General features: G+C 48.5%; 39 protein-coding genes. 4 read left to right on the plus strand and 35 right to left on the minus strand.

Annotation, left to right across the window (positions count from 1 at the left end):
• Positions 1-232: transposase (locus G477_RS19640; protein WP_035212035.1), on the minus strand; the 232-nt coding region annotated here is incomplete at its 3' end.
• A gap of 781 nt (positions 233-1,013) precedes the next feature.
• Entirely contained in the window at positions 1,014-1,484 is a 471-nt protein-coding gene (locus G477_RS0113075) for a competence protein ComK (protein WP_156897355.1), read from the minus strand.
• 396 nt (positions 1,485-1,880) lie between these two features.
• On the opposite strand from G477_RS0113075, the gene G477_RS0113080 reads away from it, so the two are divergent.
• Positions 1,881-2,381 (plus strand): sigma-70 family RNA polymerase sigma factor, encoded by a 501-nt coding sequence (locus G477_RS0113080; RefSeq protein WP_026698318.1) that lies wholly within the window; start codon positions 1,881-1,883, stop codon positions 2,379-2,381.
• A 91-nt stretch (positions 2,382-2,472) separates the two neighbouring features.
• Here the strand turns inward: G477_RS0113080 and G477_RS21400 are convergent, their stop codons facing one another.
• From G477_RS21400 to G477_RS0113105, 5 genes are all read right to left on the minus strand, one after another.
• A complete protein-coding gene (locus G477_RS21400; RefSeq protein WP_026698319.1) occupies positions 2,473-3,159 on the minus strand; it encodes a C40 family peptidase in 687 nt (228 codons plus the stop codon).
• Between the two features lie 549 nt (positions 3,160-3,708).
• Positions 3,709-4,689 carry a nuclease-related domain-containing protein gene (locus G477_RS21720; protein ID WP_026698320.1) on the minus strand — a complete coding sequence of 327 codons (981 nt, stop codon included), beginning with the start codon at positions 4,687-4,689 and terminating at the stop codon, positions 3,709-3,711.
• A gap of 1,329 nt (positions 4,690-6,018) precedes the next feature.
• The gene (locus G477_RS0113095; RefSeq protein WP_026698321.1) at positions 6,019-6,735 is read right to left on the minus strand and encodes an SWIM zinc finger family protein; all 717 of its coding nucleotides are present in this window, start codon (positions 6,733-6,735) and stop codon (positions 6,019-6,021) included.
• Complete coding sequence (locus G477_RS19645; protein ID WP_035212036.1) at positions 6,732-9,389, minus strand: DEAD/DEAH box helicase; 2,658 nt, start codon at positions 9,387-9,389, stop codon at positions 6,732-6,734. Before G477_RS19645 ends, G477_RS0113095 begins: the two co-directional genes overlap by 4 nt.
• A gap of 954 nt (positions 9,390-10,343) precedes the next feature.
• Entirely contained in the window at positions 10,344-11,249 is a 906-nt protein-coding gene (locus G477_RS0113105; RefSeq protein ID WP_026698322.1) for an LCP family glycopolymer transferase, read from the minus strand.
• Positions 11,250-11,447: 198 nt separating this feature from the next.
• Between G477_RS0113105 and G477_RS0113110 the strand changes: the two genes are divergently transcribed.
• Entirely contained in the window at positions 11,448-12,221 is a 774-nt protein-coding gene (locus G477_RS0113110) for a copper amine oxidase N-terminal domain-containing protein (RefSeq protein WP_026698323.1), read from the plus strand.
• A gap of 50 nt (positions 12,222-12,271) precedes the next feature.
• Here the strand turns inward: G477_RS0113110 and G477_RS19650 are convergent, their stop codons facing one another.
• Positions 12,272-12,991, minus strand: a complete 720-nt coding sequence (locus G477_RS19650) for a helix-turn-helix domain-containing protein (RefSeq protein WP_051288022.1) — start codon at positions 12,989-12,991, stop codon at positions 12,272-12,274.
• A 272-nt stretch (positions 12,992-13,263) separates the two neighbouring features.
• Between G477_RS19650 and G477_RS0113120 the strand changes: the two genes are divergently transcribed.
• The gene (locus G477_RS0113120) at positions 13,264-16,926 is read left to right on the plus strand and encodes an S-layer homology domain-containing protein (RefSeq protein WP_026698324.1); all 3,663 of its coding nucleotides are present in this window, start codon (positions 13,264-13,266) and stop codon (positions 16,924-16,926) included.
• Positions 16,927-17,452: 526 nt separating this feature from the next.
• On the opposite strand, the gene G477_RS0113125 is transcribed toward G477_RS0113120, so the two are convergent.
• The 27 genes from G477_RS0113125 to G477_RS0113250 all read right to left on the minus strand — a co-directional run bounded on the left by G477_RS0113125 (position 17,453) and on the right by G477_RS0113250 (position 48,604).
• Positions 17,453-18,175: a hypothetical protein gene (locus G477_RS0113125; RefSeq protein WP_026698325.1), complete on the minus strand. Its 723-nt coding sequence runs from the start codon at positions 18,173-18,175 to the stop codon at positions 17,453-17,455.
• A 325-nt stretch (positions 18,176-18,500) separates the two neighbouring features.
• A complete protein-coding gene (locus G477_RS21475; protein ID WP_084406256.1) occupies positions 18,501-18,728 on the minus strand; it encodes a VanZ family protein in 228 nt (75 codons plus the stop codon).
• Positions 18,729-18,783: 55 nt separating this feature from the next.
• Positions 18,784-18,945, minus strand: coding sequence for a VanZ family protein (locus G477_RS21480; RefSeq protein ID WP_205622342.1), 162 nt, complete (start codon positions 18,943-18,945; stop codon positions 18,784-18,786).
• A 9-nt stretch (positions 18,946-18,954) separates the two neighbouring features.
• Positions 18,955-20,325: a UDP-glucose dehydrogenase family protein gene (locus tag G477_RS0113135; RefSeq protein ID WP_026698327.1), complete on the minus strand. Its 1,371-nt coding sequence runs from the start codon at positions 20,323-20,325 to the stop codon at positions 18,955-18,957.
• Between the two features lie 46 nt (positions 20,326-20,371).
• A complete protein-coding gene (locus G477_RS0113140) occupies positions 20,372-21,382 on the minus strand; it encodes an NAD-dependent epimerase (RefSeq protein ID WP_026698328.1) in 1,011 nt (336 codons plus the stop codon).
• A gap of 35 nt (positions 21,383-21,417) precedes the next feature.
• Positions 21,418-22,623 carry an adenylate kinase family protein gene (locus G477_RS0113145; protein WP_026698329.1) on the minus strand — a complete coding sequence of 402 codons (1,206 nt, stop codon included), beginning with the start codon at positions 22,621-22,623 and terminating at the stop codon, positions 21,418-21,420.
• Positions 22,583-24,085, minus strand: a complete 1,503-nt coding sequence (locus G477_RS19655) for a lipopolysaccharide biosynthesis protein (protein ID WP_051288024.1) — start codon at positions 24,083-24,085, stop codon at positions 22,583-22,585. The genes G477_RS0113145 and G477_RS19655 overlap by 41 nt, the downstream gene beginning before the upstream one ends.
• 46 nt (positions 24,086-24,131) lie before the next feature.
• A complete protein-coding gene (locus G477_RS0113155) occupies positions 24,132-24,965 on the minus strand; it encodes a hypothetical protein (protein ID WP_156897356.1) in 834 nt (277 codons plus the stop codon).
• Between the two features lie 247 nt (positions 24,966-25,212).
• Positions 25,213-26,028 carry a glycosyltransferase family 2 protein gene (locus G477_RS0113160; RefSeq protein ID WP_026698331.1) on the minus strand — a complete coding sequence of 272 codons (816 nt, stop codon included), beginning with the start codon at positions 26,026-26,028 and terminating at the stop codon, positions 25,213-25,215.
• Positions 26,029-26,041: 13 nt separating this feature from the next.
• Entirely contained in the window at positions 26,042-26,794 is a 753-nt protein-coding gene (locus G477_RS0113165; RefSeq protein WP_026698332.1) for a phosphotransferase family protein, read from the minus strand.
• Positions 26,795-27,922, minus strand: coding sequence for a glycosyltransferase (locus tag G477_RS0113170; RefSeq protein ID WP_026698333.1), 1,128 nt, complete (start codon positions 27,920-27,922; stop codon positions 26,795-26,797).
• On the minus strand, positions 27,919-29,070 hold the full coding sequence (locus tag G477_RS0113175) for an O-antigen ligase family protein (RefSeq protein WP_026698334.1): 1,152 nt from the start codon (positions 29,068-29,070) through the stop codon (positions 27,919-27,921). Before G477_RS0113175 ends, G477_RS0113170 begins: the two co-directional genes overlap by 4 nt.
• Positions 29,071-29,173: 103 nt before the next feature.
• The gene (locus G477_RS0113180; protein WP_026698335.1) at positions 29,174-30,283 is read right to left on the minus strand and encodes a glycosyltransferase; all 1,110 of its coding nucleotides are present in this window, start codon (positions 30,281-30,283) and stop codon (positions 29,174-29,176) included.
• 11 nt (positions 30,284-30,294) lie between these two features.
• Entirely contained in the window at positions 30,295-31,530 is a 1,236-nt protein-coding gene (locus G477_RS0113185) for a TolB-like translocation protein (RefSeq protein ID WP_026698336.1), read from the minus strand.
• A gap of 21 nt (positions 31,531-31,551) precedes the next feature.
• Entirely contained in the window at positions 31,552-32,388 is an 837-nt protein-coding gene (locus tag G477_RS0113190) for a glycosyltransferase (protein WP_245575522.1), read from the minus strand.
• Entirely contained in the window at positions 32,388-33,227 is an 840-nt protein-coding gene (locus G477_RS0113195; protein WP_026698338.1) for an NAD-dependent epimerase/dehydratase family protein, read from the minus strand. Before G477_RS0113195 ends, G477_RS0113190 begins: the two co-directional genes overlap by 1 nt.
• Positions 33,227-33,862, minus strand: coding sequence for a sugar transferase (locus tag G477_RS0113200; protein WP_026698339.1), 636 nt, complete (start codon positions 33,860-33,862; stop codon positions 33,227-33,229). The genes G477_RS0113195 and G477_RS0113200 overlap by 1 nt, the downstream gene beginning before the upstream one ends.
• Before the next feature lie 157 nt (positions 33,863-34,019).
• On the minus strand, positions 34,020-34,907 hold the full coding sequence (gene galU, locus G477_RS0113205) for a UTP--glucose-1-phosphate uridylyltransferase GalU (protein ID WP_026698340.1): 888 nt from the start codon (positions 34,905-34,907) through the stop codon (positions 34,020-34,022).
• A 13-nt stretch (positions 34,908-34,920) separates the two neighbouring features.
• On the minus strand, positions 34,921-36,738 hold the full coding sequence (locus G477_RS0113210; protein WP_026698341.1) for a nucleoside-diphosphate sugar epimerase/dehydratase: 1,818 nt from the start codon (positions 36,736-36,738) through the stop codon (positions 34,921-34,923).
• 384 nt (positions 36,739-37,122) lie between these two features.
• Positions 37,123-37,890, minus strand: coding sequence for a tyrosine-protein phosphatase (locus G477_RS0113215; RefSeq protein WP_026698342.1), 768 nt, complete (start codon positions 37,888-37,890; stop codon positions 37,123-37,125).
• A 98-nt stretch (positions 37,891-37,988) separates the two neighbouring features.
• Positions 37,989-38,702 carry a CpsD/CapB family tyrosine-protein kinase gene (locus G477_RS0113220; protein WP_026698343.1) on the minus strand — a complete coding sequence of 238 codons (714 nt, stop codon included), beginning with the start codon at positions 38,700-38,702 and terminating at the stop codon, positions 37,989-37,991.
• A complete protein-coding gene (locus tag G477_RS0113225; RefSeq protein ID WP_026698344.1) occupies positions 38,692-39,444 on the minus strand; it encodes a YveK family protein in 753 nt (250 codons plus the stop codon). Before G477_RS0113225 ends, G477_RS0113220 begins: the two co-directional genes overlap by 11 nt.
• Positions 39,445-39,510: 66 nt before the next feature.
• Positions 39,511-40,509 (minus strand): hypothetical protein, encoded by a 999-nt coding sequence (locus G477_RS19660; RefSeq protein ID WP_035212038.1) that lies wholly within the window; start codon positions 40,507-40,509, stop codon positions 39,511-39,513.
• 19 nt (positions 40,510-40,528) lie between these two features.
• The gene (locus tag G477_RS0113235; protein WP_026698345.1) at positions 40,529-41,596 is read right to left on the minus strand and encodes an S-layer homology domain-containing protein; all 1,068 of its coding nucleotides are present in this window, start codon (positions 41,594-41,596) and stop codon (positions 40,529-40,531) included.
• Positions 41,597-41,665: 69 nt separating this feature from the next.
• Complete coding sequence (locus G477_RS0113240; RefSeq protein ID WP_026698346.1) at positions 41,666-43,813, minus strand: S-layer homology domain-containing protein; 2,148 nt, start codon at positions 43,811-43,813, stop codon at positions 41,666-41,668.
• A gap of 147 nt (positions 43,814-43,960) precedes the next feature.
• A complete protein-coding gene (locus tag G477_RS0113245; protein WP_026698347.1) occupies positions 43,961-44,248 on the minus strand; it encodes a hypothetical protein in 288 nt (95 codons plus the stop codon).
• A gap of 699 nt (positions 44,249-44,947) precedes the next feature.
• Positions 44,948-48,604 carry an S-layer homology domain-containing protein gene (locus G477_RS0113250; protein WP_026698348.1) on the minus strand — a complete coding sequence of 1,219 codons (3,657 nt, stop codon included), beginning with the start codon at positions 48,602-48,604 and terminating at the stop codon, positions 44,948-44,950.
• Positions 48,605-49,226: 622 nt separating this feature from the next.
• Here G477_RS0113250 and G477_RS0113255 point away from each other — a divergent pair.
• Positions 49,227-49,443: hypothetical protein (locus G477_RS0113255; protein ID WP_026698349.1), on the plus strand; the 217-nt coding region annotated here is incomplete at its 3' end.

A 49,443-nucleotide genomic window follows, 5' to 3' on the forward strand; every position in this document is an offset into this window, starting at 1 on the left:
GCTCTTGAGCGAGTGCTTCAGCACACTCGGTGGCAGATAGCAGTTTCGACTGGCGTTCAGCCTCTTTTTTCTTCTGCTCTGCCCGGATCTCCCCAACCCATCGTTTCAAGGTTCCGTAAGGAACATTCAAATAGTCAGCGACCTCCGATATCTTTCTTCCGTCTTGAATAACGTGCTTGGCCACGTAATCCCGAAATTCTCGAGAGTGATGCTTACTTTGATTTTTCGCCATGATGTTCCTCCTGCTCGTTTGATTTAACTCTCATTAAATCATGGCTCACTTTGTCTTGCACTTATTATGCTAACTTCAGCTTCTGCCCGGAATGCCGACGCTTCGCCCGGGTTTTGAGCCACGATGCACGTCAGCCCCTCATCCACCTAACCCCTTCCTGCACCGGCTGCCGTGGCAGTCGGCGGAAATGAGGTTATCGACGTTTGTGCTGCGGTTGATCCAAATCCTAGTCGCTTCATCAATCGTTTGCGTCGCTTCGGCTCGTTGAGCGGGCGGCCTGACGCCGTATGTGGGTCGCCCGCCGGAATTTTTGAGCCACGCGGCTGTTTTTGAGCCACCTCGCGACAGCTTCGGTCCGCTTTGATCTGGAATGCCGACGCTTCGCCCGGGTTTTGAGCCACGAAGCCCGTCAGCCCCTCATCCACCTAACCCCTTCCTGCTCCGGCTGCCACGGCAGCCGGCGGAAACCAGCTCATCGACGCTTGTGCTGCGGTTGATCCAAATGCGAGTCGCTTCACCAACCTTTTGCGTCGCTTTGGTTCATGGAGCGGGCGGCCCGGCGCCGCATGCGGGTCGCCCGCCGGAAATTTTGAGCCACACTGCTGTTTTTGAGCCACCTCGCGACAGCTTTGGGCCGCTTTGATCTGGAATGCCGACGCTTCACCCGGATTTTGAGCCACAGTCACAGCCACAGCTGCCCCCCCCCTCATCACTCCCCTCAAACCAAAAACACCGCAGCCTGTTTTCGGCTGCGGTGCGTTTTTCTATCTATGTACATCCATCACGTCACGGGAGGACGATCGGCGAACAGGCTGCTGAGGATCGAATGCGCCCGGTACAGCTGATGCTCCATCGTCTGCGATGATACCGGCACCTCGTGCACGGCGCCGTTGACAAACCGCAGGCGCGATGTGCCCCGGCGCTCGGACGGCTCCTGAGCTGCGACGAGCCGCGGGTTGATCCAGTGGTTCTCCCACTTCGCCTCGCCGTGCGTCGGAAACAGCAGCAGCGCATCCCGCTCGCGCACGAGAATCGGCGTCCGCTGCTTGTAGCGGAACCGCCAGCGTATGGCACCGGCGCGCCCTTCCAGCGTCGAGCCCCCGTCCAGACAGCCTGCCTCCATGATCTGCTTCGGTTCAAGATCCACCAACAATGTCGATTCCATTTCCACTACTTTCGTACCACCTTCCGGGCGCAGCGCCGGACACAGCATCATCGTCTCCTGACTAACTTGATAGATCGTTTTCTTCACGTTTCTCGCTCCGTTCGATTATTTATCCGCTCCCGCGGATCATTCCGACTTTGTATACGCTTTCGCTTTTGTTTAAAAAGAGAAGCGCGATGCCCGCATGCGGCCCCCTCCCGCCGTCCGTTGGACAACAGGTGCTCCTTTCTCTATACGAGCAGGGCGATGCTTTTTTACCACAGAGCCGGTTCTTTTATACTATAGCACATTCTAGATCCAGCGCAAGCCTTTTTCTCCTAAAAATTTCTTTTATCAAGTATATATTCCCTTTTTATCCTGGGTAAAAATGATTTTCGCTGTGGGGAAATCCGCTTTTCTGCTGTTCGCGGACAGCCGCCGGAAGCGCGATACTGAGGCTACCGCGGAATACAGACCGGTGCGCACCGGGCGAAGGATCTGGAGATGACGTTTGAAGAAGTGGAAGCACAGTTTATGCCCATGGTGTATGGGGCGCTGCGGCGCTGGAAGCTGCAGGGGGAGGCCGAGGAGTTTGAGCAGACGGGGCGGATTGCGCTCTATGAGGCGTGGCAGAAGTTCGACGGAGACAAGGGGGCGTTTGCGCCGTTTGCGCAGAGCTATGTGAACGGGCGCATTCGGCAGCAGCTGACGCGCCAGAACCGGGAGCGCGAACGGTTTGCCTGCACGCCGCCGGAGATCATGGAGCTGCACGATGCCCCGGCGCCGGGGAGAGAATCGCAGCTCGAGCTCCGCGACGTGATCGCGCGGATGCCGCTCAGTGAACGCCAGCGCTGCTGGCTGATCGGCTACGTGCTCGACAACTTGACGGTGCGAGAAATCGCCGAGCGCGAGGACGTGTCGATCGAAACCGTGAAATCGTGGCGCAAAGAAGCGAAGAAAAAGCTCGCCGCGTGGGAGTATATTGATGAGGTAAGGCAGAAATAAGAGAGCATGGGCAGCTGTTTTCATTCATTTTCAACGATCAAAAAAAGAAGCAGCCCGGCGATTCCCGGGTTGCTTCCTTAAGATATCGATTTTACAGACGCTTGGCGCCGATATAGTTCGAGCTCCAGTACGATTCGTTCAAGCTGGATACCGTGACGCCGGTAGAAGATCCTGCGTGAACAAATTCGTTGTTACCCATGTAAATGCCCGCATGAGATGGGCCGCTGCGTGTTTCAAAGAAGACGATATCTCCTGGCTGCGGAGTCGACACCGACGTCCCTGCATCCCACATGCCGGCTACCGTGCGTGGAATGTTCTCGCCGTTCTGTTCAAATGCGTAGTTGATAAACCCGCTGCAGTCAAATCCTGCTGGCGTCGTGCCGCCCCACTGATACGGGCTTCCTACGACGTCTGTTCCCGCGGATACAACACCGCTCCCACCAGCATTATTGTTGGTGGATGTAGCTCCTGCAACTTCTCCACTTCCATTGGAAGACGCTCCGAGTGCACTCATCGTAGATGGTCCCGCAACGCCGTAGAAGCTGCCGGCCGGGCTCGATAGGCCTTGATCACTCTGGAAAGACTGCACCGCTGCCTCGGTCTGAGGACCGAACGTGCCGCCATGATTTTGTGTCGGCTCCATGTAGCCTTCTTCTGCGAGGGCATCCTGCAGATCGGCAACGTCGCTGCCAGTGTCCCCGATGCTTAGTGCTGACGCTGCCTGCGGTGCTGCGAAAATGGCCCCTGCGACTGCGATACTCATAACAAACTTTTTCATGATCTATTCTCTCCCCTTGTGTAAAAATTGAAGTATAAAACCCGTTAAAAATATGCTTTATTTGCTCAACAGGTTTCATCCTACTTGATAGCGGGTATATACGTAAGGGGTTTAAATGAATCGTAATGTAACTTAAAAAGCCTGTAATAGCTTGTAACAAAAAAGAACCTCGATGGGTCTCCATCCATACGGGGAGCCTTGGATCATCGTTCCGATATTCTTATTACATAGAAAGAAAGCGCAGTGGAGAAGTCCTCTCCCTGCGCTTTCTTTACGTACTATTTTGTATTTCCTACAGCAGATGCTTTTGCTTTTTTCGACTGCAGGATTTGTATTATGACGTTGTCTGTCCCGAGCACCACTTTGTATGAGGTCCTAAAGAACGGGCACCTTGATGCTTGATTGATCAGCGTCCTCATATCGCTCAAACCATGATAATACTATAAATATGTATTCACACACATAGAAGCTTCTGCGACAGCCGAAGGGGAACTTTCATCAAAATGACAGCAGCGTCATACGTGCTGCAGATGATCGCTGCGAACCAACCTACAAAGCACTAGAAAGAGAGCCCAAAGCAGCGCTGGTCTTCTCTCTCACTATATGGTAATAATACCCCTCCCTCTTCGTCCAGGGATTCAGCAGTCGAAGAATACTGCGGTCGGATGCACCCAGGAAGAGCAGCTCGAAATCTTTCCGGCGCAGAGGCTCTTGAATGAGAAGTCCAATGTCGTGCAGCGCCTGTAGATGGGACGTTCGTGACCGATATCGGCAGGAGAAACACCCCCAGGATAGTTTCCTCCGTCGAAGAGGTTCTTTCCCACAGGAGGGGCAAGGGATCGGGCCCATCACTTCCCTCCGATCAAGTTGAAACCGATGCAGAAGGTCAGCCCCCGTTTCTCGATTGGCGTGCTCGATATCGCTGCAGAGCTTTCTCAGTTGTTCTTTTGATATGTATCTTTTGCTGTGCTCAATCATCAGCTTCCTCACTCTGGAAGGTAAATTTACCGCGTGATAGATGCCGGACTCCGTTTTGGGAGCGTCAATCTGAGCCTGATCCTGCGAAACAAGCACATGATAGAGGACAGGAAGCGAGACTTGCATCCGCTTCTCCACCCACTTTCTCAAGTGGAAAGCCTGTCGCTCACTCTGCCGCAGCGGGCAGCTGAACGTATTCGTCTCGCCATTCCACGTGCGCAGCAGCTGCCCCCTTTCGGTATCAAACTGAAGGTAACCGGCGATATGTTTCACTTCACCGACGAGCAGGAAAAAGGGCGTCACAAGCAGCAGGTCGATCTGAAATTTTTCATTCTGTATGGGCGATCGGAGGTGGATCTGTCGGAAAACGTGGACGCCATCCGGCATCATAGAAAGCTGCATCGCGAGAGATTTTTCACCGGAAAAGCCGACGTGAAAACGCCGCAGATAATCCGAAATCTCCTCTCGTTTTGGGTGCTGCTGCGGCAGTCTCCGCAGCAACGCTTCCAATTGATCGATGATAATAGGTCGTCTCAGTTCCGGCAGCTCCATCGCATCGCCTCCTCGTTTTGGTTATCTATATCATAGCAGGTTTGAACGAAAAGGCAAACATATATTCTTACTTCATTTACATTTATCGAGGAATCGCTGGGCGACCATACTGCTCTCATATGATGCCGCATCCGAGCTCCTCACTCGAACAAGTTACTGCGGCCTGCTCTCCCGGCGCGGTCTTGCGCCGGCGAAAACCTCGTCGACTCGCCCTGCCAAGCTCGTCGCCTGTACCTGGAAACCTCGACGCCCCGCCGCGAAAGGCTGTCGCCCCGAGGAAAAAGCTCGCCAAACGGTCGCTACCTCGCCACCGGAGAGAAGAGGTACGTCGAGGTACGCTCCCAACCTCGTCGACTCACCACCCCCACCTCGCCAAACCACAACACCTCAATAACCTCTTTTCCGCGCCGACACGGCTGGATGCCGCATACGGGATCCTCACTCGAACAAGGAACAGCGGCCCGCTCTCCCGGCGCGTTCTCTTCGCCGGCGAAAACCTGGTCGACTCGCCCTGCCAAGGTAGTCGCCTGCAACCCGAAACCTCGACGCCCCGCCGCGAAAGGCTGTCGCCCCGAGGAAAAAGCTCGACAAACGGTCGCTACCTCGCCACCGGAGAGAAGAGGTACGTCGAGGTATGCTCCCGACCCTGTCGACTCACTACCCCAACCTCGCCAAACCACAACACCTCAATAACCTCTTTTCCGGCCGACACGGCTGGATGCCGCATACGGGATCCTCACTCGAACAAGTTACTGCGGCCTGCTCTCCCGGCGCTCGTCTTGCGCCGGCGAAAACCTGGTCGACTCGCCCTGCCAAGGTAGTCGCCCGCACCTCAAAACCTCGACGCCCCGCGGCAAAAGGCTGTCGCCCCGAGCAAAAAGCTCGTCAAACGGTCGCTACCTCGCCACTGGAAGGAAGAGGTACGTCGAGGTATGCTCCCGACCTCGTCGACTCGCAGCCCCAACCTCGCCAAACCACAACACCTCAATAACCTCTTTCCTGCGCCGACACGGCTGGATGCCGCATACGGGATCCTCACTCGAACAAGGTACTGCAGACCGCTCTCCCGGCGGTGGTCTCTGCGCCGGCGAAAACCTGGTCGACTCGCCCTGCCAAGGTAGTCGCCTGCACCCGGAAACCTCGACGCCCCTCGGCGAAAGGGTGTCGCCCCGAGGAAAAAGCTCGCCAAACGATCGCTACCTCGCCACTGGAAGGAAGAGGTACGTCGAGGTATGCTCCCAACCTCGTCGACTCATCCCCTAAACCTCGCCGCACCACCACTACCGCCAACCAAAAAGAACCGGCTCTGCAGCCGGTCCTCTCTTCCACCTAAAAAAACAAATCCCACGCTTCGTCTTCATCGATCACCCGGCTCGTCTTTTTCTCTGCATTCTCGAGCATGCGTGCCATCTTCTGCTCGACGCTCTCCTTAATCAGCACGTCGACGTCGATGTCGCGCAGGCGGAAAAACAGCATCGGGTCCTCATCGAACCGGGCGCCAATCCCGCAGAGGGCGGCGGTGACGTGCTTGCACATGTCGGCAATGTCGTAGCAGCTGCAGTCAAAGTGAATCTCGCGGCTTGTCGGAAACAGCCCTTCTCCCCGCAGCGCAAAGAGCTCCCGCAGCTCCTTCGGAAACCGGCCTTCCAGCAGCTCTTCCATGCTGTTCAGCTGCCCCTCGCAGTAGTGGAGCAGCCGCTGCCACGTCGCTTCGGGCATCGGATCGATCGCCACGACCACCTCGTACGGCTTTCTTCCGCTCCCCTGCACGAGCGCTTTCACGGCACCGTCGCCGATCTGCAGATCAATCACCGCCCCCTGGCGGACGTACGTCCTGCCGCGGGAAATGCGGTTGCTGTGATCGGCGTACATCTCCAGGTTTTTGTTCCACGCTTTTCCCCACCACGTCGTCGCAATCGTCTGGCCCGCGATCTCGACAGGGGCTGCGTGCGGGCTGCTTTTCCTCAGATTGGCAAGCGCCTGCCGCGCCCGTGCCTGGCGTTCTTCGGCGGATACATACGTTGGATAATCATCAAAGAAGCTCATCGGCGGGCCTCCGTTTCCTGTAATTGAAATAAGTTGAGCAGCTCGTCGTTATCCAGCTCCGTGATCCACGCCTCACCGGAAGAAGACAGCATATCTTCCGCCAGCCGGCGCTTGTCCTCGATCATCCGGTCGATGTTTTCCTCGATCGTGCCGGCCGTCACGAACGTATGCACGACGACGTTCTTTTCCTGGCCGATGCGGAACGCGCGGTCGGTCGCCTGATTTTCCACCGCCGGATTCCACCAGCGGTCCAGATGGATCACATGGTTCGCCGCCGTTAAATTGAGCCCGACGCCGCCCGCTTTCAGCGACAGCACCATGAACGGCACGTAGGCATCGCCGTTGAACCGCTCCACGAGCGCCGCCCGCTTCGATACCGGCGTGCTCCCGTCGAGCGTCAGCCCTTCCCGCTCGAACACCGTCTCCAGAAACCGCGCCACCGGCTCGACCATCTCCTTGAACTGGGTGAAAATCAGCACGCGCTCGCGCTTTTCATAGATCGTCGCACAGAGCTCCTTCAGCTGCTCGAACTTGCCGCTGTGGGACGGCTTATACTCGCCGAGCCCCATGTAATGATCCGGATGGTTGCAGATCTGCTTGAACTTCATCATGCTGCTGAGGATGAGCCCTTTCCGGTCAATCCCCTCCGCGTCCTCCAGCTTCTCCTCCAGGTCGCGGACGAGCCGCTTGTACAGCACCACCTGCTGCTTCGCGAGCGCCGGGTACGTCTTCCGCTCGATTTTCTCCGGCAGATCCGAAATCACCTGTTTGTCCGTTTTCAGCCGGCGCAGAATGAACGGATTCACGACCGAGCGCAGGCGCGCATAGCTTACGTCGCCGTCCTCGAGCTTCTTTGTCAGCTGCTTGAACTCCGCCGGCGACCCGAGCAGACCAGCGTTCAAAAAGTCGAAGAGTGACCAGAGATCCCGCAGGCTGTTTTCTATCGGCGTCCCCGTGAGCGCCACTTTCCAGCCGGCCTGCAGCTGCTTCACCGCTTTCGTCTGCTTCGTGTTCGGATTTTTGATCGCCTGCGCTTCGTCCAGGATGACGTGATCCCAGCGGACCGAGGCGAGATCTTCCCTTCTCGCCGCCATGCCGTACGTCGTCATGTACACGTCCGTGCCGTCCGCGACATCCACCGCATCCTTCGAGCTCGTGATCATCGTATACGTCAGGCTCGGCGCGAACGTCTCGATCTCCTTTTTCCAGTTGCCCATGAGCGACGCCGGCAGCACGAGGAGCGTACGGGTCCCCGGGGTCGTCTGCCGCTGCTTGTCCAGAAGCGCGATGACCTGCACGGTTTTCCCGAGCCCCATGTCATCCGCGAGGCACGCCCCGAGGCCGAGCGTGCGCATGTACTGCAGCCAGTCGAAGCCGTGCTGCTGGTACGGACGCAGCTCAGCCGTGAAATCCGTCCCCGTCTCCTCTGCCGTCATCGAAGCAGGATGCGCCAGCTGCCCGCGGACGCGATCGAGCCACTCGCCGTGCGTCACGTCGAGCGTAATGAGCTCCTCGTCAATCTCGAGCTCCTCTCCGGCCTGCAGCTGCAGCCGCATCGCTTCCGCAAACGTGTAGCCCCCATCGAGCAGCGCCGCGGTCTTCTCATACGCCTCGAGCGTCGCCTGCAGCTTCTCGTGATCGACTTCGACCCACTTGCCTTTGATCATCGTGAGCCCGTCCGCCTGCTGCAGCAGCGCACGGACCTCCTCCTCGCTCATCGGCACGCCGTCCACGTGCATCTCCGGCTGACACGACAGCAGCGCCTCCATCCCGAGATGCCTCGGCGGCTCCTCCCCGACCTTCACCGTCAGCTTCGGCGTGCTGCTCCTCTTCCGCCACCAGTCCGGCATCCGACAGAGAATCCCCGCCTCCTCATACAGCGGAATTTCCTTCAAAAACGTGTACGCCTCCGCCGCCGTCAGCTGCAGTGGATGAAACAATTCCCCCCGTTCAACAAATTGGGAAATAAGGGTGCTCTGCTCGGCCGCCTGACTCACCGTCGACAACAGCCGGAGCAGGCCGTCGGTGCGCCCCTCATACTCGCGCAGCGCATGTTTCAGCGGGAGGTGCGACGCGTCTGCTTCTTCGGGACGGTACGTCGCTAAAAACGCGAACGGGTACTCCTCCGATTTCCGCTCCACTAAGTGAAAAAAGATCCGGCCCATCGCGTGCAGACGATCGTCCTGCGAAGACAGAAAGTCCACAGCGCCCTGCCCGGACGCCGCCTGCTCCTCGGCAAACACGGCCGACAGCCGTTCGAAGACGAGCGCGACCCACGCGGCATCCACGTGATCACTGCCGATCACATACGGCACGCGCTCGACCACCGCGGCGGTCTCCTCCGTCGAGGGGAGAAACCGCTCCCTGTCGTCCAGATCGGCTTCCGGTGTTTTCGTGAGATGCTGAATAAACAGGCGGCTCACGTAGTGGAGAAACCGCAGCGACTCGTGCATTTTCTTCGGCTCCCGTTGAAAGCCGAAGTAAAACAGCATGCGGAAACGGTCCTCCTCATACAGCCGCAGCAGCGCCTGCAGCTGCTCCTGCTCTGCCTCCGGCAGCTTCGCCTTTTTCACCGGAGCCCCGTCCAGCGTAAATCCTTCCGCCGTCACATACGCTGTCCACTCCTGTAGAGATACCGCCGTACCCGTCGCCATCAAGAACGCCCCCTTGTCGTGTGTACCTGTGCTACCTTCATTTTGTCCTACCCCGCGGGAGTTTTCAATAAGAAGATAGAAGGGAAAGCCACTCTTTTCCGGCGCGGTCTTGCGCCGGCGAAAACCTGGTCGACTCGCCTGCCAAGGTAGTCGCCCGCACCCGGAAACCTCGACGCCCCGCGGCGAAAGGCTGTCGCCCCGAGCAAAAAGCTCGCCAAACGATCCCTACCTCGCCACTGGAAGGAAGAGGTACGTCGAGGTATGCTCCCGACCTCGTCGACTCGCAGCCCCAACCTCGCCAAACCACAACACCTCAATAACCTCTTTTCCGCGCCGACACGGCTGAATGCCGCATACGAGATTCCCATCGAACAAGGATCAGCAGCCTGCTCTCCCGGCGCGGTCTTGCGCCAGCGAAAACCTCGTCGACTCGCCCTACCAAGGTAGTCGCCCGCACCTCAAAACCTCGACGCCCCGCGGCGAAAGGGTGTCGCCCCGAGGAAAAAGCTCGCCAAACGGTCGCTACCTCGCCACTGGAGGCGAGAGGTACGTCGAGGTACGCTCTCAACCTCGTCGACTCATCCCCTCAACCTCGCCAAACCACAACACCTCATCAACCTCTTTTCCGCGCCGACACGGCTGGATGCCGCATACGAGATCCTCACTGGAACAAAGTGCAGCCTGCTCTCCCGGCGCGGTCTCTGCGCCGGCGAAAACCTCGTCGACTCGCCCTGCCAAGGTAGTCGCCTGCACCCCGAAACCTCGACGCCCCGCGGCGAAAGGCTGTCGCCCCGAGCAAAAAGCTCGCCAAACGGTCGCTACCTCGCCACTGGAGAGGAGAGGTACGTCGAGGTATGCTCCCAACCTCGTCGACTCGCGGCTCCAACCTCGCCAAACATTTCACCTTTTCCACACACAAAAACAGCTGCCAACGCTGGCAGCTGCTCTGTCTCTCTATAATTCCAAATGCTCCTGCAGTTCGTCGCTCACGCGCTGTCGTTCGTCGTCTGGGACGATCAAGTACCAGATGCCGTCGATGCGCTCGCCTGCGCCGGTGAGCTCGAGGATTTCCTGGTTGTAGCGGGTGTCGGCGTAATGCTGCTGGAGCTGGATCATCTCCTCGAGCTCGAGGTTCGTGCGGACGTGCTCCCGCATCGACGTGAGAATCGCGCGGATGTTCGTGATGTTGCTGAACTGGGCGCCCTCCCGGATCATCGCGGTGACGACCTCCCGCTGCCGTGCGTTCCGGCCCAGATCGCCGGCAGGATCCTCCTGCCTCATCCGCACGAAGGAGAGGGCTTCCTCTCCGGAGAGAGCGATGTCTCCGACAGGAAAAGCGTGCTGATTTTCTTCGAAGGCCAGCTCGTTGTGGACGGTAATGCCACCGAGCGTGTCAATGACGTCCTGAAGGCCGTCCATGTTCACCGATACGACGTAATCAATGGGAATGCCGAAGTAGTCCTCCACGGTGCGCATCGCCATGTCCGCTCCGCCGAACGCATAGGCATGGTTGACTTTGTCCTCGCCTTCACGGCCGGCGAGGGGCATCCGGGTGTCCCGGGGCAGGCTGACCATGCGCATCGAATCCTCTTTCGGATTAACGGTCACCACCATCATCGTATCCGTCCGACCGGCGTCGGACGCTTCCGCATCCACCCCGAGCAGCAGAAACGACGCGGGCTGTCCGCCGTCCAAATCGACGTCGGCTTCCCGTAAATCCGACTTCTCCCGATCCAGCTGTTCGTGCATTTCGCCGGCGACCGTGTTCTCCACCGACTGGTACAACCAGAAAGCTGCGCCGCCGATCACCAACAGCACTACCGCCAACAAACTGCCTGCCACGACCAACAGCTTTTTCATGCCGATCTCCCCCGTCTTTTTGAGGTGAATGGATATTTCTTTCAGTATAGAGCGGGAACCAGGATAATACAAGCAGGCTAATGGTCCTTTTCTATAAGGAAGCCTCGACCTTTTCTGTCATAAAGTGAAAGACAGCTGACATCTGCCTGTGATGTCGTCGTGATACAATGGAGTGGAATCTTTAGGGAGGGATACATAATGAAGAAAACACTAGGAGTGACGCTCGCCGCTGTTCTCGGGACGGTGCTGTTTGCACAGGAGCCCGCGGCAGCGGAAGATCGACGGCATCTGGACGGGGCGATCCATAAGAACGACCGTGTCCTTGTTCCGATGCGAGCGGTAGCAGAAGAACTAGGAGCGCAGGTCACGTGGATTCAAGAAGAGCAGGCGATTGAGATCACTGATGATGACAACAGCCTCCGCTTTCAAATTGACAATCCAACGGCAGACATTAACGGCGAAGCCGAGACGTTGGAGCAGGCTCCCATTCTAGAAGACAATACCACGATGGTTCCGGTGCGCTGGCTGGCCAACACCTTTGGTACTTCTGTCTATTGGTCTTCCTCAAACCAGCACGTGGGGCTGTCGGGATATTTCACTCCTCTACGTGTGCATATCGGCACCTATGACCCTGTACCATTAACAGAGGAGGAGCTGAACGAGCTGCTGCAGGTCATCTACCAGATGAGGGATTTGTCGCAGTTCGATCAGCTGCAGCAGACGTTCCGCCCGTATGTGACAAGGTCGCTAATGAATGAGATTCTCTACGACCGCAATCCATCTCAAGTCAGGCATGACATTAGTGAGATCTTTGATCGCGACGATCACGTGATTCGTTACTTATCGAGTGACCGCGTCTATGTAAGAAGCCAAGGTGGGGGCAATCATTCGCACACGATGGAACTGCAGCGAGAAGACGGACGCTGGAAGATGGATGAGCTGCGTGCTGCTTACACCCCTTTCCGTCCATAGTCATGCCTGAACCCGACCTCGGTCGGGTTCTTTTTTTATCATCCTTCCTCCTACAGCTTCTCCTCGGCTGCGTCCCGGAACACTTTCGGCGTCACGCCGACCGCTTTATGGAATTGGCGCGTGAAGTAGCTTTGGCTGGAGAACTGCAGGTAGGTGGCAATGTCCATGATCGAACCCGACGTGAAGCGCAGCATGATTTTCGCCTCTTCGATCCGCTCCTGCAGAATATAGGTCTGAATCGTGACCCCGACCTCCTGCTTGAAACGACGCGACAAATAGTTCGGGTGCAGCTGCACGAATTCGGCAAGCTGATGGAGGTCCAGTGGTTCATGCAGATGATCATCAATGTACGACTGGCAGGCAAGCACCGCCTGTGACTGGTTTGCAGCGTGATGCTGGCGGATACGCTGGAAAAAGTCATCGAAGATCTTCTCCTCCAGCTCTTTCAATAGCGCTGTCTGCTCCAGCGATTCGATCCGGAGGATGTAGTCATCACTCAACGTATACAGCTCCCCCTGCCGAAGCCCTTCCTCCGCGGCTGTACGCGTCAGCAGTGCCACCGCAATAATCAGCTTATTTTTATACGCCCGCACGGGATTCTGGTTGCCGAGATCTGCCTCCGGATACTGCCGGATCTCTTCTAGGATGTGAAACGCTTTCGGATTCCCCCTCGCGAAGAGCCGCAGGAAGTCCTTTTCCAGTGTATACGGTTGATGCGTAAATGATTCCTCCCGGTACTTGATCCGTAGTTGTTCCGTCCTCTCCTGCATCGCATCCCCCTCCATGCTGTCGCACTTGTAGTGTCAGTATACTGAAAGGGACCGGGACTTTCTACGTGTCACCTGCAATAGCGGAGAGAAACCTACACAAGTGGAAAAAGCTTGTATTCCTGCCGTTTTCAGCGGACCAGCCCCGCCATGCCGCCACTAGGAAAAATCACACCCCATGTTCGAATTGTGCTAAAAATGTCGCTTCAGTGTCAAAGCCCTTGTGACGAACGTGCTATAAAGAAAGAAACCACACCAAGAGAGGGGCAGAAAGTATGGGCGTAAAAACAAAAGCAGTTGCAGCTGCAGCACTGTTTTCCACCATGATCGCCGGGATAACCGGCGCCGTTCAGGCACAGCCACAAGACGAGCAGACACTCCAGGAGCAGGCCGCCGGGGACACTGTACAATTTGCAGGGAGCCAGTGGATTCTGCTCGACCCGGAAGAAGGACTGCTGATACGGCGATTTTCCGCCGGAAACCGGCAGTGGAACTCGAGCGACAGCGGAAGCTACAACGCCTCGTCTATACGCAGCTACTTGGAAGGCAGCTTTTACAACAGCATCGACGAGCCTTACCAAAGCCGCATCGAAGAGAGAACCTTCCCATCAGACACGGAGAACATCGAAGGGATCGAATCCGAAACCAACGCGAAAGAGGCCAGAGTCTCCCTCCTGACAGTCTCGCAAATGCAGGAGTACCAGGATTTCATTAATTTCTCCACGCCATTCACCTGGCTCCGCAACTACAACCAGGGGTCCGCTGTCACCTTCAGCAACAACCAGGGTATCCGGTATATTTATGTAGCCAAATCGGACAGTCTACCCGTCCACCCCGTCCTCCACGTCGATGACGAGACGTTTGTCGATACGAACGACAACAACACGCTCATCTTCGAGAACGACGAGCCAGTCGACATCTCGATCACCCCAAACGGTTCCGATTGGACGACCTCCGTCGAAGCGGACGTAGAGGTCGAAGCGGCCTTCAGCGGTGTGGATCCTCAAAGCCTTCAGTTTGCGTGGGCCCCAGAAGAGGAGACGCCGGAGGAAGCGGATTTCGCGCCGTTCACTTCTGGAGAGAGCGTGTCGCTGCCGGAGAACCTGACCGCCAGCGGGCCGTACGTCCTGCACGTGAGAGCGGCCGATTATTGGAATAACGAAGTGAGCGACACATCGGATGTCTTCTTCTACGACGGCACCTCCCCGGACAGTCCGCACATCGAGCTCCAGGCCGATTCGGATGTACCGACGCAGGAAAACATCACGATCCATGCCGCGATCGACGCTGAAGATCTGACGCTGGAACAGCAGGCGTGGGGGGCTGGCTCTCTCGAGACGGACGATTTCGCCGACGGAGCCGGTGAGGTTCTCGAGGATAGCAGCTTTACCGTAGAAGAAAACGGGACGTATACCGTCTTCGCCCAGGACGAAGCCGGCAATACCTCCGTCGAGGAAATCGACATCGACCTCATCGATCGGGAAGCTCCCTCCTTGACGTTCGCCCTTTCGCCGGATACACCGACGAAAGACAGCGTCGACGTCCTCGTCGACGCCGACGGGAACGGCAGCGCCATCGATACGCTTCTCTGGGCGGATGACACGAACAGTGCCGAGGACATACAAACCATCGGTACCAACTTCGAGGACCGCTTCACCGTCGAAGAGAACGGGACCTTCATCGTCTATGCGAAAGACGAGGCAGGGAACGAAACCGTCGAAGACATCGACGTCACCAACCTCGTTCTGGACCCGCCTACCATCACCACGACCTTGGAGCCGAACACGTTAACGAACCAGCCGGTAGACATTCTCGTCGACACCAACGTGCAGCGCGAAGCGGCGGGCAATCAGCTGGAAACATCGGCGTGGGCAGCAGGTTCTTATACCGCTGAAGACTTTCCAGCAGACAGCACGGCCTTCACCGAATCGTTTGTCGTCGATGCGAATGGGACGTACACTATTTTGATCGAAGACCTTGCGGGTCACCAAGTCACGAAACAGGTGCCCGTCTCCTCCATCTGGCAGGAAAGCCCGGACATCGCGTTTGACGTAACGCCTGCTGCACCGACGAGTGACCCCGTGACCATCGACGTCACCGCGGTCCCTGACGGAGAGGCGGAAGGCAACACCATCGACCAGCTTCTCTGGGCAGAGGGCGAGCAGCAGACAGCTGACATGCCAGCGCAGGGCGAGGACATCTCGCAGGCGCAGGCGTTTACCGTCACCGAGAACGATACGTACACCGTCTATGCCCGCGATGCTCTCGGCAATGAAGGAACAGCGTCAATCACGATCGATCACATCCTGGACAGCGACGCTGCGCTGCAGGCGCTCAAACTCGAAGTCGATGGCGAACCGCTCCACTTCGATCCGGCATTCGATGCGGAAACAGACGCCTACAGCGCCCGGGTTTCCCATCGGATCCGCAGCGTCGACGTACTGCCGGTCCCGTCGTCGGACACCGCGACGGTCAACATCAACGACGAGCCGCACGAGGACCGCACATCCGTGGACCTCGCAACGGGCACCAACACCATCGACGTGACGGTCCAAGCGGAAGACACCGACATTGAACAGACGTACAGCATCAGCCTCACCCGCCGGGCTTCCCCGCGCCAGCCGGAGCCGGAAGAAGCCGCTTTCGCCCCGACGTTCACGTGGACGCAGGGGGACGAGCACATAGAGCTTCCCATCGAGGTGGAAATAGAATCCCTGCCTGACGGCCGCACGGGGGCCAGTGTCACCTTTACGGCAGCGCAGCTAGCGGACGTACTCGCGTCTTTAGACAAGGCTGATCGCGGTGACTTCGTGTTCAGCCTCCCCGAGGAGGTATATGAGGAAGCGGACGAATGGCAGATCGCCTTCTCCGAAGAGGCAGCCGTCCTCCTCCAGGACACCGGGCAGACGTTCGTGCTCGATACACCGGACGCCCGCCTTGCCTTACCGCCGCTCCCAGACGGAGAAGAGCCGGAAGCCCTGTCGTTTTTGATTGATACGCTGCAGGAGGACGCGGTCGATACGCTGACGACGCGCGTAGAGACCTCCGACATCGTCGAAGAAGCGGCTTCCGGAGAAGCGGTACGCGTCATCGGCTCGCCGGTGCGGATCGAAACCGAGCACGCAGACCGTCCGACCCAGCTTATTTTCCCCGTCGACGCTGACGCAGACGACCTTGCCGAGGTGCTCGCCTCTACCGGCGTGTACATCGAACGGGACGACGGGACAACCTTCCACGAAGCACAGCGCTACGAGGACGAAAACGGGGATCTGCTAGGAATCGGCCTTGACGTAGACGCGTTCAGTACGTTCGCCCTCGTCGAAGTCGATCCGACAACGTTGACCTACGAGGCCTACATGGAAGGCTTTGAAGACCATACCTTCCGTCCAGAACACGCATCGAAACGGGCGGAGATCGCCAAGATGCTTGCCGCGACTGTCGATCACGACGCAGCAGCTCCGTCCTATCCGGACCTTTCCTCGGACCACTGGGCCGCTGCCGCCATCGGGACCGTCACCGCCGAAGGATGGATGGAAGGCGATCCAACCGGGTTCTTCCGTCCAGAGCAAGACGTCACCCGGGCGGAAATGGCCGCCATCGCAGTACGAAAAGCCGGAATCGAATCACAAACGAACGAAGCTGCGTTTGCTGACACAACCGGACACTGGGGCCAGGAGGCCATTGCCACGGCGGAATCAGCCGGCCTCCTGATCGGCTACGCCGACGGCACCTTCCGCCCGGATCAGACGATCACCCGGGCCGAAGCCGTCACCATCATGAACCGGGTGTACGACCGCCCAGCCTTCCCGTCCACCGACAGCCCATGGCAGGACGTCTCTGCCGGACACTGGGCCTTCGATGCGATACATTCCGCTTCCGCGGATTTCCAGACGGAGAAGCCACTGTTTGGAGAAGAAGTGTTACGAAACGAAGAATAAATTATAAGAGAAAAGCACATGTCCCACTGACGGGGATATGTGCTTTTCTCCTTTCAAACCAATAGCATGCTATTCATCAAGCAAGGACGCACCGACGATTAAGATGCTGCAGTCTCTTCAGCTATGCTCGTCCGCCACCGGCCGCCTTTTTCGCGAAATTGTTTCACTGAAAGCTTTGTTAGCCCCCGTTACCACGGCAAGTACTATGTATGATCGGCACAAGCTTTAACCCTTCTTTCTCCAACCTTCCGGTTTTGGAGAAGGGGAAAGACATTTTCTCCCTTCTTCAAGAAGGAGGCCGACTTCCTGCTTGAAGCGCCGGGACAAATAATTCGGGTGCAACAGGACGATGTCGCCGAGCTACTGGAGATTGAGCTGTTCATGCAGATGCGAGTCAATAAATTTCAATCGTTGTCATCAGCACTTTCTTTCCATTAATAGTTTTTCATAGGAGATCATCAATCACAACTTACTCAAGAATCTTAGAACGATTATGAATGAACTAAAAGTTATTACAATCCAGCACTTAATTGACACCTACTCCTATATAGAAGGTAGCGAATGTCGTTCCACCTCCACGATTTTCGAAATGATAGTTATCAATAGGAATTCCTTTCAAAGTGATATTATCATTAGATAAAACGTCATTTACATGCTTATAGAGTAAAAAAATAGAGTCATTATAATTTTCGTCTACTATATGAATATATGTTGTATCTCCAATGAGTGATTGATCTTGGTAGATATCTACCACATCGCCACCGATCTCATATTTTTCACCTTGATGATCTTCAATGTTTTTTTCTATCTCTCTTGAATCGACTGGATTGAAATCTAAGTCAGGATTACCTTCCAAAATTTCTTCCTCGAGCTTTTCCACCACGTCCCATGCATGATTATCTTCGCTCAAATCAATTTCACTATCCGTAAGGAAGTCAATGTCACTAGCAACTTGATGGATAAATGTTTCCGTATCCTCTGTTTCTTCTTCGTTTTCGTTAAATATGATTTCTTCTTCCCATGAATCATTCTCATTTTCATCAGCATAAGTAGTGAAATCATTTTCATCTACAGTAATATTCTCAGGTTCAGACGGTGTAATAGCCGCCATTAAGAAAAGAGTTACCAGGCTTGCTCCAATAATTATCAGACTGCGCTTTTTCTCTTTTTTGAATATAAAGCTAACAATTAAAGATATAAACCCTACTAATGCAGACAAAATTGCTAGAAAGCCAATTAATGCGACCATAGAACCCCTCCTTTTTATCAAATTATACATCAAATCTTTATTTAACCGTATGATTTTCCATAAATAATTTATTTTTTCCTTAAATTCCTATTATATAAATCTTTTATTCAAAGAAAGTCTCAAATGTGTCACATGACAATTCCCTACACAAACAGGGAAACGAACTAGTTAAATATCTTTTATAAATATAATGCTTCCTATAGTGAGCAATGGATAAGAGGTGCAACTCCACCCGAGAAACTGAGTCTTCATTACCAACAATCGTCTTCATTAAAATATGCTCAACACTTCACATAACTGATTAAATTAAAGATTCCGGCACCTGTCAGGCACCGGAACTCCACCGCTTTCGTATTAATAAATAAAAACTAATCCCAACAAAGGCACCTATCCCATCAATCACAACATCGCTAACTTCGCCGGACCTACCCGGGATGAACGTTTGATGGTACTCATCCGAGGCGGCGTAGACAACACAGATGATCAGCGCGGTCCAGCCAGGGCGTCGGGCTCGACTTTGCTTCAGCGCATGCACAACGAGGATACCCAGCACGAACTAAATCGTCACATGAGCAGCTTTACGAACGAAGCCGTGGAGTCCGTCGATATCAAAAGAGACATATCCAAGCTTCAGCATCCCCCCCTGTCTCCACCAGCAGCTGCATGACGCCACTGCTCCACTCACTGGAGGCGGAGGCCGGCTGGTGGGAGAGAAAGAAGATCAGTCCCATCCAGCTGAGGACGGCCAGCCATGCTATTCCTCTATGCAAACCTGCCGCCTACTTCTTCAGCGCTGCCAGCTGCTCCTGCACTTTCTGCTGCTCGCGTGTGACGGGGCGGCGGCCGATGGAGTGGTATTCTACCCCTGCTGCCTGCATGCTATCCGGGCTGTAGATGTTGCGGCCGTCGTAGACGAGCGGCGTGCGCATCCAGGCGCGGTAACTCTCCGGGTTGACGGTCTTTACTTCTCCCCACTCGGTGAAGATAAAGCAGACGTTTGCATCCTGCAGCGCGTCTGCTGCGGAAGCCGTATAGGTGATGCGCCCTTTGCCGTGCTGCCCTTCCGGGTGAACCTTCGCGAAGTTGTCGGCCCCGACGGGATCGAACGCGTAAATGTCGGCTCCCTGCTCTAAGAGCTTCGGCACGTTAACGAGTGATGCGGCCTCACGCAGGTCGTCCGTTCCCGGCTTGAACGTCAGACCCAGCACTGCGACCTTCAGGCCGTTGAACGTAATGAGACGCTTACTCGCCTTCTGATACAGCATCGTCTTCTGGTTTTCGTTCACGTTGATCGCCGACTGCACCGTCTGCAGCTCGTAGCCGTTCTGCTTTGCGATGTAGTCGAGCGCCTTCGTATCCTTCGGAAAGCAGGAGCCGCCATACCCGATCCCGGCGTTCAAAAACTTCTGCCCGATGCGGTCATCAAAGCTCATCCCTTCCGCCACGTCCTGAATGTCAGCGCCGACGAGTTCACAAAGATTCGCAATGTCGTTCATGTACGAAATCTTCAGCGCGAGAAAGTCATTGGACGCGTACTTGATCATTTCCGCTGACCGGCGGTTCACCGAGACGATCGGCAGTTCAAACGGCTCGTAAATATCCTGCAGCAGCTGCTCAGCCCAAGCACTCTCCGTACCGATAACAATCCGCTCCGCCTGCAGCGTATCTTTCACCGCCGACCCCTGCGCGAGAAACTCCGGATTGGAGGCTACTTCAATATGCACGTCGTTCACGCGAAAATCTTCGATAAACTGCTCCACTTTGTCGTTCGTTCCGACCGGCACCGTGGACTTCACGACGGCGAGGCAGTCGTGCTCGACCGATTCCGCAATCTGACGCGCGACGGTCGCAATGTACGTGAGATCCGCCGAGCCGTCCGCCTGCTCCGGTGTCCCGACACCGATAAAGACGGCATCCGCCTGCTGATACGCAGCCTGATAATCCGTCGTATACTGCAGGCGCCCTGCATCGTTGTTTTTCTGCATCAACTCTTCCAGTCCGTCTTCATGGATCGGCGAGACGCCGCTCCGCATGAGGGCCACCTTCGCTTCGTCGATATCGACACACATCACCTGGTGTCCCTTTTCCGCAAAACAAACGCCGGCCACGAGACCGACGTACCCTGTACCTGCCACTGCGATATTCGCCATGTTTACTCCTCCTTACAAAATAAAAAAGACCCTCCGAAGAGCGCCTTTACTTTACATTATAATAATCCTTGTACCAGGCTACGAACTTCCCAAGTCCCTCGTCAATGGTCGTCGTCGGTGCAAAACCGGTATCCCGCTTCAGTTCATCAATATCCGCATACGTCGCTTCCACATCCCCCGGCTGCATCGGCAGATACTCTTTCTCCGCTTCCATGCCTAAGTGCTTCTCCAACGTTTCAATAAAGTCCATGAGTTTCACCGGCTGATTGTTCCCGATGTTATACACCTTGTATGGAGCGTAGCTCTCGCTCGCTACAGGACGCTCCCGGTCAAAGTCCGGATTCCCCTGCGGCGGTTGATCCAGCAGCCTCACAATACCATCGACAATATCATCGATATACGTAAAGTCCCGCATCATATCGCCGTTGTTGAAAATCTGGATCGGCTCGCCGTTGACGATTTTATTCGTAAACGAGTAATACGCCATATCCGGTCGCCCCATCGGCCCGTAAACCGTAAAGAAACGAAGTCCCGTTGTCGGGATGTTATACAAGTGACTATATGTATGAGCCATCAGCTCGTTGGACTTTTTTGTTGCTGCATACAAGCTTACCGGGTGATTCACTTCATCCGTTGTCGAAAAAGGCATCTTTTGATTCGCACCGTAAACCGAGCTGGAAGATGCGTAAATCAAATGCTTCACGTCATAATGACGGCAAGCCTCAAGGACATTCACAAACCCAACGAGGTTTGAATCTACATAGGCATGCGGGTTCTCAATGCTATAGCGAACACCTGCCTGCGCTGCTAGGTTAATGACGACATCAATCTTATTGTATTCAAAGATTTGATTAAAACCATCTCGATCAGCAAGGTCTACTTGGTAAAAAGAAAAATCATCATACTTCTTTAGGTAAGCAAGGCGATCCTTCTTTAACTTTGTGTCATAATATTCATTAATACTATCGACACCGATAACTAGTTGACCTCCGTCCATTAAGCGTTTTGATAAATACATGCCAATGAAGCCTGCTGCGCCAGTAATTAATATCAAAATAGTCTACACCTTTCTTTTGAGAACAAATATAATATTTATATTCGTTCAAATAATCTATTTTTAAATGCACTTTCATTTATAATTGCATCTATTGCAATTCTTTCTGCTTCCACCTCACCATTTCTAGTCGTATCAATCTCTACAACTCCACAATCGAACATATTAGCTATTTTTTTAAACTTTATATTATCTTCTTCTATTCTTGAAATATCTTTTTCTCCTTTTCTCTTAAATAATACATCTGAATCACCTGTAAGAAGAATAATCAAATCTGGTTCTGGTAGAATATTATTGTATATAATTTTTACAATTTTACTATTTGACATCTTTGACCATCCTGGAATTCTATCGATAAGAACTAAACGATATTTTGCATTCCTTCTCCCTTTTAAAACTCGTAATAATAGTTCAAATGGTAATACAGAAGATCTAAATATTAATTTCCCAACATTACCTTTGATATTTCTATTTAAGGCTGAAATCGCACTAATTTCCCAGCCTTCATCACCAGTCCCTAAATATAAACTTTTCATCTTCACAGGAAGGTTTTTCTTTATATTTTTGATCAAAGTCGTCTTACCTGTACCATCAGTTCCTAAAATTATGACTTTATAACCGAATCCGTAATTATCTTTCTTTTGGAAAGGTGAATAATCTTTTTTTTCTAAAAGCCATTTTTTTAAATCAACGTCTTTACCATCCTTCATTTTTTCATATACTTCATAATATTCATTCAACTTTTCATCAATTATTTTTTTTTCAGAACTATATTTTAAAAGCGATAATAATTCTTCTAAATGCCTCTGTTCGACTTTCTGTTTTTCATAAAATATATGCGCTAGATATAATTCGATTGAGTCAGTAGGTTGCGGGACCCTTGCGAAATCACAGTTTAATGAAGTGTTCAGTAAAATTTCATCAACGCTTTTCTTGGGGAAGAACATTTTATTTTTTTTATCCATGAAAAGCAATTCAAATTTCACATCTAAATAAATCACTTCATTATTGTCAAAAAAATAATAAAAGTCTCGAAAATTATAATTTGACGGTTCAGTTCTTTTCAACCAATTTTGCTCATTCAATATAGCTAAAAATTGCTTTTTATTTTCTTTGGATACAAATAAATCAATATCACCGTTTTTATTAAGATTAAAAAAATTAGTTAAAATGAAATAATCAAGTTTATTTTTATTCATTTCTTCAAATAAATTTCTTAACACTTTTATTTTCCCCATTTTCATCCCTACTCATCTTATAAATATTTATAATTTCATTTTTTATTTTCACATATACAAACGCAAAGTAACTCGTAGTAAATAAAACAGTAATAAATATAAATGAATATACGCCAATGTTTATTTCTAAAACTATTATTATTACCTTTATTAAAATCGCAGGAATTAGACTTGCGTATAAAGGGAGTACTAGAACTCTTGCTATATCTTGTATATTAACGCCAATAAATTTGTTCATGTATTTTTGAAAAGTTATTCTTGATATTGTGATATGAATAAGTGTTGCCACTGCCGCACCATTTATCCCGAAATAGGTTATTCCTGCATAAAGCAAGGGAATTGCAATGAGTAATGTATTAAATAACATTATTCTAAAACTATATTTAGGCTTACCAATCGCCTTCAATATTTCTGACGGAGTTCCAGCTATTGCAAAAATAATACTGGCAAGTGACAGAATCGAAAGTGAAAAAGCAGCATCAATCCATAACTCACCTATAAAAATGTTCAAAATATCATAAGAAAAAAACATAAGAAACACAAAAAAAGGAAAAGTGACTATAGCATTATATTTAGTAGTACTTAAATAATATTGTTTTAACTGAAGTTTATCATCTTGAATTTTGCTATATATTGGAAACATGACTTTATTAATTATTGAATATATCTTAGATCTAGTGGTTTCAGTTATCAGAAATACAATTGTATAAAGTCCCACTGCATGGGGGCTTAGTAATTTTCCTATTAATAAATAATCTACGTTATTCCTGAAAAAATAAATAATTGACGTTCCCATAGTATAAATACTAAAGTTAAATATGCTTCTTAAAGCACTAATTGAAAAAATAAACTTAGGCTTCCATTTAGTCGCACCCCATAAAAACGGAACGGTTATCAAGGGGATGGCTACACTTTGAAAAACTATACTCCAAATACCTGCTCCTAATAAAGCTAAAATAATAGAAATGAGACTCGCTATAACTGTTGCAGTTGATGTTGCAGTAGCTATTTTTTTGAAATTAAGTTCTCGGGTAAGAATCACACGATGAATTAAGTTCAAGGGGTTAATCAATAACGCAACTGACAAAGCAATTGTAACTGTATATAGTTCGGGCTCGTTGTAAAACCAAACTGTAAATGGAGCAATCCCAAAAATAACTAGAGTAAATAAAGCAAGACTAAATAATATTGAAAACCAAAAAACGGTACTAAAATGGGTATCGTTCAATTGATTCGATTTTCTCTGTATGAGAGCAGGTTTAAATCCCGAGTCATTAATTACTTTGAACAAACCAGTAAAGACAACAGCCATTCCAACTAATCCAAAATATTCGGGTACTAATAATCTCGCTAAAATTAATTTCACAAGAATACTAGATCCTTGACTCACCATAACCATAATACTATTCCATAAGAGTCCACTTGCTATTTTACGATTAAAGTTGTTAGGTTTATCATCATTGCTCATACTAATCAATCCATTCTATTAACCAGATAATCTTCTGCTACTATCACTAAATTTTTTTTAACGCATCAAACCAAATCATCACTTTCTTTTTAGCAGTTTCATACTCTGTATTTTCCTCAATCATTTCATATAAACCAGATAGCCTTGCTTCAATCAATTCACATTTAAAAATATCGAACAAATGCAAATTATTACGTAAAATTTCAATTTCCTCGCTTATTATATTATTATTACAAACAATTGATTTTTCGGATAAAGTGTTTACTATTATATTTTTTGTGATACTTTCAGGACAAGATTTTATATCTGTCCTTAAGAAAAAATATATGAGATCGTGTAAAATCCATCTTTTTTTATAATATAACCAATCAATAACATATATATGATCCCCATCTGAATATATATTCGAGTCAGTAAGATCTCCATGAGAATCTCCAATCTTTATGTAAATGTCATCAATATTTTCTACCTCGTCTTTTATATTACTTAGGAATAAATTAATTTGATAACTTATATCTTTATCATTGATTAACTCACTATTTTCTTTAATTGAATTAATTAATTCAACATAGTACAAGGATGCGGTAACTAATTTATTATTCTTTATTTGAACAGAGTAATACTTATCCCAAAACAACCGTCTATTTTCCTCTTTAGTCTGATCAATTTTTCTTGCGTTAATAAATTTTTCCTTTATAACAGCCCTATTAATTTTGTTGATAAAACTTAAGCCGGGTGTAAAGTAATACTTACTGGCTTTCTCCACCCTTTCTTTTATATTCATAAATGTACTGTCCGGCATTTTAGTGCTATATTCTGTTAATACATATCCTTTTTCCGGGTTAAATACTTTTATACCCGAAGGTTTCACTTTGATCAAAAAATCTCCTTGCAAATCACAAGAAATATATTTATTGCTTTTCTTTATGTAATTCATAACAAAAAAAGTCGTCAAAATAATTATTATTTTTAGTAAATATTCCATTTCTCTAAAATACTTATTCCTGTTATAATTTACTGAAATTATAGGATTTCCGTATTTTTTCAATGTTTTAAAGTGCTTAAATATGGAACTCTTATTATATAAATACAGTCCATTTATTGTGTGAATATATACCCTCAAATTTTCACCTACTTAAAATACTGATTAATTTAAATAAACTTACTTTCATCAAAAGTAATGGATTGAATTTGTCACTAACTCTCATTCGGTATCTTTCTATCTTATATTTATTCATATAAATCTGACTTCTACTCATTTTCATTTCATACTTTTTTATAAAATTATTTATGCCGATCATCATATTTTTTGGGTCAGTCAACCTTTCACCACCATCCCTATGAATAAGAGCAATCATTTTCTCATTTACAATAACAGCGTTGTCTCCATTTTTCATAATTAGATCAATAATCAAAGATTTATCTTCACTCGTTTTTAATGTTATATCGTACCCGCCTAAACCTAAGAATTCTTTTTTTCTTATTATCGTATTCGGCCCCCCAATACCTGGGTTTTTTATAAACAGCTCTTCTAGTGCTAGTTTTCCTTTAGGTGATTTATAATCTCTTCTGCTCTTTGTTTCCTCGTCATAAATTACTTTTTTCCCTAAAACACTAATGACTTCTGGGTTGCTTGAGATTGTTTTATTCGCCTCGAAAAGATATCTTTCATCCCACGAATCATCATCATCTAAAAACGCTATCCATTCATTAGAAGCAACAGTGGCACCTATATTTCTTGCTTGTGAAACACCTGCACTTACAACTGTCTCAATCACACGAACATTTTTAAAATTCTCTAATTTAATTTTATTGGATAAGGGCTTATCCCCATTATTAATTATTAAAATTTCGTCCGGATAATATATTTGATCATTCAATCTGTTTGCGTTTAACTCCAATTTATCTTCTCTATTATAAGTCGGGATTACTACTGTAAACATTTGATCCTCCTATTCAAAGAGACAATGCATAATCTATAGCCTTGATATATTTTGTCCTCTTTTGATTCGATAAATCCCCTTTGTATATAACTTGTTTGTTTAATTCTAATATAGCTCTATTCAAAACATAAGCAAACTTTACTTGATTTGAAGTAATTGAAAATCGATTCATTAAATCTATTATTTTTTTATATTTATTAAAATTAATACCCTTTATAACATTTACCCAACTATCATTTATTTCCTCACATTCTTTTCTAACATAAAGATGAATAATATCTAGCACATATGAATTATTTTCTTGGAAATACTCCCAATCAATGAGCCTATATCCACCATTTTTATTCTTTATTATATTACCTATATGCAAGTCACCATGAGCTGATGTTAGTGGCAAATAAATTGAGGAAGACTTGATTTTAATCTCTTTTCTTTCTTTACAATTAACATTTAATACTGAAAATAATTGATTAAAATTTAATATTTCAAAAAAACTGTATGTATCCGCTGATTTGTTATTAGTAATAATCGAATCGCAAACTCCCTCAAATCCTTGTACCTCAACATAGTTTATTGTTTGGCCCTTTTCAGTTGTCAAAATCAGTTGTCCTTTATTATAAGGAACAAACGGACTCCACCTCGCGTCGTTAAAAGCCTTCTGCATTCCATCTTTTTTAGCCATAATTTTCTTATATCCTTTGAAGCTAAGAGGGATCTCATATACAAAATCACTTGTAAAAATCATTTTTGTTCTCATACGTCCCAACTAAACCTTTCCTACTACAAAATCTAGTATTCTTTTTAACTTTACGGCTCTTGCAGACCATGTATAATTATCCACCAAATCAACATATGCGTTTCTTACTTTCTTTTCTATGTTTTCTTCTGATTTATTTTTAATTAAATTAATATTATCTTTCCAGCAATCTAAGTTATTTGGATGACACAAAAATGAATTGTCTTTATTTAGAACTTCTCTAATAACCGGTATATCAGATGCTATTATTGGTTTTTGAGAAGCCATATACTCAAATAATTTGAGCGGAGACATCCATTGAGTAATCTCTTGATTACCTTTTGAATAGACCTTATTAGAATAAGGTGCTATTAATACATCCATAGCTTGTCTGTAACTCTCAGTTTGATCGAATGGTACTTGCCCATAGAAAATTATATTGCTTTGATTTGTAATTTTATCCTTCCAATCTTTAATTTCTTTAACGCTGCCTCCAATTATATGAAACTTAACATCAGGAATTATTTTTGATAATTCTAATATAATCTCCATACCCTTCCCTGGATACAGACTACCTACATAACCAACATTAAAATTATTATCCTTAAATTTAGCGTTAACTTCTATTTCAGTGATATCTGCTCCGTCGTGCAAAACCGATATATCTTCATCAGTCAAATTTGGAAATTCTCTTATATACTTCTTCTTTAAAGATTCAGAAATCACTATTAATTTCTTGAAATTAGGGGACTTAACTAATTTCCTTTCCATGTTTACTCTGAGTTTAGAAAAAGGAAACGCATGAGCCTCATAAAATATTGATATTCCCTTATTTCTTAGCATAAATAAACTAAACAAATCTCTGCCATAAAAAACATCATCTTTTTCTGGATCCTTCATGATTTTATTCAGAGTATACAAGTATTGTAAGTTACCTGTTTTCCTTGTGAATTTTTGGTTGATTCTAACTATTTCAAAATCCCCATCTACGTCATATTGTTGTTTTACGTGTTTATTCGAAAAGTTTACTTCCCCTTGCCTTCCATATAATATAACTCCGTTAACTAATCCACTAAGCGCATTACACATTTTCATTACATGCACCGTATTTGCTTGGTTCGATGGTATTATTGAATTTGAGAAATAATAGATTTTCATTGCTTCACCTTCATGTTGTTTTTAGTAAAAATAACTATTCCAAGAATTACTATAAATAATATACCTTCTATCCGTACTTGAAAGATACTCTGAGTAAACAATTGATGCGTGAGCAAATATATTATTAGGCTTTGAAGAAAAATATCCCCTTTATTTCGGATTGTCAAATTTCTAATAATTGATAGAATAAATAAAGCAAAGATTAATAGATAAAGCAATCCAAAATCACTTAACCATCTAATATACGAATTATGGGGGGATCTTCCAATATAATCCTGGAAATACCCATATCCATTCCCGAATATTGTATTGTATAAATAATTGTTGTCTAAAATCACAAAAGTATTTATCCATATATCAAACCTTTGATTATCGAGGCTATCTAACCTTACAATTTCGTTCACGAATCTATCAGAGAAAATATTATCCATTCGAGAGATTAATAAAATCAAGACTCCTGTAAAAAGGAATATAAATACTAAATGTTTTTTTTTCATCTTTTTATTTAGCTGTATAGTGCTTATCACATAGAACGCTAAAGCTAGAATTAATGAGACTAGAGCCCCCTTGCTGCCCGATAGAACGACTCCTATTAATAAAAAAATAATCAATATTTTATTGGTGATACATGTTTTTTTGTTTTTTAAAAATCCACTAATAAAGATCGATGAAATAACACCGATTGCAACCGCTGATCCGAATCGATTAGGATTACCATACCATCCATATAATCTCGGGTACTCTTTTAATTGATAAAAATTGTTATTAATTAACTGTAACTCACCTAAAGTATATAAAAGAGCAGCAAAAATTAATGAAATTACAGATATCACTATAAATAACCTTCCAAGATCTTCAGTACTCTTATCTCTATTAAAATTGATAGTATGCAAATATAGAAAAACCATTAATAAAATCGCTAAATTAAAAAATATGATTACAGATACGAATCTGAAACTGTCAGGATAAAATAATGATGGTAACACCATAAAAAATAACAATACAAAAAATAACAATATAACTTCACTTTGAATTTTTAATTTCGAATTAAAGACTTCGTTTTTTCCATAAGTAAATAATTTTAGCGTTAAATATATTATGAGTATAGTTAAAAAAACATACCCCAAATGACTTTGTTCCGTATTCACACCGTATCCTCTTACGTTTGTGACTAATGTAAAATTGTATACCATAATTATAAATAATGATAATACGATAAAGTTATAATAACTTGTTTTAGTTGTTACATTCTTATTTTTCATTTGTCATACAACTTTCTCTAACAATGTTGTAAAAATCAAAATACGAATCAGACATTATCTTCGATGAAAACCTCTCTTTTGCATAATTATGGATTTCACTATTTGATATAAAGTTGTATTTGTGTAAAGCGTCACTCAAACCATGTTTTAAACTGTTCGGATTCTCATTCGAAAAATACGTTGTGTATTTATCGGTTTTTAGCTCAAGATGTGGGCCAATATCTGATAATATTAAAGGTAATCCCATTGAAATTGCTTCTAAAACGGTGTTAGGTAATCCTTCGGAATACGAGCTCGAAACAAAAATATCACTAATCATTAAGTATTCTCTCACATCTTTTACCTCTCCAGTAAAAGTTATACTACTGTTACCTGACCACTTATCTTTCAAATTTTCTAATAAAGGACCTCCACCAACTATCAACAGTTTTGTGTTCTCTAAATTTGCCCTGTTAAATTGCTCACAAATAACCCCCATATTCTTTCTAGGAATAATTGATCCAACTGAAATGAAAATATCTTCTTCTTTTATAAAACCAAATTCCTCTCTCATTTTATACTTTGACTTTTCATTAACTGGGGCATATTTGCTAGTGTCGACTCCATTTTGAATCACTTTCATTTTTATATTGTGAGTCGATAATTTATTTTCAAGAGCTTTTGAACAGGCTACCGGAAATGGGGTTTGACGAAATGTATTTATATGTTTCCTAGCCATAAAAGCCCCTTTTATCCTCCCAAATTTACTTGGATAGTCCTCCCAAGGATAATTTCGAGCTGTTGCAACATGATTAGGTTTATTTAATTTAGATACTATAGAATCTGCTCTAATTCCTTGTGTATGAATTACATCGTACGTATTCGCAATAAGATGATTCTTTATCATATTCTTTAATGTGAATAATCCTTTTAGCCTTCCTTGCCTAAGTTGAATTATTTCGATATTCAATTTTTTAAAATCGTTTTCAAGTGTTTCGTTGGGTTCAGAAGAAATTGTCATCAATGTTATTTTTTTGTCTTGATTACTCCTTATTATGTTATATAGTTGATTAGTAGGTCCTGTCTTAGCAAGTGTAGAAACTATATATAGCACCTTCATAATATCACCCCTCATTTATTTATTTTGTATAAGTTTCTTTTACCTTCAAAAACTGCATCAACGCAAATTGAAGTGCTTTTACGATTCCATCTTGGGTGTAGATCACACCTAAAATCATTATCATATTTAAATGGCGCAAATACCTTAGCTGCAATCTCTTCCTGTTTTCCATCCATTACATAAAGCTTACACACTCTAGCTCTATCTGGATAAGTATCGGTGATTGCCTTCTTCCCATCAGGTGAATAACTAGGGTGTCCATCTTGAGTTAATTCATCCCATATTTGATGGATACTATGAGTTTGATCTTTTATCAAATAATACCCATTACCACTATCTTTCTTATTTGCATATGCAATGACCTCTTCATCATTTTTCCAGTTACAATGGGACACCATGCCATCGTCTAACAAATTATACATATCAGTCCCATCAATGGTAGATGAAACTAACCTGGTGAATTTCTTATTACCAAGATACCACCTGTGTAATACGATAAATCTGTTTCCACTTGGGTTCAGCATAAGATGATTTACTTTATGTTCGGCATTTTTCATTTCTTCTTTATGCTCAAAGTCATAGAAATCAGTATATTGAAGAATAGGATTAATAACCCCATTAGTTAAATCAATTTTCCATATACATGTAGCATCAGGGCACATAACTCCCTCTGTAAAATCGGCTTTGTTTGAATAGCCATAACCCGGCCTCATCCGATGAAGACGAGAAAAATCTAACGTTATTGCGGTTCTCCCATCTGGGCTAACACTATAAACAGGTTTAGATACCACTGTTTGTTCACCTGTATTTAAATCGTAAATGATCGAGCAATATTCACTATCCCGAAAATCATTATAAATAATGCGACTCTCATGATCCGGTCCTAACCATTGAAGCATACAACCTTGCTGCACATTCCAAGTATTGGTCTTGCCAATTATCTTAATTTCATTGTCTTTTTCCGTATCAATTAATATGATATCAGCTGGTTCCTTAGGGGCTACTGACTTTGTTGTATCTTTTACTCTTAGGCACAACATGTATCGATCCGTTGCATCCCATGGAGATTTATCATAATAGCCAAAGAAGTATTCGAAATCGTCATCCGGTGTCACTCTTACTAAATCACCTTCATACTTCACTTTTTTAGAGATTGCATACATACTAAATTGATAAACTCTCTTCATCGCTTTTTTAACTAAAGGGAATTTCGAGAGGTACGAGTTCACTTTTGATTCGATGCCCATATTACTCACGTTCCTCAACTACTATTTTTTATTTCTTAAGTATTTATCTGATAACATCTCCAGCAATTTAATTGGCGCAATGAATATAATTGTCTGACTTAAAGTTACTATAATTAAATCATTTAAACCTGAATAACCTTTTCTCCAAAACGAATAAATCATTTGAATATAGCTGCTGCACTTGGTCCAGCTCTTTCTTCTTTTCAAATTGTCGCTATTCGCTCTGAACAGGAGTAAAGACTTGCTTAGATTTGAACTTTCATAACCAGCATTTATGATATGGATAAACAGATCTAAATCTTGGTTTCTTCTGAAATCTTTGTAACCGCCCATTTTCAATATGACGCTTCTTTTATACATCACTGTAGGATGGTTGAATGGATTTCTTCTTCTTCCGAATCGTAATATCTCTTGATGAGTACTAGGTACAACTCTTGATGAAACGATATTATCAGGACTATCATAAAATTCATCAATATTGGTCCCCGAAATTACTAAATCCTGTTTTGCTTCAAACTCGTTTAACTGAAGTTCACATCGTTCAGGTAATGAAATATCGTCCGTATCCATTCGGGCTACCAATTCATTTCTACAAGCTTTCAACCCTTCGTTTAAAGCTAAGCCTAACCCTACATTTTTCTTCAATGGGACAACGGTAAATCTATTTTCATGAATGGAAGAGTAGGATGTAATCACTTCATCAAGTTCTCTCGATAATTCACCGTCTTTTACTATAACGATTTGATCAGGTTCAATGCTTTGTTTAAGCATACTTTCAATACTCTCTTTAAAGTTTTCAGGTTTTTCATTCTTATAAATTGACATTAACACACTATATTTATTGTCAAAACTAGTCACTATTTAACTCCTTCAGATAATCTAACTGCTTCAGCGCGAGAAAAAGTTTCACAAAGTTCTGAAATTGATTTGTCGTAGATTAAAGTACCAAATACTTTTTTTGTGATCGAGAAAGGTGCGAATTTTATTAGAGGATTAAACAAATTAGTCAATATTATATTTGTCCCGTTGATTTCAGCAATTTCCTTCACTAAACCCGTCGTGTTGACGTACTCGTAATCTTGAGGTAGAAACAAGCCATCCGACTGCTTGATGATAATCGTCTCTAACTTAGCTGATAGATTGTCTACGTATAACATACTTCTCTCGTTTTGATACGCTGGAAAAATAGGTGATTTTTTGGCGAGTACGGATAGTTTCTCATAATTGCCTGGACAGTCTTTTCCGTAAATCATTGGGGGTCTTACTATGGCGATGTTGAAACTTTCATCCCCTATTTTCATTAATTCATTTTCTGCTTCTAATTTTGAAATGCCATAATGTGACTTAGGTTTCGGTTTAGTATGTCGATCAATAACACCCTTTTCGATACCATATACACTCATGCTACTTATGAAAATAAAATGTGAGACGCCATCCTTTTTAGCTTTCTGAGCGAGCTCTAATGTTAAATCTCGATTGATTTTATAATAAAGGTTCTTGTTTTCTTTTGTTTCTTTCCTATGAGCTATCCCTGCTACATGTAGTACAACATCATATTCTGAGAAATCTTGGTTTTTCCATGAGTTATCTCTTACACTAATTGCATGAACTGAGTAATCGTTAGGATACTGCTTCAACCAGCTTTCTACACTCTTACCAACATAGCTTTTAGATCCGGTTATTAATATTTTTTTCATTAATAATGATTCTCCTTGCTACTAGCGACTTTTTCTTCGATTTTCGAATCCATTGTTCCACCCTCAACAACGCCATCACTCTTCAGAACGCTCGTAATCGTGCCAAAGAAGCACTTTACGTCCATCAATAACCCTAATCGATTAACGTATTCTTTATCCAACTTCGCCTTCACATCAATTGGCAGTTCGTCCCTACCGTTGATTTGTGCCCAGCCGGTTAATCCTGGAGCTACATCGTTGGCTCCGTATTTCTCTCGTGCCTCTATTAGATCGTATTGATTCCAAAGAGCTGGTCTTGGGCCGATGATGCTCATTTTCCCTGTAAGGATATTGATGATCTGCGGCAGTTCATCTAAGGATGTTTTCCTTAAGAATTTCCCCATTTTCGTGATGTATTGGTCTGGGTTTTCTAATAAGTGTGTAGGGGTATCTTTCGGCGTGTCGATGCTCATCGTCCGGAATTTATACATATGGAAATGGCTTTGATGTATTCCGACTCGTTTTTGTTTGAATAGAACGGGCCCTTTTGAATCGAACTTGATTGCAGCAATCAATCCCATAAATATTGGTGAGAGGACTAGTAGTCCAGCGCCTGAGAGTACTACATCGGCAAGTCGCTTTACTTTCCTATACATCGTTACATACACCCCTTATCAGGATCAGATCATTAGTACTGATTTGGTTTAAACAGACCAAATGACTACTAATCATCTAATGGCTTAGTTAGTTTACGTATCTTTCAAAAGATTTCCCTGCCTAAAAACAAATACCTTTCAGGCAGGGAGTTCGTATTTACTGCTCTTCTTTCACCAGTCCTAGCATTTCTTCCAAAAACGGCTCCAGCTCTTTCTTGATCTCTGGATTCTGCATGGCCATTTCAATCGTCGTTTTCACGAAGCCGACTTTTTCGCCGACGTCAAAGCGGCGTCCGCTGAAGTCGTAGGCGAAGACGCGCTGGACGGTGTTGAGTTTTTCGATGGCGTCGGTCAGCTGAATTTCGCCGCCGGAGCCGAACTGTTTTTCGCCGAGAAAATCAAAGATTTCCGGGGTGAGCACGTAGCGGCCCATGATCGCGAGATTCGACGGGGCGGTGCCCGGCTTCGGTTTTTCGACGAAGTGCTTCACGCTGTGGAGTCGGTTGTCGCTTTGCCTTTCCGGGTCGACGATACCGTAGCGGCTCGTGTCTTCGTCGGCGACCTGCTGCACGCCGACGATCGACGCGCCGCTTTTTTCGTACTCGCCGATCAACTGACCGAGGCACGGATCGTCGGACTGCACGATGTCATCGCCGAGAAGGACGGCGAACGGCTCGTCGCCGATGAACTTCCGCGCGCACCAGATAGCGTGGCCGAGACCGAGCGCTTCTTTTTGGCGGATGTAGTGGATGTCGACCATGTTCGAGGAATGCTGGACGCGCTCGAGTATGTCGTTTTTCCCTTTTTCCATGAGCGACTGCTCCAGTTCAAACGCATGGTCGAAATGATCTTCAATGGCACGCTTGCCTTTCCCGGTGACGATGATGATGTCTTCAATGCCCGATGCGACGGCTTCCTCGACGATGTACTGGATCGTCGGCTTGTCGACGATCGGCAGCATTTCTTTCGGCATAGCTTTCGTCGCCGGCAGGAAGCGGGTGCCGAGGCCCGCTGCCGGGATGATGGCTTTTTTGACTTTTTTCATGTCGTACTCCCCCTTATTTCGCGGCAGCCATGGCGAGCTGCTTTTCTTTGAAGTGTGCAATGTCCAGCATCCGGTCGCGCAGGTCGTTATCCGACGTCAGCATGTAGTCATCGATAAGCTGATCAATCACCGAGATGTTGACCGGCGGGGTTTTGCCGCGGTAGATCATCGGATAGATCTGCTCCTGGTGGACTTCGTTTTCGCCGAGCAGCTCTTCAAACAGCTTCTCGCCGTCGCGCATGCCGGTGAAACGGATCGGGATGTCGTCCTGCGTGAAGCCGGATAGTTTAATCAAGTTCTTCGCGAGATCGACGATTTTGACCGGTTCGCCCATGTCGAGGACGAACGTTTCGCCGCCTTTCGCGATGGTGCCGGCCTGCAGGACGAGGCGGGACGCTTCCGGGATCGTCATGAAATAGCGCGTCATGTCGGGGTGCGTCACCGTCACCGGGCCGCCTGCGGCAATCTGCTTTTTAAACAGCGGGATGACGGAGCCGCGGGAGCCGAGGACGTTGCCGAAGCGGACAGCGACAAACTTCGTGTCGCTGACGCGGTCGTAGTGCTGCACGATCATTTCGGCAATCCGTTTGGAGGCGCCCATGACGCTCGACGGGTTCACCGCTTTGTCGGTGGAGACCATGACGAAACTCGACACTTCCGCCGCATTCGCCGCTTCGGCAGCGTTTTTTGTGCCGATGACGTTATTCTTGATCGCTTCGTGTGGGTTCTTCTCCATGAGCGGCACGTGTTTATGCGCCGCAGCGTGATATACTACGTCCGGCTTGTGTTCCTGCATGACTTCGTACATGCGGGATTCGTCCTGCACGTCGGCGATGACGGCTTCGACGAGCATGGCCGGGTACTTCGTGCGCATCTCCATTTCGACGGTGTAAATGCTGTTCTCGCCGTGGCCGAGCAGGATCATGCGGCCTGGGGTGAAGCGGGCAATCTGCCGGCATACTTCCGAGCCGATGGAGCCGCCGGCGCCGGTGACGAGAACCGTTTTGCCGGAGAGCTTCTGACCGATTTTCTCGTTTTCGAGCTTTACGGCATCGCGTCCGAGCAGGTCTTCCACCTGCACGTCACGGATCTGGCTCACGTTGACGCGGCCGGACATGATGTCTTCCATCGACGGCATGATCTGTGTTTTCACTTTTGTATGGGCACATTTTTCAAAAATGTCGTTTAATCCCTGTTTCGACAGGGAAGGAATAGCTATAATGACATGCTCAATTTCTTTATCGCGCACGATGTCCGGTATACAGTCGGACTGGCCGACGACCGGCACCCCCATGATTTCCAGCTGCTGCTTCGCCGGGTCGTCGTCAATGAACGCGACCGGACGCAGCTCGGACATTTCGCTCGACGTGAGCTGTCTGGCGACCATCGTTCCCCCGTTGCCCGCGCCGATGATGAGCGTGCGGCGCTTCGTATGGTCGACCTTCAGCTGGTAGTCGCGGTACACCCGCCACGAAAAGCGGGACGCGCCGATCAGCAGGATGTGGAGCATCCACGTGACGAGGAGCGTGCGCGAAAAGACGGCCTGGTACGCGAGAATCTGAAAGATTCCGGTGACGGCGACGGAGAACGTCACCGCCGCAAAAATAGCGGAGAGCTCACGGATGCTCGCATACGACCAGACGCGCTTATACAGTTTGAAAAAATGAGCGAAGATATGGTGGCTCGCAAACAGGACGAGGGCGCTTGCGGCGAGTGCCGGCAGCCAGATCGTCGCCGTCGGTGCAATGAGCCAGTTCCCGATGAAGATCGACAGCAGCACGATGACGGAATCGACCAGGACGAGTAGTGACAATCTCGAACGATAGCTCATGAACATTCCCCCTTCTTTCGTTTCCATAGTATGTATTCAATATCAGAACCCTGCCCCCATGCACGGCTCTGGCATTGAATCTTCCCGGCATGAGAGACCGCGGCACGCCGCGGTCAGCCGGTCGGTCCGTGAAGCCACGGACCTTTTTTCCGTAAAAAAGGGCATCGAACCCTTCCTCACGTCCCACCTGTGACAACGAATGTCTAAGCATGCGCAGCGCGCATCCCTGCAGCAGGACCGAGTACCCTCGTGTGATAGGGGTGCAGAAGGCGTCACCCGTATGTAGTACTTCTCTTGTTACAAGTCTTTCATTCCGTTCAATTCGGAATATTCCGACACCGTTCGACATGATTGTACCTAGTCTGTCGACAAGGTTCGGCCTGGTTAAAAGAGGCCGAGAAACTTTTTCTTTTTGACGTGTTCCGGCGGGTCGATGAGCAGGCGTTCGTTCTGGATGAGCCGCTGGGCGTTTGCCTGCAGCTGTTTCACGAAGCGGGCATTGAATTTGGTCTCGACAGCGGCGTAACCCTCTTGAAGGTGAAAGCCCCGCTTCTCGGTGTCATGGGCATCGGAGGCGATCAGGTGCGCCAGGTTCGCTTCCAACAGATCGAGACTCAGCTGTTTCGCTTTCGAGCCGAAGCGGCCGGTCAGGCTCGCGGCGGTGAGCTGCGTGAGCGAGCCGTTTTTCACGAGGCTGTAGAGCAGGTTCGGCCGGTCTTTGATTTCTTCGTTGCGCTCCGGGTGCACGATCACCGGGATGAGGCCTTTCAGCTGAATGTCGTAAAGCAGCTGGGACGCATAGCGCGGCACGTGGTCGAGCGGAAATTCGATGAGCACGTAGTCGGTGTTGCCACCGACCGGGAGGATGGTTCCTTTCTCCCACTCTTCGAGGTACTCGCCGTGAATGCGCGTTTCCTGCCCCGGGATGATCGTGACGTTGATGCCGGCGGCCTGGACTGCGTCGTTCAAGTGGCGCGTTTTCGCCCGGATGTCAGCCGCTTCGTTGACGAAGCTGCCGTTTTGATGGTGCGGTGTTGCTGCTACTGTATGGATGCCTTCTGCCTCAGCAGCTCGTGCCAGGGCGAGGGCTTCTTCTTCGTTCTGGGCCCCGTCGTCGATTGACGGAAGAATATGACTATGGATATCAATCACAGGTCTGTACTCCCTTCCTCTTTGTTACAAAAATGTTCTATAATGAAAAATTGTAACATATACCTACCCGTCATTGAATATCTTCCTAGGTATTTTCTTTATTTGTTGCCGTAATAATAATAATATGACCCTTTTGACCTATCTTTTTTATTGAGGACGACACCGAGGACACGGGCGGAAGCATGCTGCATGAGCTCTTTCGCTTTTTTGCCGTCTTCGATCTTTGTCGTGTTGTTGGCGGTGACGAGCACGGTGCCGTCAACCTGGTTGCCGATGACCTGGGCATCGGTGACGGCAAGCACCGGCGGCGTGTCGATGATGATGACATCGTAGACGCGGCTCGCCTGCTCCAACAGCCACTGCATACGCTTCGAACCAAGCAGCTCGGCCGGGTTCGGCGGGATCGGCCCGCACGTCAGCAGTTCCAGCCGCGGCTGTACGGTCTGCTGTACCGTCTCCTCGAGATTCCCCTGCTGGGTGAGCAGGTTCGTGAGGCCGTACTGGTTCGATGCGTTGAACGTGTAGTGGTTCGTCGGCTTTCGCAGGTCGGCGTCGATCAGAAGCACGCGCTGCTCCTGCTGGGCAAATACGACGGCGAGGTTGGCGGCCGTCGTGGACTTGCCCTCTTCCGGTGCTGTCGACGTGACGGCGATCGTCTTGATCGGCGTATCGGCCGCGGCGAACTGGATGTTGGTCCGGATCGTGCGGTACTGTTCGGAAATTGGAGACTTCGGCACGAAATGAGAAATCAGGCTGCGCTGCTTCGTGCTGAGGTGGTCTTTTTTCTTCTTTTTGAATAGATTAAGAGCCAACGTTCTCCCTCGCTTTCTCTTCCGGTTCTTCCGGCTCGCTGTCGATGAAGCTGTCGGTGTCGTCGACATCCTCTTCTTCCTCATCCATCACGCTGATCCCGCCGAGCACTGGCAGTTCGAGCTGCCGCTCGATGTCATCTTCGGTGCGGATCGTGTTGTTCATGAATTCGAGGAGAAACGCGAGGCCGACGGCGCCCATGAGCCCGACGACGAAGCCGATCGCCATGTTCAGCTCCGGATTCGGGCTGATCGGCGTCAGGGCGTCATCGACCTGCGCCGGCGTTAAGATGTGGATGTTGTCGATGTTTAGCAGCATCTGGATTTCTTCCTGGAAAATTTCCGCCGTGACGTTGGCTGTCTCGACCGTCTCGATCGGATCGGTCCCTTCGAGCGTGATCGTCACGACCTGCGACTCGCCTTCCTGCTGCACGTTCAAGTCGGGGGATCCTTCGAGCTGCGCTTCTTCTTCGACCTGGTCGAGGATGTACGGGCTCTGCAGAATCACGTTGTACGTGTCGATGAAGCTGCTGTCGGTGTCGAACGGGTTCGCCGATGACAGGATGGATGACCCTGTCGCCGCCTGGCTGACGAGCACCTGCGTGGAGGCTTCGTACCTCGGTGTCAGCACCAGGTAGCTGATGATGCCTGCGGTGGCCACGGCCATGATCGTTACGGTGATGATCATGACGAGGCGCTTTTTCAATGTGTCCAGAATTTCTCTTAGACTGATCGTCTCTTCCATAGTCCCCTCCACTTTCCTTCCGTCCCTATTGCCTGATTATGTATGTACCGGGTACGGGCCCCGGTGTTAGTCGAACAGCTCGCCGACGGCGTCGATCCGGCGCTGTTCCTTTTCTGCTTCGTAGACGGCTTCGAGTTCATCCGCCTTGGATGTGTCGTGGCCGCCTTCGTCGAGCGCGGTGCGCATTTCACTCTTTATGTCGCTGAACCTGGCGTCGGCCTGGCGCTCCATCTGCTGCACTTCGTCGACGTAGCTCGACTGCAGCTCGGTGCGGCTCATGCCGTCCGACATGTCGGCTCTTGCGTCGGCAATGAGGCTGTTGAGACGCTCGTTTTCGCGCTGCTGCAGCTGTTCAAGCTCGCCAACGTACGTGCTGACGATGTTGTCGGCACTCGTGCCGGAGGAACCGCCGCTGGACGAGTTGCTTCCGTTTGAAGCGCTGCTTCCGCTTCCGGCGGAGCCATTCGATCCGCCGCTGCTGTCCGAGCTGCTGCCGCCGGAGGTACTGCTTCCGTCCGAAGATGCTCCGGAACTGCCGTTTCCGTTAGACGCGCTGTCTCCACTTGGAGAACCGCTGTCTTCACTGTTTCCATCGGATGCGCTTGTCGTCGCATCGGCGTCCGTCGTGCCTTCTTCAGAGCTACCTCCGCTTGCCTCGCTGCTGGCTTCTGCTTCCTCGGATGCTTCGGCCGCGAGACGTGCCTGCTCTTCTTCGACGTAAGCCGAGACGTCTTCAATCTCCGAGCCGTAGGCATCAAAGTAGCGGATCGGATTCCCGTCCTCGTCATCCGAAGGAGGGAGGGCACCGCCTTCTTCCAGCTCGTGCGCTCCCCCTTGTTCATCAAAGACGGTGACGGTGGTCGTGCTGCGCTCTTCTTCGCTGTTGGCGTCGTCGAGGCTGCGGCCGTTGTCGTGATCGGCACCGGCGGCTTCGGCTGCCTGCAGCTGCGTCTCCTCGATCTGGGCCGAGTAGTACTGCTGGGCAGTGACGATGCCGGCGATGGACAGGACGGCGACCCCGCCTGCGAGGATGGTGATGATTTTTTTCTTCCGGTGTCGTGCCATGGTTAGTCTCCTTTTCTTCCTACAGGTGGAAGGTGACGCTGACCTCTTGGACGGAGCCGTCTGCGTTGGTCAAGGTTCCGGTCAGTTCCAGGTTATTTCCTGCGAAGGTGCGGATGGTGCCGAGCTGGATGTCTTCGTCTGCGAGCACGTCGGCGATCAGAAGGTTATTCTCCCCGGCGCTCAAGTTCTGCTCTTCGGGAATGCCTCCGATCGGCGGGAAGCCACTCAGTTCAAGCAGGCTGTCCTGGTCGACGGTGATCGTACCCGCGGTGAACGTCGTGCTGTCGCTCTTCCCGCTCAAATCAAACGATACGTTCTGGTTGGAGATGGTGCCGCTGAGCGTGCTTCCATCACTCGTCGTGATCGTCGATGCGTTCACTTCCGGGGCAGGTTCCGGCTCTGGTGCCGGTTCCGTCGGCTCGTCTTCCTCCGGCGGTGCTTCCTCCTCCGGTGGCGTTTCGTCTTCCGGCGCTTCGGCTTCTGCCTGGAGCGCACGGAATAGGAAGATCGCAAACTCGGTACGGGTCACATTATCCTTCGGGGCAAACTGGTTGCCCGGCCGGCCTTCCGTGATGCCGGCTGCTGCGAGGGTGCGGATGTCGTCTTCGTGCGTATGGTTGGCGTCGTCGATATCATCGAAGTCGCCGGACGCATCGCTGGCCGCCTCGAGCTCCATGGCACGGACAAGCACAGAGGCCATCTGCTCTCGCGTCAGCGAGGATGACGGGTGGAAGCTGCCGTTGTCGTCGCCGGTGAAAATTCCGTTCTCGGCGCTGCGGACGACGTCATCAACGTAGTATGCATCGCCTGCCACATCCGGGAACGGGTTGGCGCCCGTTCTCGCCGGCAGGTCCAGCGCACGGGTGAAGAGGATCGCCGTGTCTGCTCGGCTCACATCCTCCTGGACGCCGAAATCGCCGCTCGGCAGGCCGCGGATGATATTGTCTCTCGCCAGTTCGATGATCTCCTCGTAGCCGAGATCGCCTTCTTCTACATCATCAAAGGACGGGGTGTCTGCCTGAGCGGAAAGGGCGGTGCTGAAAAAGAGCAGCAGCGCCGCGAACAGGCTGAGGGCTGTTTTTGTCATGGTTGGTACCTCCGATGCCTACGGGAAGAGAGTCCGGCCTCCGCCGAACTCTCAGCCGCGATGGCGGATTTAGTTAATGAAATCAGACTGGCGGAGGAAGCGGTCGAGAAGCGCCGCAATCTCGCCACGCGTGATTGTCTCCTGCGGTGCGAATTCATTGCCCGGCCGGCCTTCGACGGCACCGGCCTGCATTACAGTCGTTACCGCGTCCTGTGCCCAAGAGCCAATCTCATCGCTGTCGTCAAAGGCAGCGAACGTGTTCTCGGTCACCTGCGGGTAGTCGATGTCGATCAGTTCCATCGCTCGCTGAATCATGATGGCCGCTTCCTGGCGCGTCACTTCATCTTCCGGCTGGAACGTGCCGTCTTCGTACCCTTCGACAATCCCGTAATCGACGACGGCCTGCAGCTCGTCGGCGTACCACTCGTCACTCACGTCGGAGAAGTCTCCGTCGTAGGACTGGCCGGCATCCAGGCCGAGGCCACGAGCCAGAATGGACGCGAACTGGGAACGAGTCGTGGATTCATACGGTCGGAATTCGCCGTTCGGGAACCCTTCCATGATCAGCTGGGAGCTAAGGCTGTTGACGTAGTCCGAAGCCCACTGGTCTTCAGGGACATCAGCAAACTCCACATCTGTTTCGACGACGACGTACTTACTGTTGTTGAAGCTCTGGAATTTCACCTGACCGTTCTCTGTGCGGGTCGGTACCGGTGAATACGAGCCGTCGTCGTTCAGGCGGACAACGACGAGGTCTTCTTCGTCAACATTTTCGTCATCGACATTGATGGTCCGCTCGATCGGGCTCTGGAAGCGCTGGATGTTCGTGCTGCGCTCTCCGGAACGTGCTTCGATCGCATATTCGACAACGTCGGATGCTTCGTCGAGTTCATTGTCTTCAAGGACGTCATCTACGTCTTCGGTACGGTTGATTTCAAAATCAATATCCAGCTCGTCTTCTTCAGCCAGTTCGAAGCTCTCACGAATCTCTTCGACATTGATTTCAGAGGAACGGACGCTCATGTTCCCTTCACTGGAGCTCACACTGATGCGGGCACGCGGGTTGGCTGCCTGTACGGCGCTGACGGAGCGGGACGAAAGGGTTACTTCACCACGCTGGCCTTCTTCCTTATCAATGTTGAAGCTGACTTCTTCGACGTTGTCTGAAGAGGCGAGTGATTCTGCCAGGCGCTCTTCATTCACACGCACACGCACGGTCGTTTCACCGGTTTCCGGGTCTTCTTCCAGCTCGACATCCACTGCGTCTTCCCCGACAACGACGCGACCTTCTTCTTCATCCACTTCGGTCTCATCGTCTTCGAGCCCTTCGTCCGCATCGTCATCATCGTCGTCACCAGGAGTTGGTGTCGGTGTCGGCGTTGGTGTTGGTGTCGGCGTTGGAGAAGGCTCTTCTTCGTCTTCTTCTAATACATCATCTGTAGCATCATTTAATGCAGACAGTAGATCTACCAGCTCCGAAGTTTCACTGAAGCTTATGTCATCCACCATTCTCATCAATGAATCTGCAATACCTTCGTAAGTTACTTCAAAGTCCCTTAGTGTTTCTCCCATATCTTCAGCTACATCATTATTTGCTTCTAGATACTGAAGCATCTCTTTTAAATACTCTCTCAACATTTCTTCTGGATCACTTGAGAGCTGCGGTTCATTGTTTGAAACAAATTCTAGAGCATCTTCAAAAATCGTGAACAACCCTTCTAATGAAAAGTCTTCACCAAAGATATCTTGAAATGCTTCGTTATATTCATTAACAATAGCCTGCATTTCTTCATCTAGATTTTCCCGGTCTGCGGTGACAAGTAGGGTGGAAACATCGATCATGAAGTCTTCCACCGTTTCATCGCCATCAATCACACTGTTTAGATCTGTTGCCAAGCCGGTTCTTGCCTCGTCTATGATTTGAGTCCAACCAAGCTCTCCTCTATTTTCATTAAAACGTTCAACATCATCTCGAAGCTGCTGCATCGTTTCAAATTCATCGGAATCTTCTCCTACATTCTCTACGAATTGGTCATACACCTCTACAACGAGATCAGCAACCATTTCAATTTCTTCCGATGTTCCATTATTTTCGGCATAAACTACCTGATCCCCGCCATCGGCAGAAATGGGAGTAAATGCTGCTGCGGACGTAAACAGCATCGTTGTTGCAAGCGTTACGGCTGTTGCTTTCTTACTAAGCGGAAACTTCCTCACGTTACATCACCTCGTCTAAGTATTTGGACCGTCTCTACAGTTATGTATGATTCTTTCTAAGTTGTGAAAAAGTAGAAGGTCTAGGTATAGATAATTACTATCATACGTTTCTTTTTCCTGTAACACAATAGAATATTAGGTCTTTTTTCAGTTTACCGCCTTTTTTAGGGAATATACAGGGTTAATATGTTCATCCATAATGGACCATAACCATTGATTTTTTCCCACAATGAGCTCAAGCATGTAGGCTGTTCCGATCTCCAGTGGACCGAATTGAAAATAGCCATATTCATCTGGAACGTTCTCTTCTAATATGTAAGCCTTGTCTGCACTATGCAGCGTGAGCCTGACTTCCGTTTGGTGGAGTTGAGTAAAGCCGACTAGAAATAATCCTTGTTCTTCTATGTAACACTCTGCCATGAGTTGATTTTCCATTTGTTAAACCCCCAGGACTCAACTTAGCTCTGCTTGAAGTCTATGATCTTTTCCAGTCACAACCTATATTGCCAACGTTACTCATTGTAGCATGTCTTCTTTCGTTTTGTTAGGTCTCCATTCATCCTTCGTGTGATAAATGACTTACTTCTGTCTATCTATGTCGAAATGAAAATGAGGACAATCTTTGTCTTCCTCGAAAAAATTCCATATAAATCTCGTTATGGCGGGGATTTATTCAAGACCGGCATGAGTAAAAGCGAGAAACCACTACTTAAACCAATCATTCCTCAAACATGAAAAACAAGTCTTTAGAACTATTTTTATGTTTATTTACACAGGTAACACTTTTAAACAAATTATGCCCATTTTTACGGGTGTATTCTTGTTGAACAGAGATTTACTCTTCCTTAACCTGATAACTGTACATGGTATTTTCTTGATCAAGCAGAGGACCAATCAAAGAGAAGGGACGTCGAGTTATTACTGCAGCAATCCGGCAACGATTCAAGATCCAGGATCGCTTTCGCACACCATACGGCTGGAAAAAGAGATTGTTTTCGCTGCAATCTAAGTACCTATTCCTTCCGCACGTCGCCTAATGATCGAAACAGTGAGCAAAATCACCTCGGCTTTGATAAATTTCGTATTAACGGAAAAACAAAAAAGCCATAGGCTGCTGGGCCCATGGCTCCTCTATTAATTCATCATCGCTGATCTTCTCAACATTCTTTCCAACACAGCAGCAGTTTCTTGGCGCAGGATCGAATCCGTTGGTTGAAAGGCACCTGTCTCGTCCCCCTGCATGAGATCGTATCTGCTCATATACGCTACAGCTTCCCGCGCCCAGCTCGATATGTCGTCTTCATCTACGAAGGTGTCCATACTGCCAGTATCCAGTGAGTGCTGCGTGTAAAGCGAGGCACGCATCATCATAACCGCTGCTTCCTCTCTCGATATTTCCGCATCCGGTCGAAACGTTTCGTCTTCATAGCCTTGAATGATCCCGGCACCCAGCGCCGCCTGCACGTATCCTTCATACCAGGCACCGTCCTCGAGGTCAGGAAATTCCGGAGGTGCCAGCCCATCCCCGCGCAGACCGAGACTTCTCGTCAGCATAGCCGCAAATTCCGCGCGGGTCACGCTGTTTTCCGGATCAAAGGTTGCATCATCGCGGCCGAGAATTAGCTGCTTCGAGGCCAACTTGTTCACATAGCCTGCCGCCCAGCTGTCTTCAGCCACGTCTAGAAAATCGCTCTCTTCTTCGATCACAGCAAACGATCCCCCAGCAAAACTCTTCACAGTGACCTCGCCGTTAAGAAACACGGCCGGTACCGGATACAGCATTATTCCGTCCTCATCGACTTTCATGACGGCGGCTTTTTCCGGGTCTACATTCGCACTGACGGGGAAAGTTTTTTCGACATAAGACGAGAAGCTCCCTTCGCTTTCTCCGTCATGCAGGTCAAAGGTGACGACCGGTGATCGTGCTTCGAAAGGGCTCGTCTCCTTTTCCTCAGCAGAAATGGACACATACAAAGGCTCGTTCGCTTCCAGCTGCTCCTGCGTCAGCCGGACACTGCCCTCCTCCGACGTCAGCAGCAGCGTCCCTTCCGTACCACGAAGCTGTTCTCTCACTTCACCGCTGACTTCGATGTCTTCCCCGTCGTCCAGACGCTTCGTGATATTCCCCGTCTCCTCGTCCTGCTCAAATGATGGTTCCTGTTCTTCCTCCGTCTCCTCTTCTTCCTCTGGAGGTGCTCCCTCCTCCTCCGGCGGCGGTGCCGGCGATGGAGCAGGTGTTACAGGGACAGGAGCGGGCGTCGGTGTGGGCTCTTCTTCCTCCGATGACGTGTCCAGGGTGAAGAAATATTGATAAGATTGATTCCCCTCTATACGCAGCACATAATCTCCTTCCTCGGGCAGCGTCATCTGCAACTCAAATTCTCCATTCTCTAAATCTCCCCATTCTATCCAGTCATAGGACCCGTCTTCGATACGAGCAAGTTCATAGTAACTTTCGTAATACGATTTTACTTCTCCTGTAACGACAAGTTCCGGATCGGTGAGTACCTCACCGTCCAATTGTTGATCAACAGAAAGGAATGGTTCAAAGAAACTGATTTCTCCCTGTGTAACCAACTCTTCGTCCGCTGACACAGGCAGCTGAAAGGAATACATATAATCGCCTAAAGGAAGGTTCTCAAATTCGGAAAACCGGACTTGAGACCACCGTGGTATAAAAACTTGACTCTCCCGCTCCAGCTTCGCTTGAGGAGAGACGATCATAAACTCTTCTTCTCCGGCATTGGCGTGGTTGACACTCACCTCTTCCAATTCAAAGTCCCCTTGAGATACTTGATGGATGATCGAAGACCATCCTGGCGACCAACCACCTGCCTCTGCTTCATCAATGGACCATTCGTCAAACATTGCTCTATTGTTATTCATAGAACCGTTATACCAGAATGCATATTTCCATATAGAATTCCTGTCGTCCCTTTCGACCCTCTCTACTTGAAACGATCTATTCATATTGGATCTAACGTAATAAATCTCATTATCGACTGATGCGGATGCCATCGTCTTATCCATGGCGCTAACAGAGTAGACCGGGTGCGAATCATTCCCTTTCATAAAACGAATGTTCGTTGCCTGGTCGTCTGCTCTTAAAAAGTTAAAGCCTTGAGATACTTGATCAATTCTCAACAGGGATACATGATCCTCTTCCAGTCGGAACCTTGTTACGCCTGTTTGATCCGGGGCGTTGGTTTTCAGACTATCCGCCTGATCATACGACCAGCCAAAATCCTCCGTTGCAAGTTCAAACAAGTAGGTAGCATCATCATCTGGAGTTTCATACTTATCCCCAGTGAATGTGAAGGATTGTTCCTCCCTAATGTCTTCAGAGCGGATGTCTTCCCGTATCTCGTGGTGTGCTTTCACCATTTCTGATTCCTCGTGGATTCCCGCAGTTGTTATAAATAAGGTCATAGTTCTCTCGTTTTCTTCCTGTTCTTCCACCCAGTCGATCAGCCTGCCTTTATCAACTTGAAGAGATGCCCCCATCCACGAGTCAAAGTGCTCCACCGGGGAGCCCTCATCATTATAGGAAATCAACAGCATCACAGATTCTCCGGAATAGTCGCTGTAATAGCTATACCCTTCACTTAATTCGACATCCCACCACTCTTCGGGTTCGTCTGATGAAGGCGGCGTTCCCCCATGCGCATCCACGGTGAATTCATCCTCCAGCGAGAATGTTACTTCGTCAAAAACAAAATCTATCAGCTCGATTTGATGTGTTCCTTCCTCCAATGGAGGCACGACCAGATAATGAGGATGTCCTCCAACCTGGGTAACCGTCCCATCCTGCAGACGAAGTTCATATGTCAGAAGATGTTCTTCTTCCTCCAGATGATGGGCTTCGAAATCAGCGTCGATGATGGTATGTGACTCATCCACTTTCATATAGTTGGAGTTCTCCATCCCGCGCTGCTGATTGTCTCTTATTTGAGCCAGTTGAAACCCTGCATCATTAATATAGGGCGTTTCCAGCTCGATATTATTGCTCCCTTCCCACACTCTTTCCACCTCAGAGGAGAAGCTGCTGCTGAAGGGGAGAGTAGTGTCTGCTTCAAATGATTTCACCATCCTAGCCGTTATCGTATGATGCTCATCCTCGATATCAGCGTAGACTTCAAATGCACGACCAGGAGTAATGTAGACTGCATCCGTCAAAGACCCTGACCACCCTAGGCGCATGCCGTCATAATCCCCTGCTTCGATCAAGACCAGCTGCTCCGTACCGACGTCAAACACCCAGTCTGTATCCGTTTCCTCCGCTGCGTCTCTAATCAAACGGTTCGGTTCATTTTCGACCTGTACTTCACTGTTGTAAATGACGCTTCCTTCCGTGGAGATCGATACGTCTGACAGCGAGGAACCGTCTATCCATACCGGTTTTCCTACGAGCACCCCGTCCTCGTTTTTAAAGCCGAAGCCGTTATGATGGACGTTGCTGCTGTCGTCTCCTGCCCCGGTTTCGGTTGCCTGCTTCAACGTATCGCTCGAGAAATGCATGTCCTCGGCCTCTGAAACTCCTTGATGGTAAAACGTACCACCTTCGGATGAATCAATTGATTTAACAATGATTTCATAGTCTCTATTATATAAAAACATCCCTTTCGGCACTTCTGCTTCTCCTTGATACAGTTCTATTTGGTAGATTTGTTCCGTCGCGAAAACTGCCCCTTCAACGTCCCAGCCGAGATCTTCATAATGTTGGAGACTCTCATTCCAAAGCGAACCGTGGTTATACCGGTGCTCGTAAACATACACAATTCCGTCCTTCATCGGCTGACCATCCGCATCCTCTACTGTAATTGTTATGTACTCCCGAACCTCTTCTGACGACGCTTGCACTGGTACTATCCAACATAGAAAAAGTAAAATGAACCCCAACCATTTCATGAAATCCTCCCAAATTTTAGCCTTATATAGATATTAGTCCTAATTTATCCAAAATGCAATAGAATTTGAGTTTATTTCTCATTGTTTTCAGAAATTTTAACAGCTGGGAACTCTTCTCTTGATAACCATTTCTGCGGCTTCGCCTTCCCACTATAGACTATGATAAATAAAGTATTTAAAACCGCAGTAGTATCTGCTCCCACGGGTCGTATACTTATTCGATTCCCACCGTGCGGTAGAAGACCGCTGCATTTTCGCTGAATCAGGGTACAGGATTGTTTTCCGGCGCGGGTTGTGCGCACCGGCAGAAACCATGTCGACTCGTCCTCCAAAGGTTGTCGACTGCACCCGGAAACCTCGACGCCCCACGATGAAAGCACGTCGCACTCTGGAAAAAGCTCGCCACATCGATGCAACCCCGTAAGCGTCAAAGAATACGTACCTGTCGAGACACGTGCGCTTTATCTATACTGAAAGCAAGCCAGTAGATAAGGAGGCACAAGGTATGAGTAACGTTACTTATGGGCAGGAGGACCGCGCTTCCTGGTGGAGAGCCGAAGGCGCTGCTTACCAGGAAAGCGGGATGAGTCTGGCAGATTGGGTAGAAACGAAAGATTACAGCCAGCGGACGTTTCATCGAAACGTCAGCACCTTCTGCCCGGAAGTCCTGGATGCGTTCAACGGATCGGATGTTACCGGGTGGTCTGCGGTCCATCTGGACC

Source organism: Alkalicoccus chagannorensis DSM 18086, from assembly GCF_000429725.1.
Classification (GTDB): domain Bacteria; phylum Bacillota; class Bacilli; order Bacillales; family Salisediminibacteriaceae; genus Alkalicoccus; species Alkalicoccus chagannorensis.

What these genes read in the sequence shown, in the direction of transcription:
- G477_RS0113145 (WP_026698329.1), bottom strand. Translation starts at nt 22,623, where the DNA reads ATGAAAATGGGGAAAATAAAAGTGTTAAGAAATTTATTTGAAGAAATG.
- G477_RS0113160 (WP_026698331.1), bottom strand. Translation starts at nt 26,028, where the DNA reads ATGTTTACAGTAGTAATCCCGACTTATAATAGAGAAGATAAATTGGAG.
- G477_RS0113180 (WP_026698335.1), bottom strand. Translation starts at nt 30,283, where the DNA reads ATGAAGGTGCTATATATAGTTTCTACACTTGCTAAGACAGGACCTACT.
- G477_RS0113250 (WP_026698348.1), bottom strand. Translation starts at nt 48,604, where the DNA reads ATGAAGGACGGAATTGTGTATGTTTACGAGCACCGGTATAACCACGGT.
- G477_RS0113120 (WP_026698324.1), top strand. Translation starts at nt 13,264, where the DNA reads ATGGGCGTAAAAACAAAAGCAGTTGCAGCTGCAGCACTGTTTTCCACC.
- G477_RS0113225 (WP_026698344.1), bottom strand. Translation starts at nt 39,444, where the DNA reads ATGGAAGAGACGATCAGTCTAAGAGAAATTCTGGACACATTGAAAAAG.
- G477_RS21400 (WP_026698319.1), bottom strand. Translation starts at nt 3,159, where the DNA reads ATGAAAAAGTTTGTTATGAGTATCGCAGTCGCAGGGGCCATTTTCGCA.
- G477_RS0113195 (WP_026698338.1), bottom strand. Translation starts at nt 33,227, where the DNA reads ATGAAAAAAATATTAATAACCGGATCTAAAAGCTATGTTGGTAAGAGT.
- G477_RS0113210 (WP_026698341.1), bottom strand. Translation starts at nt 36,738, where the DNA reads ATGAGCTATCGTTCGAGATTGTCACTACTCGTCCTGGTCGATTCCGTC.
- G477_RS0113200 (WP_026698339.1), bottom strand. Translation starts at nt 33,862, where the DNA reads ATGTATAGGAAAGTAAAGCGACTTGCCGATGTAGTACTCTCAGGCGCT.
- G477_RS21720 (WP_026698320.1), bottom strand. Translation starts at nt 4,689, where the DNA reads ATGGAGCTGCCGGAACTGAGACGACCTATTATCATCGATCAATTGGAA.
- G477_RS0113110 (WP_026698323.1), top strand. Translation starts at nt 11,448, where the DNA reads ATGAAGAAAACACTAGGAGTGACGCTCGCCGCTGTTCTCGGGACGGTG.
- G477_RS0113080 (WP_026698318.1), top strand. Translation starts at nt 1,881, where the DNA reads ATGACGTTTGAAGAAGTGGAAGCACAGTTTATGCCCATGGTGTATGGG.
- galU (WP_026698340.1), bottom strand. Translation starts at nt 34,907, where the DNA reads ATGAAAAAAGTCAAAAAAGCCATCATCCCGGCAGCGGGCCTCGGCACC.
- G477_RS19655 (WP_051288024.1), bottom strand. Translation starts at nt 24,085, where the DNA reads ATGAGCAATGATGATAAACCTAACAACTTTAATCGTAAAATAGCAAGT.
- G477_RS0113235 (WP_026698345.1), bottom strand. Translation starts at nt 41,596, where the DNA reads ATGACAAAAACAGCCCTCAGCCTGTTCGCGGCGCTGCTGCTCTTTTTC.
- G477_RS19660 (WP_035212038.1), bottom strand. Translation starts at nt 40,509, where the DNA reads ATGGCACGACACCGGAAGAAAAAAATCATCACCATCCTCGCAGGCGGG.
- G477_RS0113170 (WP_026698333.1), bottom strand. Translation starts at nt 27,922, where the DNA reads ATGAAAATCTATTATTTCTCAAATTCAATAATACCATCGAACCAAGCA.
- G477_RS0113105 (WP_026698322.1), bottom strand. Translation starts at nt 11,249, where the DNA reads ATGAAAAAGCTGTTGGTCGTGGCAGGCAGTTTGTTGGCGGTAGTGCTG.
- G477_RS0113095 (WP_026698321.1), bottom strand. Translation starts at nt 6,735, where the DNA reads ATGAGCTTCTTTGATGATTATCCAACGTATGTATCCGCCGAAGAACGC.
- G477_RS19645 (WP_035212036.1), bottom strand. Translation starts at nt 9,389, where the DNA reads ATGGCGACGGGTACGGCGGTATCTCTACAGGAGTGGACAGCGTATGTG.
- G477_RS0113125 (WP_026698325.1), bottom strand. Translation starts at nt 18,175, where the DNA reads ATGGTCGCATTAATTGGCTTTCTAGCAATTTTGTCTGCATTAGTAGGG.
- G477_RS19650 (WP_051288022.1), bottom strand. Translation starts at nt 12,991, where the DNA reads ATGCAGGAGAGGACGGAACAACTACGGATCAAGTACCGGGAGGAATCA.
- G477_RS0113245 (WP_026698347.1), bottom strand. Translation starts at nt 44,248, where the DNA reads ATGGAAAATCAACTCATGGCAGAGTGTTACATAGAAGAACAAGGATTA.
- G477_RS0113135 (WP_026698327.1), bottom strand. Translation starts at nt 20,325, where the DNA reads ATGGCGAATATCGCAGTGGCAGGTACAGGGTACGTCGGTCTCGTGGCC.
- G477_RS0113185 (WP_026698336.1), bottom strand. Translation starts at nt 31,530, where the DNA reads ATGGGCATCGAATCAAAAGTGAACTCGTACCTCTCGAAATTCCCTTTA.